This window comes from Acidobacteriaceae bacterium (assembly GCA_035944135.1).
Taxonomy (GTDB): Bacteria; Acidobacteriota; Terriglobia; order Terriglobales; family Acidobacteriaceae; genus Granulicella.
Map to the genome: position 1 here is coordinate 576,715 of DASZBM010000001.1, position 57,671 is coordinate 634,385.

The 57,671-nt window shown below is 60.6% G+C and carries 55 protein-coding genes and 1 tRNA gene (2 of these 56 only partly in view); 32 read left to right on the forward strand and 24 right to left on the reverse strand.

The genetic code is table 11. The features are described 5' to 3' along the window. The 9 genes in view from coxB to VGU25_02280 are tightly spaced (at most 55 nt apart) and all read right to left on the reverse strand, a layout consistent with a single transcriptional unit that may run on beyond the window. Positions 1-898, reverse strand: partial view of a cytochrome c oxidase subunit II gene (gene coxB / locus VGU25_02240; GenBank protein ID HEV2576007.1) — the 5' portion only. It extends 164 nt beyond the left edge of the window; the window shows 898 of its 1,062 coding nt (coding positions 1-898); it begins with the start codon at positions 896-898; its stop codon lies off the left edge, out of view. Between the two features lie 8 nt (positions 899-906). Next, complete coding sequence (locus tag VGU25_02245; protein ID HEV2576008.1) at positions 907-1,845, reverse strand: SCO family protein; 939 nt, start codon at positions 1,843-1,845, stop codon at positions 907-909. 29 nt (positions 1,846-1,874) lie between these two features. Next, positions 1,875-2,567, reverse strand: coding sequence for a hypothetical protein (locus tag VGU25_02250; protein ID HEV2576009.1), 693 nt, complete (start codon positions 2,565-2,567; stop codon positions 1,875-1,877). Beyond that, positions 2,557-3,903, reverse strand: a complete 1,347-nt coding sequence (locus tag VGU25_02255; GenBank protein ID HEV2576010.1) for a hypothetical protein — start codon at positions 3,901-3,903, stop codon at positions 2,557-2,559. The genes VGU25_02250 and VGU25_02255 overlap by 11 nt, the downstream gene beginning before the upstream one ends. Before the next feature lie 55 nt (positions 3,904-3,958). Next, entirely contained in the window at positions 3,959-4,825 is an 867-nt protein-coding gene (locus tag VGU25_02260; GenBank protein ID HEV2576011.1) for a cytochrome c, read from the reverse strand. A gap of 14 nt (positions 4,826-4,839) precedes the next feature. Beyond that, a complete protein-coding gene (locus VGU25_02265; protein ID HEV2576012.1) occupies positions 4,840-5,382 on the reverse strand; it encodes a DUF3341 domain-containing protein in 543 nt (180 codons plus the stop codon). After that, positions 5,382-6,830 carry an NrfD/PsrC family molybdoenzyme membrane anchor subunit gene (gene nrfD / locus VGU25_02270; protein ID HEV2576013.1) on the reverse strand — a complete coding sequence of 483 codons (1,449 nt, stop codon included), beginning with the start codon at positions 6,828-6,830 and terminating at the stop codon, positions 5,382-5,384. Before nrfD ends, VGU25_02265 begins: the two co-directional genes overlap by 1 nt. A gap of 1 nt (position 6,831) precedes the next feature. Further along, positions 6,832-10,050, reverse strand: a complete 3,219-nt coding sequence (locus VGU25_02275) for a TAT-variant-translocated molybdopterin oxidoreductase (protein ID HEV2576014.1) — start codon at positions 10,048-10,050, stop codon at positions 6,832-6,834. Further along, a complete protein-coding gene (locus VGU25_02280; GenBank protein HEV2576015.1) occupies positions 10,047-10,952 on the reverse strand; it encodes a cytochrome c3 family protein in 906 nt (301 codons plus the stop codon). The genes VGU25_02275 and VGU25_02280 overlap by 4 nt, the downstream gene beginning before the upstream one ends. Positions 10,953-11,330: 378 nt before the next feature. Here VGU25_02280 and VGU25_02285 point away from each other — a divergent pair, with 378 nt between their 5' ends. The 10 genes from VGU25_02285 to VGU25_02330 all read left to right on the forward strand — a co-directional run bounded on the left by VGU25_02285 (position 11,331) and on the right by VGU25_02330 (position 19,474). Continuing rightward, complete coding sequence (locus tag VGU25_02285; protein ID HEV2576016.1) at positions 11,331-12,047, forward strand: DNA-3-methyladenine glycosylase; 717 nt, start codon at positions 11,331-11,333, stop codon at positions 12,045-12,047. Then, the gene (locus VGU25_02290) at positions 12,044-12,466 is read left to right on the forward strand and encodes a DUF2809 domain-containing protein (GenBank protein ID HEV2576017.1); all 423 of its coding nucleotides are present in this window, start codon (positions 12,044-12,046) and stop codon (positions 12,464-12,466) included. Before VGU25_02285 ends, VGU25_02290 begins: the two co-directional genes overlap by 4 nt. Positions 12,467-12,477: 11 nt before the next feature. Continuing rightward, positions 12,478-15,039 (forward strand): DUF3536 domain-containing protein, encoded by a 2,562-nt coding sequence (locus VGU25_02295; protein HEV2576018.1) that lies wholly within the window; start codon positions 12,478-12,480, stop codon positions 15,037-15,039. Between the two features lie 106 nt (positions 15,040-15,145). After that, positions 15,146-15,658, forward strand: a complete 513-nt coding sequence (locus VGU25_02300; GenBank protein ID HEV2576019.1) for a hypothetical protein — start codon at positions 15,146-15,148, stop codon at positions 15,656-15,658. Continuing rightward, entirely contained in the window at positions 15,655-15,906 is a 252-nt protein-coding gene (locus VGU25_02305) for a monovalent cation/H+ antiporter complex subunit F (protein HEV2576020.1), read from the forward strand. The genes VGU25_02300 and VGU25_02305 overlap by 4 nt, the downstream gene beginning before the upstream one ends. Next, complete coding sequence (locus VGU25_02310; GenBank protein ID HEV2576021.1) at positions 15,903-16,247, forward strand: monovalent cation/H(+) antiporter subunit G; 345 nt, start codon at positions 15,903-15,905, stop codon at positions 16,245-16,247. Before VGU25_02305 ends, VGU25_02310 begins: the two co-directional genes overlap by 4 nt. Beyond that, positions 16,244-16,534: a hydrogenase subunit MbhD domain-containing protein gene (locus VGU25_02315; protein ID HEV2576022.1), complete on the forward strand. Its 291-nt coding sequence runs from the start codon at positions 16,244-16,246 to the stop codon at positions 16,532-16,534. The genes VGU25_02310 and VGU25_02315 overlap by 4 nt, the downstream gene beginning before the upstream one ends. Further along, entirely contained in the window at positions 16,527-17,279 is a 753-nt protein-coding gene (gene mbhE / locus VGU25_02320) for a hydrogen gas-evolving membrane-bound hydrogenase subunit E (protein ID HEV2576023.1), read from the forward strand. Before VGU25_02315 ends, mbhE begins: the two co-directional genes overlap by 8 nt. After that, a complete protein-coding gene (locus VGU25_02325) occupies positions 17,280-17,636 on the forward strand; it encodes an NADH-quinone oxidoreductase subunit K (protein HEV2576024.1) in 357 nt (118 codons plus the stop codon). Between the two features lie 5 nt (positions 17,637-17,641). Then, positions 17,642-19,474, forward strand: coding sequence for a proton-conducting transporter membrane subunit (locus VGU25_02330; protein ID HEV2576025.1), 1,833 nt, complete (start codon positions 17,642-17,644; stop codon positions 19,472-19,474). Here the strand turns inward: VGU25_02330 and VGU25_02335 are convergent. Genes VGU25_02335 through VGU25_02345 form a run of 3 tightly spaced genes read right to left on the reverse strand, consistent with a single transcriptional unit; the run spans position 19,471 to position 22,092 of the window. Beyond that, positions 19,471-19,929, reverse strand: a complete 459-nt coding sequence (locus VGU25_02335) for a vitamin K epoxide reductase family protein (protein HEV2576026.1) — start codon at positions 19,927-19,929, stop codon at positions 19,471-19,473. The two genes, VGU25_02330 and VGU25_02335, sit on opposite strands and share 4 nt — an antisense overlap. Before the next feature lie 11 nt (positions 19,930-19,940). Next, a complete protein-coding gene (locus VGU25_02340) occupies positions 19,941-20,957 on the reverse strand; it encodes an SDR family oxidoreductase (GenBank protein HEV2576027.1) in 1,017 nt (338 codons plus the stop codon). A gap of 10 nt (positions 20,958-20,967) precedes the next feature. Further along, positions 20,968-22,092 carry a phospholipase D-like domain-containing protein gene (locus VGU25_02345; protein HEV2576028.1) on the reverse strand — a complete coding sequence of 375 codons (1,125 nt, stop codon included), beginning with the start codon at positions 22,090-22,092 and terminating at the stop codon, positions 20,968-20,970. A gap of 180 nt (positions 22,093-22,272) precedes the next feature. On the opposite strand from VGU25_02345, the gene VGU25_02350 reads away from it, so the two are divergent. Together VGU25_02350 and VGU25_02355 are read left to right on the forward strand one after the other, a co-directional pair. After that, the gene (locus VGU25_02350; protein HEV2576029.1) at positions 22,273-23,595 is read left to right on the forward strand and encodes a hypothetical protein; all 1,323 of its coding nucleotides are present in this window, start codon (positions 22,273-22,275) and stop codon (positions 23,593-23,595) included. Positions 23,596-23,645: 50 nt separating this feature from the next. Beyond that, positions 23,646-23,948 carry a hypothetical protein gene (locus tag VGU25_02355; GenBank protein HEV2576030.1) on the forward strand — a complete coding sequence of 101 codons (303 nt, stop codon included), beginning with the start codon at positions 23,646-23,648 and terminating at the stop codon, positions 23,946-23,948. Here the strand turns inward: VGU25_02355 and VGU25_02360 are convergent. From VGU25_02360 to VGU25_02370, 3 genes are all read right to left on the reverse strand, one after another. Next, entirely contained in the window at positions 23,945-25,786 is a 1,842-nt protein-coding gene (locus tag VGU25_02360; protein HEV2576031.1) for an ABC transporter ATP-binding protein, read from the reverse strand. The two genes, VGU25_02355 and VGU25_02360, sit on opposite strands and share 4 nt — an antisense overlap. A 195-nt stretch (positions 25,787-25,981) precedes the next feature. Then, positions 25,982-29,743, reverse strand: coding sequence for an alpha-amylase family glycosyl hydrolase (locus tag VGU25_02365; protein HEV2576032.1), 3,762 nt, complete (start codon positions 29,741-29,743; stop codon positions 25,982-25,984). A gap of 278 nt (positions 29,744-30,021) precedes the next feature. Further along, on the reverse strand, positions 30,022-30,570 hold the full coding sequence (locus VGU25_02370; GenBank protein ID HEV2576033.1) for a response regulator: 549 nt from the start codon (positions 30,568-30,570) through the stop codon (positions 30,022-30,024). A gap of 438 nt (positions 30,571-31,008) precedes the next feature. Between VGU25_02370 and infC the strand changes: the two genes are divergently transcribed. Beyond that, a complete protein-coding gene (infC, locus tag VGU25_02375) occupies positions 31,009-31,578 on the forward strand; it encodes a translation initiation factor IF-3 (GenBank protein ID HEV2576034.1) in 570 nt (189 codons plus the stop codon). 228 nt (positions 31,579-31,806) lie between these two features. Here infC and VGU25_02380 read toward each other — a convergent pair whose 3' ends face one another. The 3 genes from VGU25_02380 to tyrS all read right to left on the reverse strand — a co-directional run bounded on the left by VGU25_02380 (position 31,807) and on the right by tyrS (position 35,335). Next, positions 31,807-33,243, reverse strand: coding sequence for an NAD(P)/FAD-dependent oxidoreductase (locus VGU25_02380; protein ID HEV2576035.1), 1,437 nt, complete (start codon positions 33,241-33,243; stop codon positions 31,807-31,809). Positions 33,244-33,315: 72 nt separating this feature from the next. Next, a complete protein-coding gene (locus VGU25_02385; protein ID HEV2576036.1) occupies positions 33,316-34,044 on the reverse strand; it encodes a YoaK family protein in 729 nt (242 codons plus the stop codon). A 1-nt stretch (position 34,045) separates the two neighbouring features. Continuing rightward, the gene (tyrS, locus tag VGU25_02390; GenBank protein ID HEV2576037.1) at positions 34,046-35,335 is read right to left on the reverse strand and encodes a tyrosine--tRNA ligase; all 1,290 of its coding nucleotides are present in this window, start codon (positions 35,333-35,335) and stop codon (positions 34,046-34,048) included. Between the two features lie 145 nt (positions 35,336-35,480). Between tyrS and VGU25_02395 the strand changes: the two genes are divergently transcribed. Beyond that, positions 35,481-35,894, forward strand: a complete 414-nt coding sequence (locus VGU25_02395; protein ID HEV2576038.1) for an MmcQ/YjbR family DNA-binding protein — start codon at positions 35,481-35,483, stop codon at positions 35,892-35,894. Here the strand turns inward: VGU25_02395 and VGU25_02400 are convergent, their stop codons facing one another. Together VGU25_02400 and VGU25_02405 are read right to left on the reverse strand one after the other, a co-directional pair. Further along, complete coding sequence (locus VGU25_02400) at positions 35,895-36,293, reverse strand: DoxX family protein (protein ID HEV2576039.1); 399 nt, start codon at positions 36,291-36,293, stop codon at positions 35,895-35,897. Between the two features lie 69 nt (positions 36,294-36,362). Continuing rightward, complete coding sequence (locus VGU25_02405) at positions 36,363-36,761, reverse strand: DoxX family protein (protein HEV2576040.1); 399 nt, start codon at positions 36,759-36,761, stop codon at positions 36,363-36,365. Between the two features lie 124 nt (positions 36,762-36,885). Between VGU25_02405 and VGU25_02410 the strand changes: the two genes are divergently transcribed. Genes VGU25_02410 through VGU25_02440 form a run of 7 tightly spaced genes read left to right on the forward strand, consistent with a single transcriptional unit; the run spans position 36,886 to position 43,363 of the window. Continuing rightward, positions 36,886-37,686 (forward strand): SDR family oxidoreductase, encoded by an 801-nt coding sequence (locus VGU25_02410; GenBank protein ID HEV2576041.1) that lies wholly within the window; start codon positions 36,886-36,888, stop codon positions 37,684-37,686. A gap of 28 nt (positions 37,687-37,714) precedes the next feature. After that, positions 37,715-38,566, forward strand: a complete 852-nt coding sequence (locus tag VGU25_02415; protein ID HEV2576042.1) for a hypothetical protein — start codon at positions 37,715-37,717, stop codon at positions 38,564-38,566. Positions 38,567-38,610: 44 nt separating this feature from the next. Next, positions 38,611-39,144, forward strand: a complete 534-nt coding sequence (gene fabZ / locus VGU25_02420) for a 3-hydroxyacyl-ACP dehydratase FabZ (GenBank protein HEV2576043.1) — start codon at positions 38,611-38,613, stop codon at positions 39,142-39,144. Positions 39,145-39,147: 3 nt separating this feature from the next. Then, positions 39,148-39,933 (forward strand): acyl-ACP--UDP-N-acetylglucosamine O-acyltransferase, encoded by a 786-nt coding sequence (gene lpxA, locus VGU25_02425; GenBank protein ID HEV2576044.1) that lies wholly within the window; start codon positions 39,148-39,150, stop codon positions 39,931-39,933. 11 nt (positions 39,934-39,944) lie between these two features. Next, positions 39,945-41,021, forward strand: a complete 1,077-nt coding sequence (locus VGU25_02430) for an alpha/beta fold hydrolase (GenBank protein ID HEV2576045.1) — start codon at positions 39,945-39,947, stop codon at positions 41,019-41,021. Between the two features lie 44 nt (positions 41,022-41,065). Beyond that, the gene (locus tag VGU25_02435; GenBank protein HEV2576046.1) at positions 41,066-42,190 is read left to right on the forward strand and encodes a Gfo/Idh/MocA family oxidoreductase; all 1,125 of its coding nucleotides are present in this window, start codon (positions 41,066-41,068) and stop codon (positions 42,188-42,190) included. Between the two features lie 39 nt (positions 42,191-42,229). After that, a complete protein-coding gene (locus VGU25_02440) occupies positions 42,230-43,363 on the forward strand; it encodes a glycoside hydrolase family 5 protein (GenBank protein ID HEV2576047.1) in 1,134 nt (377 codons plus the stop codon). Between the two features lie 19 nt (positions 43,364-43,382). Here VGU25_02440 and VGU25_02445 read toward each other — a convergent pair whose 3' ends face one another. Further along, complete coding sequence (locus VGU25_02445; protein HEV2576048.1) at positions 43,383-44,489, reverse strand: alpha/beta hydrolase fold domain-containing protein; 1,107 nt, start codon at positions 44,487-44,489, stop codon at positions 43,383-43,385. A gap of 55 nt (positions 44,490-44,544) precedes the next feature. On the opposite strand from VGU25_02445, the gene lpxI reads away from it, so the two are divergent. Then, entirely contained in the window at positions 44,545-45,423 is an 879-nt protein-coding gene (gene lpxI, locus VGU25_02450; protein HEV2576049.1) for a UDP-2,3-diacylglucosamine diphosphatase LpxI, read from the forward strand. Positions 45,424-45,530: 107 nt separating this feature from the next. Further along, positions 45,531-46,082, forward strand: coding sequence for a peroxiredoxin (locus tag VGU25_02455; GenBank protein HEV2576050.1), 552 nt, complete (start codon positions 45,531-45,533; stop codon positions 46,080-46,082). A 96-nt stretch (positions 46,083-46,178) separates the two neighbouring features. Here VGU25_02455 and VGU25_02460 read toward each other — a convergent pair whose 3' ends face one another. Then, positions 46,179-46,853: a hypothetical protein gene (locus tag VGU25_02460; protein ID HEV2576051.1), complete on the reverse strand. Its 675-nt coding sequence runs from the start codon at positions 46,851-46,853 to the stop codon at positions 46,179-46,181. A 226-nt stretch (positions 46,854-47,079) separates the two neighbouring features. After that, positions 47,080-48,906, reverse strand: coding sequence for a transglycosylase SLT domain-containing protein (locus VGU25_02465; GenBank protein HEV2576052.1), 1,827 nt, complete (start codon positions 48,904-48,906; stop codon positions 47,080-47,082). A gap of 113 nt (positions 48,907-49,019) precedes the next feature. Here VGU25_02465 and VGU25_02470 point away from each other — a divergent pair, with 113 nt between their 5' ends. The 8 genes from VGU25_02470 (at position 49,020) to rplI (ending at position 54,745) form a co-directional block, all read left to right on the forward strand. After that, entirely contained in the window at positions 49,020-50,081 is a 1,062-nt protein-coding gene (locus VGU25_02470) for a 4-(cytidine 5'-diphospho)-2-C-methyl-D-erythritol kinase (protein HEV2576053.1), read from the forward strand. A gap of 87 nt (positions 50,082-50,168) precedes the next feature. Next, positions 50,169-50,242: transfer RNA gene (locus VGU25_02475), tRNA-Gln, on the forward strand. Between the two features lie 306 nt (positions 50,243-50,548). Beyond that, complete coding sequence (locus VGU25_02480; protein HEV2576054.1) at positions 50,549-51,655, forward strand: ribose-phosphate pyrophosphokinase; 1,107 nt, start codon at positions 50,549-50,551, stop codon at positions 51,653-51,655. A gap of 56 nt (positions 51,656-51,711) precedes the next feature. Further along, positions 51,712-52,398, forward strand: coding sequence for a 50S ribosomal protein L25 (locus VGU25_02485; GenBank protein ID HEV2576055.1), 687 nt, complete (start codon positions 51,712-51,714; stop codon positions 52,396-52,398). Between the two features lie 78 nt (positions 52,399-52,476). Beyond that, entirely contained in the window at positions 52,477-53,067 is a 591-nt protein-coding gene (gene pth, locus VGU25_02490) for an aminoacyl-tRNA hydrolase (protein HEV2576056.1), read from the forward strand. A 147-nt stretch (positions 53,068-53,214) separates the two neighbouring features. Continuing rightward, positions 53,215-53,655 (forward strand): 30S ribosomal protein S6, encoded by a 441-nt coding sequence (gene rpsF, locus VGU25_02495; protein ID HEV2576057.1) that lies wholly within the window; start codon positions 53,215-53,217, stop codon positions 53,653-53,655. A 133-nt stretch (positions 53,656-53,788) separates the two neighbouring features. After that, positions 53,789-54,211: a 30S ribosomal protein S18 gene (gene rpsR, locus VGU25_02500; protein HEV2576058.1), complete on the forward strand. Its 423-nt coding sequence runs from the start codon at positions 53,789-53,791 to the stop codon at positions 54,209-54,211. A 30-nt stretch (positions 54,212-54,241) separates the two neighbouring features. Next, positions 54,242-54,745, forward strand: coding sequence for a 50S ribosomal protein L9 (gene rplI / locus VGU25_02505; protein HEV2576059.1), 504 nt, complete (start codon positions 54,242-54,244; stop codon positions 54,743-54,745). A gap of 207 nt (positions 54,746-54,952) precedes the next feature. Here rplI and VGU25_02510 read toward each other — a convergent pair whose 3' ends face one another. Beyond that, positions 54,953-56,215, reverse strand: coding sequence for an ABC transporter permease (locus VGU25_02510; protein ID HEV2576060.1), 1,263 nt, complete (start codon positions 56,213-56,215; stop codon positions 54,953-54,955). 380 nt (positions 56,216-56,595) lie between these two features. Between VGU25_02510 and VGU25_02515 the strand changes: the two genes are divergently transcribed. Beyond that, positions 56,596-57,671, forward strand: partial view of a Gfo/Idh/MocA family oxidoreductase gene (locus VGU25_02515; GenBank protein ID HEV2576061.1) — the 5' portion only. Its footprint extends 250 nt past the window's final position; the window shows 1,076 of its 1,326 coding nt (coding positions 1-1,076); the start codon lies at positions 56,596-56,598; its stop codon lies beyond the right edge, outside the window.

The following is a 57,671-nucleotide window of genomic DNA, read 5'->3' on the forward strand; positions in this document are numbered from 1 at the left end:
ATGTGGGCATGATCGGAGCGAAACCAGCCGTAACATGCTGCGAGGGATTCAGAATCGCGTCGCGCAGATACGCGTCGTTGACAAGGACTTGGCTCCCATCAGTCAGCGTGAGCTTCGATCCATAGACACCTGCGAGATTCGGGCCGCGGGCCGAAGCATTGCCGGAGTGGCAGGCGTTGCATCCCATGGACGCGAAGAGGCGCTCGCCGTTCTGCGCCAGGCTCATGCCTGAGTTGGACTGGTCCAGCCATTTCTTGTAGTCGCCTGGGTCCATCGCGGTCACTTCACCGATCATGCCCGAGTGCAGGGTTCCGCAATACTGCGTGCAAAAGATGTGATACGTTCCCGGATCCGTGGCCTGAAACCAGACTGTGGAGTAACGGCCCGGGATGACCTCGCGCTTCACGCGAAAGTCCGGGATTGAGAAGCTGTGGAAGACGTCCTGCGAGATCATCGTCAACTGGATCGGCTGTCCAACTGGAATGTGCAATGCATTGATTTCGTGCTGGCCGCCCGGGTGCTCGGCCTTCCACATCCACTGTTTTCCTACCACATAGATGTTCATCGCATTCGGTGGAGGATCGTAGATCCGGAAATACAACAGGCCTCCCCACACGAAGGTGACAAGGAATAACGCCAGCGGAATGATGGTCCATGTAGCTTCGAGGATCGTCGAACCCTCGACTTGAATAGCCACGGGATGCTTGTCGCGGCGATACCGCAGAGAGAAGTAGAAGACCAGGATGGCCACGAAGACCAGCCCGAAAACAGAAATCGCGACCAGGAAGAAATACAGCGCATCCGTATAGGGTGCGATGGTGGATGCTTCGGCCGGAAAGAGCGCCGAGCTATGCAGCCACTTGATCAGAAATTGCCACAGGACTGGACTAATACCCATCGTTTGCCTTATCCGTTCCGCCAGTTGTCATCATGCCAATTTGGCACGCTGCCGAGTTTGCGGCTCAGTTCCTTGTCTCGCCGAAACATCAGAAACATAAATCCGCCGAGGCTCGCAACCGTCACCATGCCGCCCAGCTGAACAACCCGCGCAACGATCAGAGAGTGCCTGTTGATCTGCGGATCGTAGTGATAGCAATAGGTGAGGATATTGGCAACGGGCGAGCCGATCTTGTTATCCGAGGCGTCAATCAATCCCAGAAGGATGTCCTTCGGCGAGTACTCGACGCCAAGGTAGTACTGCGCCACTCGACCTTGAGGTGTCGCCAGCTCGATCGAGCTGGCATGCGCAAATTGAGTGAGCTTACCGTCTGGTCCGGGCACTCGAACGTAGCCAAATCCGATCGCATCGGTAAGAGCTCGGATGCTGGGTTCCTGCCCAACGAGGAAATGCCAGCCGTTCGTGGTCTCCGGTCGACCATAGCGACGGAGGTAGAAGTCCTTTCGCCGCGCTGCCAGCTGCGATGTCTCGGTCGGATCGATACTGATGACAACGACCTGGAAGTCTTTGCCCGGCGTAAGATGCACCATCTCAAGCGAGCTCGTGATGCCGTCTAGCTCCTCCGAGCAGAGCATCGGACAGTTGTAATAAACCGCCGAAAGAAGCACTGGATGTTTGCCATCGAAATACCGGCCGAGGGTGACGGGATTCCCATGATCGTCTGTGAACGTGGCGCCGAGAGGAAGCTGCGCGTTCAGATGTTGCTGAATCTTTGCGCCTTGCAGCACTTTCGGCAGTTGATCGCCTACGTTTGTGCCTTCCGCCTTATCACCATAGCTCGATACCTGTGCACACAACGGTGCAACCGCCAGCCCTAAAGTTAGGGCAACGACAGCCAGCCCCGGGAGGAGGCGGCAGCAGTTGCGGTTTGGGGTAGATCGAATCAAGGGGTCCTCGTGATTAATTCTAAGCGCGCTTACTCGTGGTGCGCCTCAGCGCGGTTAAACTCATTCTTCTGCTCTCGCGCCTCGATGGTGTCGAGCTCATATCCGGTACGCGCGAAACCATCGGTGAGGGGGGCCTGCACTGTGGGTTGTGTCTCACCAGCCATCAGCGGTCCGGGTTGTGCAGCGGACGGCGGCTTGGGAAGTCCTTGCTGCACGACGAGTTGCATGGCCCGCGATATCGGAATTCGAATCGTGCCGGCGGGCAGGTCAGCCGAGCTGCTGTAATAGTTCAGCAACAGATCCTCGCGTGCATGAAGATCTGCGATGTCCTGGTCACCGTCGTCCATCTCAAGGCGGGGAGTCGGGAAGGTCTGTGTCATTTGCGCGAGCTGCCGCTGCTCCATAACAGCATTGGAGGTCAGGTCCTCGCGCTTCTCTCCACGCGGAGTGGCGCCAATCTCGTTCTGGCCGGAATGCCATTTGTCGGCCGGGCCGTCCCGCTTCGCGAGCGTGTAATTAATGGCCTTGCCCATGAAGAAGCAAAAGACAAAGAAGATAACAAGGAAGCCAGAGAGGCCGGCGACAAACGTAATGATGCCGCCAACATTGACGTCTTCGACCTCGTAGCCGGGGTGATCAGGGTCACGCACCGCGGGAACAGGGTGAGGCCCGGTGGGATTCGGGCGGCCCGGATCGTGTCCTTCGTGTCCTCTAGTGGGCATGTTCAGGCTCCAGAAGCTCTTCCGTATGGGGATCGTTCAGGTGGATCAGTGGCCGGCGTGTCAGTTCGGTCAGGTAAACGACCATCCACAACGCCACAACCGCGAGAGGCACAGTGATGTAGGCGAGAATGCCGAAGTTCCCGGCCAGATGCAGGTTCCCCGCTGCGTCCTTGAAGTTCGGCTCAATCAGCCAGAACATATCGATGAAACGGGCGCCAATCATAAACACGCACAGCCAAATCATGCGCCGCTTCGATCGCTTGAAGTCACGCGACAGAAGGATAACGAACGGGATAACCCAGTGGCAGACGACGTCGAGCGTGCAGATCGTCCACCAGCCACCGCGGATCCGATGCAGGTACCAGGGAATCTCATCCGGCACGTTGCCGGAGTAGATGATCAGGAACTCGGCAAAGGTCAAGTAGATATTGAGCATCGTGAACGCGAAGGCCAGTTTGCCTAGATCGTGCTGTTCAGTGATGCGGAACATGGACTTCATCGGCTCATAACGCGACAGCAGGACAAGCGTAAGGATGCCGAGTGCCAGCACTGCATATCCCTGAGCAACGAGGAACTGCAGACCGTAGACCGAGGAGTACCATGTCACGTCCAGCGACTTGACGAACACAATGACGAAATCTGTCATCAGGATCACGTAGAGCATCAAGGACGGCCCGGAGAGATTTTCGAACCGTGTCCGCCAGCGATCGAAGCTCAGGAAGGTGCCGGCCGCCGGATCGCGGTCGCTCTCAAGCGTCCAGCTGTTGACCAGCGTGACCACGATGGCCATGAAACCTAGCACCAAGATCGCCTGCACCCACGCGCTTACAGGGCTCAGCATGGAGTGCTTGAGATTGATGCAGAGCTCCTGCTCCTGCGTAATGAGACCCGACTGGAAAGCGTTCCACGTCTGTGATGGTGTGCTGAAAGCAGCCCACTGATAGAGGTGCTTCATCAGGAAGAGCACTGGGAGCATCATCACGACGATCAGCCAGATTGTACGGGTCATCGCCTCCAGCGGACGGCGGAGGACATGGCCCCACTTGCCTCCCGACAGGTACTGGACCAGCAGCAATGCCAGCGCGCCACCCGTGAAGTTGAAGCACATCATTACGCCCATCAGGTACGAGCGAAGCAGATGATTCCGGCCCTCGGGAGTCCACAGGAAAAGCAGAAGCGATAGCACACCCAGCACGACTGCTGCAATCAGCGCATAGGTGCGCCAGCGCAGGATGATATCCGGCGCGGTCAATACCGATGGCATCTGCCGCGGGTGTGGGTGCGCCACCTCGCCATGGGTGGGGCCGGCTCCGAAATGTTCTTTCTCAAATGCCATCGATCATTCGCCTTCGTGGTCCTGAAACATCGTTCGATCGCTGTTCGTTGCTTCCCTAATGTTGCGGTCCAGCCAACCTGCCCGGCGCCTGCGCGTCCGGTTTTGCAAGCGGAGGCCCAGAAGAGTTTCGAGTCGTGGAAGGCTGCGCCGCTGTACTGTTCCCGTGCGTTTGCGAACCCGCCGGGGCCGTCGTGGTCCCCTGCCCCGGAATGCCGTTGTCCTGGCCGTTGGGTGTTCCGTAGACAGCAGTCGACGGAAGTCCCCACGGGTCTGCAAAGCCAGGAGGCATTCCCTGGTCGTTTGCAATCTGGTGAAGATCTTCGACATGCGCCCCGGCAGGAACGTCCGACTGCTTCGCGTTCTGGCTCAACTGGAGCGCACGGATGTAGGCCGCGATAGCCCAGCGATCCTGCGGCGTAATCTGTGCAGCGTAATCAGGCATGGCGCCATAGCCGTTGGTCATGACCGCGAAGAAGTGGCCGAGTGGTGCGCTGCGGAGCCGGTCCGTATGGAAATCGCCTGCCGGGCGATAACCACGCTGCACGATCATGCCGTCGCCGTTCCCTACGCGTGAGTGACACGGAGTGCAGTAGACATTGAATCGCTCCTGTCCGCGTGCCATCGTGTCCGGCGTCAGGTCGATCGGCAGACCGTCTCCCTCTTTGCCATTGATCAGACCCGTATAAAAATACGAATCCTCGTTCCCCTGGTTGCGCGCGACCGTATTTGCAACCTGCGGTCGCACAGACCGGCCGTCCGGATAGAACGTGGTGCCGCGCTGGGGGAAGAACTTGGGCTCGTCCTGCATATCCTGACGGCAGCCGGCGAGCACCAGCATCGCACCGGTCGACAGGATGATGGCCGTGACTCGTACCGCTCTTTCAATGCCTGAAGCCAGCACTTGGCGTCTCGTCTTTCGCATCTCGAATCTCTGCATTAGTGGTCGACCTCCACAACAGAGACCGGGTTGAACTGCTCGAGAAACACGCGGGTCCCGGCAACCGAGAATCGCGGGTCGTGTGCCTCGAGGCAAAGGAAGAACTTGTCCGTCGTCGCGCCGTCGCGGAAGTTGGGAGCGTTGAACAGCGGATGATAAAGCTGCGGTAGACCATTCAGCGCAATCATCCCGAAGGCAGCCGAGAGACCCGCGAAGAGGATGGTCCACTCGTAGCCGGGAATCACAAAGGCCGGCCAGCTGAATAGTGGCATCGCGCGGATGTTCAGCGGATACCCCCAGACGTTAACCCAGACTTCCATGCCATAGCCCGTTATCAGCCCCATGATGCCGCCGATGAGACAGATGAGCGGAACGCGCGTCTTATGAAAGCGCAGAGCCTCGGCTGCTTCCTCCACCGGGTAGGGTGTATAGCACTCCATGCGGCGATACCCTGCGCGGTGCGCCATCTCCGTCGCGTGCACCAACTCCGACGGCGTGTTGAACTCCGCCAGCAGACCGTAGATTCCTTCACGCACCGGCATCAGAGGGCCTCCTCAACAACGCGGTCCGCGGGCTGCCCGCCGGGCCGCACTTTGGTCTGCGGCAGCATCATCTTGATCTCGCTCATCGGGATCATTGGAGCGAGCCGCGCGAAGAGCAGGAACAAGGTGGTAAAGAAGCCCCACGTGCCGATGAACAGGATGTAGTCCCAGAACGTGGCACGGTAAGTTCCCCAGCTCGATGGCAGGTATTCACGGTAGAGCGAGGTCACGACGATGACGAAGCGCTCGAACCACATGCCTATGTTCACCACAAAGCTCAGGAAGAACAGGTAGCCCGGGCTCACGCGCAGGCGCCTGCTCCACAAGGTCGTTAGCGGAATTGCAATGTTGGTCAGGATGAGCAGCCAGTACGCCCAGCCCATCGGGCCAAACATACGGTTCCACATCATGAAGAACTCCCAGTGGCTCGCCGAGTACCAGCTCATGAAGACTTCCATGCCGTACCCATAGGCGACGATGGAGCCTGTAACCAGCATGACCTTCGCCATGTTGTCGAGATGGCGAAGCGTCACCAGGTCTTCCAGGTGGTAGAACTTCCGAATCGGTATCGCGAGTGTGAGCACCATCGCGAAGCCAGAGTAGACAGCTCCGGCGACGAAATAGGGCGGGAAGATAGTCGTATGCCAACCCGCCATCGCCGCCACAGCGAAGTCGAAGCTGATGGTTGTGTGCACGGACAGCACCAGCGGCGTCGAGAGACCGGCCAGCAGGAGCGAAGCGGACTCATACCGGATCCAATGCCGCGTCGATCCGCGCCAGCCCAGCGACAGCAGACCGTACAAGTACTTCGCAATCGGCGCCTTTGCGCGGTCGCGCAACGTACCGAAGTCCGGCACCATGCCGATATACCAGAACACGACCGAGATCGTGGCGTACGTTGACACCGCGAAGACGTCCCACGCGAGTGGGCTGCGGAACTGCGGCCACACGTTCATCGTGTTCGGATACGGGAAGAGCCAGTATCCAAGCCACGGACGGCCGATATGCAGCAACGGGAACATACCGGCGCAGCACACGGCGAAGATCGTCATCGCCTCGGCGAAGCGGTTGATCGAGTTACGCCAGCCTTGCTTGAAGAGCAACAAAATGGCTGAAATGAGCGTTCCGGCGTGACCGATACCGATCCACCAGACGAAGTTAATGATGGCGAATCCCCAGGCTCCAGGAATCGTGACGCCCCAGATGCCAACGCCCTTCAGGAATAGCCACGTGACGCCGATGACAACTCCGAGCGCAACCGTGGCGGCAAAGAAGAAGCCGCCCCACCATGCCCAGGGCGTGCTCCCGGTGAGCACAATCCCCGCGATTTTCTGGGTGACGCTCCTGAAGTTGTGCCCTGGCGCGATGACCGCATACTCGCCCGTTCGCGGGTCGATCATCGGGTCGTGCACGGTCTCCGGATCGTGAATTGGACCTTGGGTCGCCATGTTAAGCAAGCTCCGGGTTCGGGTTGATAACGCCGGCCGTGTACGTGGTGCGCGGACGGTAGTTCAGATCGGCGAGCACCTGGTAATCGCGCTCTGTCGCCTTTCGCTTCGAGACCTTCGAGTTCGGATCGTTCATATTGCCGAACACGATCGCGTCCGTCGGGCAAGCCTGCTGGCAGGCCGTGATGATCTCTCCATCACGGATCGCACGATTTTCCTTGTCGGCCTCGATCTTCGCCTCCTGGATGCGCTGCACGCAGTAGCTGCACTTTTCCATCACGCCGCGCGAACGCACCGTGACGTCAGGATTGCGCATGAACTTGAGGCTTTCAGTGTCGTAGTCCGAGTACAACAGGAAGTTGAATTTACGCACCTTGTAGATGCAATTGTTCGAGCAGTACCGCGTGCCCACACAGCGGTTGTACACCATTACATTGAGGCCTTCGGGCGAGTGGATCGTCGCACCCACCGGACACACCTGCTCACATCCGGCCGATTCGCAGTGCTGGCAAAGCATTGGCTGGAAGAACGCCTGTGGTGCGTGAAGATCGCCTTCGAAGTACGTATCGATACGAATCCACTGCATGATGCGGCCGATCTTGACCTGCTCACGGCCTACGACGGGAATATTGTTCTCCGCGTAGCAGCTAACGACGCAGGCATTGCAACCGACGCAGGAGTTCAGGTCGATCGACATTCCCCACTTGTTTTGCAGCGCACGCGACGATGGATCCTGATGGTCATACCTCCACGCATCGGGCCAGAAGCTCTCGTCGTGCGGAACCGCTTCACCCTGCGGGTTATAACCGATCTTGTTGACCAGCGTCAGGCCATCCGCAGTCCCGTGATGCGCGTACGCTTCATCCTTCTGAACATCCGCGACGGTGGCATAGCGGATGATCGACCGCTCCTGCGCTTCGTGTCCCGCCAGCGAATAGACGCCCTGCTTGTCGAACTCTTTCCGTTCGAGATCATGCTGCGCAAAATTGCCGCGGTGCTCGATGTTGTGCACCTTGGTGACGCATATGTCGTACGTCCCCTTGCCACGCGTGATCTTCAGACCGGAGTCCCACAGCGGGTTCGTCGACGTGCGCAGGAGGTAAGCATTGACACCCACGCCCGCACCCACGCGACCCGCTTCTGCGCGACGCCCGCCGCCAAGATGCAGCGTGATGCAGTCATTCGGGTGGCCGGGAACCATCAGCACCGGAGCAATGACCTTTCGGCCTTTGAGCTCGAGCTCGATGGCCTCGTTCTCCTCGATGCCGAGCTTGCCCATCGTCTCAAGGCTGATGAGCGCGGCATTGTCCCACGACAGGTTCGTTACCTGCTTTGGCAGCTCCTGCAGCCAGCCGATGTTCGCATAACGGCCGTCATACAACGAGGGATCCGGCAAGAACCTGATTTCGAGTGTGCCGTCGGCCGCCGGCGCCGCAGCCGGCGAATTGGCGGCATTTTGCGCAGCTGCTTTCGGTGCCGAAACGGTCGCAGCTGTGTTCGCTGTGCCGTCAACCCAGCCATCGTGCAGCGCCTTTTTCCAGGCCTTCGCAAAATCGCCATCTTTGATGTACGTCTTGGCGTTCGCCGTCACCGCGTCATAAGAAGACTTAGATGGATCAATCAGAGCCTGCAGAATGTCATGTGCAGACTTGCCGCCATACAGCGGATCGATCATGGGTTGGATGATCGAAATCGTTCCGTCCGCGCTGCGCGCATCGGACCAGCTCTCCAGATAGTGAGCCTGGTTGATATGCCAGGTTGAATAGAAGCCCGTCTCGTCGACGTACTGGCCAAGGTGCACAGAGTTCGGCACCATGTTGAATCCGGCGATGAAGTCGTAATCTACGGGCGCGTTGTACAACGGATTCACGCCGAGCATCACGAGCCACTTCACCTTGCCGGCGTTCATGTCGTCAACGAGCGACTTCAGATCCGCACCTTGCTCGGACGGAATCGGCGCCAGCGGCGTCGAGTAGCTGACCGTCTTACCAACAGCACCCAGCGAGGCATTCAATGCATGCGCGGCGGCATGACACGCCGGTGAAGACTGCGGTCCCGCGATGACAACTGCGCGGCCATTGGCCTTCTTCAGATCATCCAGAACAGCGGTTAGGAACTTTTGCGCTGTGGGATCTGCTACTGAACCACCGCCACCGGCGAGGCTGCTCGCAAACGCTTCAACCTCGCTCGGCTTCAACCGCAGCGCATGATCCGCCTTGAACCCCGTAACCGACGGCATCGTCTCCACGACGTACAGCCGGTTCATGGTCTTGCCTTCCGCGTAGCGACGGCGCTCCGCAAAGGACGCCGCCATTGGCAGGAAGCCCGGGAAGCCAATGCCGCCTAAAAAGTCCGCGTCGAGAGAGAGAATGACGTCGGCATCATCCAGCTTGTACTGCGTGTCGTAATAGTCGCCGAAGGCCGCCTTCGAAGCCGCGCGAGCTGCGTCACCATTCACGGCGTCGTACTGGACCAGCTTGGCCTGGGGATATTTCGCCTGCAGCTGTTTCCACTGCGCCGCAAGCGTTGGAGAGGTAATCGTCTCCGACAGGAAGTACAAGCCCTGACCACCAGAAAGCTGACCGACACCCTTCGCAAACTGCTGCTGGAAATCTCCCCACTCCGCGGCATCACCACGGAAACGCGGATGCTGCGAACGGTCCGGATCATACAGCCCCAGCAGCGTACCCTGTGTGAACGCGTCCGAGCGCCCTTTGGACATAGGGTGCTCCGGGTTGCCGTCGACCTTGATCGGACGGAACGCGTCCGACTTGATCAGCACCGGAACCGCGCCGGTCGGGAATGGATGCGCGCTTGCAAAGTACATCGGACGGCCCAGGACAAGGTCCTCGGGCTGCTTGATGTATGGGAAGATCGGCTCATCGGGCTGCTTGGTGCAACCTGCCAGGCCAGCCAGCGCAAAGCTCGCGCCCATTACCTTCAGAAAGCTCCGGCGCGAAACCGCGTCAATCCACTCGCCCGCACCCGACTGCCGCGGGAACTCCTCCTGCATCAGGTCGTGGAACTCAGGCGTCTCCGCCAGTTCGTCGAGGTTCTTCCAGAACCGCCGCCCGGTCTTGCCGTCGAGCTTCGCCCGAACCTCGGCAAGCGTCATCTTCTTCCGAGGAGCAGGCGCGATCGCCGTTATAACCTGTGCCGTGCTTTCGTTTGCCGCCGAGCCCGCGGCCTTCGCCTCTTGATTCATCATCGTCTCGTTCATCGGTGGCATGTCTCGCAGCTGGAGAGCTCGTTGGCCGTACGGATGTGGTACTTGTCCATCAGGTAATGACCCAGATCAATCTGGCTGGTGAACTTCTGATAGTTTGCAGGCATCGTGATCACCGGCACATCGGAGACCGATCCGGGCTCACTCAGCGGGTGCGGCTGCAGGTTCGTCCCGGACTGCGGCTTACTCTGGCCGATCGGCGTCGGTGGCTCTGCCTGTGCAAGCTCGGGATTCTGTCCAGTAGTCGGATCCGTCGTCGTGCACGAAACCGAGCCGGCCGTCGGGCCCTGCTTGTCTGTCGTTGCACACCAAACCGGCTTAGTGTCGGAGGGCCCCGCCCACGCCATGTTGTAGACCTCAGCCGCAGGCCGCAGGTTTACAGCAGGGTTGCGATGGCAGTTGAGGCACCACTCCATCTGGAGCGTGTTCTCTTCGTACATCAGCGGCATCTCGTCTACGCGACCGTGACAGCTCGCGCACCCGAGGCCCTTATTCACGTGAATCTCGTGATTGAAGTACACGTAGTCGGGAAGATCGTGAACACGGATCCACTGGATCGATTCACCGGTCGCCCAGCTGTTGCGCACCGGCTCCAGCAGTTGCGCGTTCGTCCATATCTCGGAGTGGCAGTTCATGCAGGTCTTCGTCGGTGGAATGCCCGCATAGGAGCTCTTCTCAACCGACGTGTGGCAGTACTGGCATTGCAGTCCCAGACCCTCGACGTGGTGTTTATGGCTAAACGGTACCGGCTGGTCGGGACGCTGGCCCTGACGCGTGACCCAGGGCGACCGTTGCAACTCGTTCAGCGTCACGCCGAGCGCGATGACGATCAGACCCGTCAGCACCAGGCTCAAACGAACCAGTGCATTCGAACTGCGGTCAAAGACTTGCGCCATGAGTGCGTTCCTGCTCTCCGTTCGCCGATATCGTCGGCGTTGGCTCCTGCTACTGCAATTGCATGCTGCTCCCTCGTCCCGCAACGGGACGATTGCAGCACATCATATGGATATCTGTCCGTAGGGGGAAATCCGACGAGACCGACACTGCTTCCGAGAGCCAAAGTATAGCAGCCGATTTGGGGCGGTTTGAAGAGGACTGCTCATGGATTTTGAGCGATGTTCGAAGCATGAAGCGATAATCGAAGAACTAATTGCAGCGCTCCGGCAATGCGACGGGGCAATTCAAAGCATTTCGCACCTTTTCGTTCGTGCGGACCCGCACCTGATCGAATAACTGCGTCCACAACAGTCCGAATTCGTGCCACACTACTCCCGATGCCTCGCTCGCGCTCCGGCCCGACACACAAACCTCCATATGACCCGAATTTTGCAGTCGCGGCGCTCTCTGCCGCCGACCCGAAGCTCGCTCGGCTGATCGAACGTGCCGGGCCCTTCACCCTGCGGCTTCCCTCTCAGCAGTCGCCCTTCGAAGCGCTAGCGGAATCCATCATCTATCAGCAACTCCACGGAAAAGCTGCGGCGACGATCCATGCGCGAATGCTCGCCAGTTTCGAGCCCGTCTGCGGCCTCGGCAAACACCCTTCTCCAGAGCACCTGCTTGACTGCCCGAACGAACAGCTCCGTTCTGCCGGGCTCTCGCACAACAAGATGCTTGCCCTCCGCGATCTCGCTGCCAAAACGCTCGACGGAACCGTCCCCTCACTCAGTGCCATCAAGAAGATGGCTGATGAAGACATCATCGAGCACCTCACACAGGTCCGAGGCATCGGTCGCTGGACCGTCGAGATGCTGCTGATCTTCCGCCTGGGCCGCCCCGACGTCCTGCCTGTCTCCGACTACGGTGTCCGGAAAGGGTTCGCGCTGACCTTCCTTGGGCTGAAACCGTCACAGAAGGTCACGCCCGATCTGCTCGCCACCAGTGACCAGATGGAGCGCCGGGCAAAGAAGTGGGCTCCCTGGCGATCGATAGCGAGCTGGTATATGTGGCGCGCCTGCGATCTCGCCGCAGGCAAGGCGATCCAGCCGCAGTGACCCCAGGCAATCGCCCGAACTCGGCCGGCCGTCGCCCGAGGTGTGCCGCAATCATCCTGCTGTTGATACCTGTCGGCCTGCTCTGCCGCTTCGTTCCTCTCGGCTTGCCCTACATCATCGTGAAGTACGGAGGTTCATTCCTGTGGGCGGCGACCGTCTACTGGTGCATCGCCTTCATGGGCGCACAATCGCGGCCTGAAGTCATCGCCCTTACCGCCGCTGTCGCGACGACGCTTGTTGAGTTCGTCAAGCTCATTCAGTCGCCGGGCCTCGGCACATTCCGAAACACGTTTGCGGGAAAAGTCCTGCTGGGCCGACACTTCTCGTATATCGACATCGCCGTCTACTGCTGCGCGATTCTGTCCTCCCTGTTGATTGACAAGCGTGCCATTCACTTCCAATCTGCGTCCAAGGAATAAGATTTTGACTGATGGCTCGTAGACCTACAACTCCCCCCAAGCCAAACGATTCCACACCTGCTCCCCTGCGATTCGTGTGTGTGCACGGACACTTCTATCAGCCCCCACGCGAGAACCCCTGGCTCGAAACAGTGGAGATGCAGGAGTCCGCGGCGCCCTATCACGACTGGAATGACCGCATCACCTCCGAGTGCTACGCGCCGAACGGCGCTTCGCGCATCCAGAACGAGCAGACCCAGATCATCCGGATCATCAACAACTACGCGCGGATGAGCTTCAACTTCGGCCCAACCTTGTTGAGCTGGCTGGCCGAGTTCGCGCCGCGCACCTATCGCATGATCCTCGATGCGGATTCCGCCAGCATGGAGCGCTACTCCGGCCACGGGTCTGCGCTTGCGCAGGTCTACAACCACATCATCATGCCGCTGGCGAACGAGCGAGACGCTCGCACCCAGATCCGCTGGGGCATCGCAGACTTCGAGCATCGCTTCGGACGCACACCGGAAGGCATGTGGCTGGCCGAAACCGCAGTCTCGCGCAAGGTTCTCGACCTCATGGCGCAGGAGGGCATCCGCTTCACCATTCTTGCCCCGCATCAGTGCGCCCGCATCCGCCCATTGCCCGAATCCGACGCACACGGATCCTCTTCGGCGTCCGGTAATGGCTCCGGTCCCAGCGAAATCGCCTGGACCGAGACCCCCAATGCTTCAGTGGACCCAACTCGCCCATACCTCGTAAAGCTCGACGAAGGACGCTCCATCGCAGTGTTCTTTTACGACGGCCCGGCATCGCGCTCCATTGCCTTTGAAGGCCTGCTGCACTCCGGTCAGGACTTCGCGAAACGCCTCCTCGACGGCTTCAGCGCACAGAAGCCCGCCGACGAACCCCAACTCGTGCACGTTGCCACCGATGGAGAAAGCTACGGACACCATCATCGGCATGGCGAAATGGCCCTAAGCTATGCGATGCACTGGATCGAAGAAAATCGCGACGCCAGGCTGACAAACTACGGTGAGTTCCTTGAGCGCTTTCCACCTCGCTGGGAGGCGGAGGTTTTCGACGACAGTTCATGGAGCTGCGCCCATGGCATCGAGCGCTGGCGTTCCAACTGCGGCTGCAACGGTGGAAAGCCCGGCTGGAATCAGCTATGGCGAGGTCCTCTTCGGGAAGCCCTCGATCTGCTCCGTGACCACTCCGCTACTCTGGCGGAAGAGGTCGCCGCTCCCCTGCTCAAGGACCTCTGGACTGCGCGAGACGCATACATCAGGGTCATCCTGAATCGTAGCCCTGAACATGTTGACCGCTTCTTCGAAGAACACGCGACACACGAGCTCTCACCAGAAGAGCGCATCACGGCTCTCGAGTTGCTTGAGCTCGAGCGCTACACGCAACTGATGTACACCAGCTGCGGCTGGTTCTTCGATGAGATCTCCGGCATTGAGACGGTGCAGATTATCGCCTATGCCGGAAGAGCCCTGCAGCTCGCGGCGAAGCTGTTTGGCGAACCCGGTCGCAAGCTCGAGGAAGACTTCCTGGCCACCCTGCTTCGCGCGCAAAGCAACGTCGCCGAGGTTGGAAACGGAGCTGAGGTCTATCGCCGCTTTGTCACCACCCGCCGCGTGGACATGGAACACGTCGGCGCACACTACGCCATCAGTTCAATGTTCCGAGCCTACCCGTCCTCCGGCCAGCTTTTCTGTTATGACGTCCATCGGAACAGCTACGATCTGCTCACGTCAGGCCACGGGCGCGTCGCGCTTGGCCGCGCAGTCGTTCGCTCCCGAATCACGGAGGAGACCGAAGAAATCTGCTTTGCCGTCCTTCACCTCGGCGACCAGAATCTCTCCGCAGCCGTTAAGCGCTTCTATCCCAGCGATGAGACCAGCTGGAGCACGTTCCTCAAGGGTGCGCGCACGGCCGTCCGCAGAGCCAATCTTCCCGAACTCATTCGCCTCATCGATCCATTCTTTGGGGGAACGCTCTACTCTCTCACTTCGCTCTTCGCCGACGAGCAGCACCGCATCCTGACCAGCATCCTTAATCAGACTCTCGAGCAGGTCGAGAGCTCGCTGATCCGCATCTACGAGGAACACGCGACTTTGTTGCACTTCCTCGGTGAGAGCAACGTGGCTGCGCCGCCTGCGCTCGCCCTGACCGCTACGTTCGCCATCAACGCCAGCCTCCGCCGGACGATTGAATCCGAAAACTTCGACCCTGCGGAGGTCACCCGGCTGCTTCGCCGTGCAGAGATCGATAACGTCACCTTGGAGGCGCCGCTCTTAAGCTATACAGCCGACAAACGGATGAAGCGTGCCATGGTTCGGCTGGAGGACAGCGCAGAAGTTCAGAATCTCGCGGTCCTGCAGGAGACGCTCGCTGTCGCCGAAAGCCTGCGCTCTCTCCCGATGGACGTCAACCTGTGGCAGGCGCAAAACATATGGAATGACATGCTCCGGCGCAGCAATAGCCAATACTGGTCGCGTGAGTGGCGCGAGAATTTTATGAAGCTCGGCACCAGCATGAATATCGCCGTTGAGGAGCTCGTCACGGAAGAGAGCGTCCGGGCCTTTTGAGTCAGTTGCACGACCTATCGACCATATTCCTGGAGCGGATCGGACCTTCGCCGCACAAAAGTGGCTGTAAGCATCTTTAAACCCTTCCACTACCGTCCTTTGTTCCATGCGACGAGCGCAAGGCAAGACGAGGCCGATCTCTCCGGGCGTCCTGACGCTGTCGGTTGTCATCATGGCTGCCGAATGGGTACTGCTGGTCGCCGGATTCAAACGCGACGAGATGATCGTCGGCACACTCGCAGTGGCCTTGGCGGCCATCTTCCTTTGGCGCACCTTGCAGGTCGCCTCAGAACCGCTGGAATTTCGCATCCGAGACATTCTCACGCTTTGGCGTTTGCCCGGGATGATGCTCTCTGACGCCTGGACCGTCACAATCGTCCTCTTGCGCGACCTTGCAGGCATCGAGCCCGCCGGTTCCTTCTACCGCGTCTCCGGCTTCCGCACGGCGCAACATGACCCTCTACTCGTTGCCCGGCGCGTTTTAGCCACCGTCTACACGACCTCTACTCCGAACTCCATTGTCATTGGCACGGATCCTGCGACAAGCCGCATGCTCATCCATCAGCTTCGCCGCGCGCCCACCTCGCCGCTCCAGCGCGATCTCGGAGCGCAGTCGTGAACCTCTGGCTGATCGCTGCGGTCCTCACCTGCTTCGCGCTTATACCTTGCGCGGCCATGTGTCTGCGCGGCTCACCGGAGCGTCGCCTGGTCGGTCTGGAGATGACCAGCATGATCATCATCACTGCCATGGTGATGCTCACGGTCGGCTTCGGCCGCCTCCCGTTCATTGACATGCCACTGGCGCTCGCTATCCTCTCGTTCGGCGGCGGCCTCGTCTTCGCGCGGTTCCTCGAGAGGTATCTATGACCGCTCGGACCATCACGGAGGCGATCCTGCTGGCGATCGTTGTGCTCCTCTGCTGGCTGGGTTGCGCAGGCATGCTTCGCATGCGTGAGCCGACGCAATCGCTGCATTACCTTGCGCTGCCGGCGATGGGAACGGTTGCCCTGACCGCTGCCGTCTTCGTCAGCACCGGGAATTCGAGCGCCGCATGGAAGACGCTCTTCATCTCCATCACACTCCTCGCCATCAATTCCGTCGTTGCACACGCCACCGCACGCGCATTCCGCATCCGGAAGCTCGGACACTGGGAACCTCGCGATGGCGATCGGGTCGAGTTTGTGCGAGACACAAAGGAGTCCGAATGATGATCTGGTTCGGAGCGGGACTTCTTCTTCTCATCGCCGCAACCGGCACCGCCATCGTGCTCACCCGCGATGTCACCAACCAGGTGCTCGCACTCGGCTTCTACGGCCTCTTGCTCGCCCTGATGTTCTTTGTGTTCCAGGCGCCTGACGTCGCTCTTTCGCAGATAACAGTTGGCGCAGTCGCGCTTCCGCTGATGGTGATGCTCGCAATCGCACGCATGAAGTTCCGCGATCGCGCCCATTCTGCAGCCAGTGCCTCGAGCTCAAAAGAGAGTCACCATGACTGAACGCGCCCGCAACACGTTGTTCTTCATCGCGGGTGCGGTGCTCCTCTTCCTGTATGCCTACTCCGCCCTCAACATGCCTCCGTGGGGCAGCTATCGCGGTCCTTACGGCGATGCGATCGCGCGCGTCGCTGTTTACGAGCGGCACACGACCGATATCGTCAACGCCATCAACTACGACTATCGCGGCTTCGACACTCTCGGCGAGGAGTTCATTCTCTTCACCGCCGTACTCGGTGTCTCCATGCTGTTGCGCAAGGAAGAAGGTGCATTCAAACGGCCGGCAGGCAAGCTGGAAGACGATCGCGGCCTCAGCGCTGCCGTACGTGCGGTCAATCTCCCTGCTCTTCTCGTGACGACAGTCTTCGGCCTCTACATCGGTCTGCACGGGCAACTCACTCCGGGGGGCGGCTTTCAGGCAGGTGTCATTCTCGCCACCGGCGTTGTGCTGGTCTATGTCTGTGAGAACACCGGCGCGTTCCGCCGCATCACATCCCACGCCATGGTAGAGGTAACGGAATCGCTCGGCGCCGGCGGCTACGCCATCATTGGCATCGCTCCGTTGCTCGCCGGACTTCCGTTTCTTTGCAACTTCATTCCACTTGGCACCACGGGAGACGTCTTCTCTTCGGGAACCATCGCGCTCATCAGCGCCTGTGTCGGCGTCGAGGTGACCGCTTCCTTCCTGCTCGTCGTCTACATCTATTTGCAAGAGATCATCACCGGTGCTTTTCCGGAGGAGAACTAGATGCCCGGAATCCTGCATTCACTGCCCTACTTCGTTTCCGCCTGGCTACTGCTCTGCGGTCTCTACGGCCTCGTCACCAGCAAGCATCTCGTCCACGCCGTCGTCTGTCTCGCGATTCTGCAGAGTTCAACCTACATGCTTCTGCTTGCGATCGGTTACCGCGTAGGTGGCTCCGCCCCAATCTTCGCCGACATCTCCACAAGCAAGCTGGTCGTCGACCCCGTCGTCCAGGCACTCATGCTGACCGATGTTGTTGTGGAAGCCGTCGTCGTCGCGCTGCTGCTCGCCATGGTCGTCAAAGCGCACGAAAAATCCGGCAGCGTCTCCCCTAACGATCTTCGAACCTTGCGCGGATAATCAATTTGCCAAACCCGCCTAATCCACTCATCTCTCCAGCGCTCGCCGTCGCCGTTCCTCTTCTCAGCGCGGCAATTCTGGCTGCCATCCGCAAATGGCTTTCACGCGTCGCGATGGACATTCTCGGGCTGCTCGTCTCGCTCGGCACACTTGCCATCACGGTCGCCCTCCTCTATGGCGCTGTGCATCACGGCGCCAGTGTCTATTGGCTCGGCGGATGGTGGCCGCGTGGCTCTATGGCACTCGGCATCGGCATGGTGATTGAGCCTATCGGCGCTGGCCTCGCCGTCCTTGCAGCCCTGCTGACTTCGCTGGCCCTGCTTTTTTCCTGGCGCTTCGTCGACTCCGGACAGAAGCATCTTCATCCGCTCATGCTCATCTTTCTCGCCGCCATGTGTGGCTTCTCGCTCACCGGCGACCTATTCAACCTCTTCGTCTTCTTCGAGCTGATGAGCATCGCCGCCTTTTCGCTCTGCGGATTGAAAATCGAAGAGCCTGCTCCTCTGCAGGGCTCCTTCAACTTCGCCATCACCAACAGCGTCGCCGGATTCATCGTGCTCACCGGCATCGCGCTTCTCTACTCCGTAACAGGCGCACTGAATATGGCGCAGATCGGGTTGTCCATCGGACAACGCCATGACCCGCTCGCCCTTTTCGGCTGCACGCTGCTCTTCTGCGGGTTTCTCACCAAGGCAGCCATTACGCCGTTTCACCTCTGGCTTCCCGACGCCCACGCCGTCGCTCCGACCCCTGTCTGCGTACTCTTCTCAGGGCTAATGGTCGAGCTCGGACTGTACGCAGTTGCGCGGATCTACTACGTGATCTTTGCGCAATCCTTCGCTCCTCACGCCTACGCTTTGCACTGCATACTCTTCGCGTTCGCAGTAGCAACGGTCCTCCTCGCCGCATTCATGTGCTACGCCGAACATCACCTCAAGCGCATGCTTGCGTTCTCCACGGTCTGCCACTCCGGCCTGATGCTTGCCGCCCTCGCCGCAGGAGGCCCGCTCGGCCTCGCCGCAATGATGGCCTATCTAGTCGCACACGCATTCGTCAAAGGCGGCCTCTTCTTTCTCTCAGGCGTACTCCTGCATAACCAGCGCTCCATCACCGAGCGAGAACTCTTCGCCGCAGGTCGTCATCTGCCCTGGGCCGCAGCGCTCTGGATGCTCGGAGCACTCGGCCTGGCAGCAGCTCCACCACTCGCATTGTTGTTCGGTGAAGCCGCCGCTGAGCACGCCGCCGAATTGAGCCATCTTCACGGGCTCTCTGCCATCTTCATCATTGGAGGTGCGCTCACCTCAGCCGCTGTCCTGCGGGTTGGAATCCACACCTTCTTCGGCTGGGGCGACGGCGCACTCAGCGACCGCGCGGCCGAGATCGGCGAGCTTCCCGAAACAGATCCAGAGCACCGCAGACTTCGCGTCTATCATCTCGTGCCTCCGGCCGTCTGCATGCTCCTTGCAATCGCTCTCTTCGTTGACCCCCATTGGCTCCGCGTGCTGCGAGACGCCGCTGCCGCAATGGCCAGCCAGGCTGCGTACCTGCATACGTCTTACACCGGTCAACACGTCCCACTCACGCAACCGTCCTGGCGCGAAGCTATCCCCGGCGCCATCGTACGCAGTGTGCTGGCACTCGTCCTTGGGCTGCTCCTGGCGCTTTCATCGGTCTTTCGCAACCGCCTGCCACGCCAACTGCGCATCGGCGCGTTCCTCGAACGCGGCTTCCATCCGCTGCGTGAGATGCAGAGCGGTCACCCCGGCGATTACGTTCTGTGGATGACGGTTGGGATTGCCACTTTCGGATCTGCTTTCATGCTACTTCTGCGTCGCTAGCGCTGAGAGATCCCGCTTGAAAACACTCCAGCGATCAACTGCCGCCCTGCGTAGACCATCACTGCGGTCGCTGCCACCGTGCCCATGCACCAGCTACAAATCTTGCCGAATCGCATTACCTGTCGTGACGTGTTGAACATCGCGGCTCCGCCGTCGAGCAACAATTTTGCGCCAAGAACTTTGCGAGCCGCGCTGCATCCAGGCGCGCTTCGAATCAACAGCAAAGTCGTCCCATAGCTCGCAATTCCAAGCAGCGCGTCTGGAATTCCTAAAGGATGTGCCATAGCCGAGCCCGTGATCCCGTCTGAATCGAACACACTCGACGGCGGATCGGGCAGATGACTCACCACGCCGAGCTGATGAAGAGCCACAGGAACCAGTGTTACGAGTGCCGCAACATTTGCTCCGACCAATAACTTATGGCTCTCTGTCGCAGACGAACTCTGGCCCATCATGATCACCTTGTTTATCCGTTCCGTTTAGCCAGAAGTGTTCCGCCTGCCGCAAGCACCAGCGCAGCCGCAGCGACAAACCAGTTGCGATGAAGCGTGACAAACACCTCTGCACTCGTCCGTTTCGAGCGGCCGTCGAACTTCCCTCGCGCGCTGTGCACGCCCGGAACATAGTTGTATAGATCGTTGGGTGCATTCGGATCGCGCGGCTCTCCCTTGATCTGTTGCGAATCGTAACCTGTCTTGCCCAGATAACGATCCAGCAAGCCAGGCACAAACTTCTGTCCCACGATCGCTGCAACCGTCGGCGCTCCAACCCAATACTCCCGCCGCGGCCGTTTGGACATTCCCGCAGCGACGACCACCTTCGCCGTAACCTCGGGTTCATAAATCGGCGGCACCGGCTGCGCGTCGTTCGGCATCCGGTTCTTCACCCAGTTGAACTGTGTCGTATTCATCGCGGGCATATGAACGGACGTAATCTGCACATTGCTGCCGTCGTGAATCAGTTCGCACCGCAGCGAATCAGTAAATCCATTGATCGCGTGTTTCGCCGCGCAGTACGCCGATTGCAATGGGATTGACCGGTACGCCAGCGCTGAGCCGATCTGGATGATCGTTCCCTTTCCCTTGCCATTTTCGCGCCTCATCATGCGCTTCAGCGCGGCCAGTGTTCCGTGTACGAACCCCAGGTACAGCACGTCCGTAACACGCTTGTAGTCCTCCGGCTCCATCTCTTTCACCGGAGAGAAGACGCTGACCATCGCATCATTCACCCACACGTCGATCGGCCCGAACGCCTCTTCAACCTTGCTCGCCGCAGCCTCCACCTCAGCCGCGATCGAAACGTCTGTCGGAACAACCAGGCCTTGCCCTCCGAGCACCTCGCACTCCTGCCTGCACGCTTCCAACGCTTCCGGATTTCGCGCGAGCAGCCCAACGCGCGCTCCTTGTCGTGCAAACCCATGTGCAATTGCGCGCCCTAAACCCGCAGACGCGCCTGTCACGACCACAACCAAACTATCGGACATTCGTGTTCCTCTATTCGTCTCCGTTTTTTCTCTCTCGTGTCGTCTCGTCTGATCCTGCAGCGGCGGTAACTAACTCATGAAGCGCCTGCGTTACTGCGGCATGCACTTCCTCACGCATCGCCTCGCGCACACCTTCCACTACTTCCTTGGGCTCAAGCTGCACATTGTCCCTCTTGTCCATCGCCCGGTCGAGAGCCTGCTCAACCGCCGGGCCAAGATTCAGCTCCTTCACTACCTTCTTGGCGACCTTCTTCGCCGGCACATTGATCAGGCCGCTGACCTCGGTAGCTTGTTGCGCCGGCATTGCACCGCTCCAATCAGAATCGAACGTACTGATCATCTGCTTGGCGATCTTCGGATCATGAACAATGACGCCGATCTCTCGCCTTGCTTCGAGCTCCAGCTTCCGAAGACTTTGACTGCCCAGAAACACCGACTTCCCATCGCGCATGATGGCGCGAGCATGAAGCCTCATCGGCAGCTTGCGCCCGGGTATCGTGCTGCCCTTATTGCTTGTGCTTCCAATCACCCGCACATCCACGCCCTGCGAGATCTTCTCATTCAGCAACGTCACAAACTCGTTATCGCTGATCTTCATCTCGTACATCAGAAGCTGTTTCTTGGCTCCGCGTATAAAGGCCGTCAATTGCTCACGCGCATTCACCGGGCTCACAACGAAATCTTTGTTCCCCGCTGTATACGGCGTGCGCTTGGCGTCGCAATCAAACAGCCTGACCGCTTCCTGCACTAACCCTTTGTTCGAAGTGCTGATCGCGAAAGACCGGCTCAGCGTAATGTCCAGATGCGTGAAGTTGAACGCCAGCAGCAGCAGCTCTTTGCCGTCGACGATCATCATCTTGCCGTGATAACGCACCAAATCGTCCGCCGTCCGCGTCACCGTAATTCCGCGCTCCAGGGCACGCATCTCGAAACGCCGCAGCACCTTATCCCCGCCACGATTCGTATACGCAACCAGCGCTTGAACGGTAACCCCGCGCTCTACTGCTTCCACGAGCGCCTTTTCGATCTCCGGCCGGTCCAGGCGAAATATCAGGATCTGGATACACTTCTTCGCCCTGCGTATCGCAGAGAGCAACGGTTCTAGTCCTGCGTCGGGCTGCACATATAGCTTCACGGTTGATCCTTGCCGAGGCACACCGATACGCCCTCAACGCGACGCGCGACGTTCTCTCGAAGAGGGATGCGCCAGAAGCCTTCCGGGATGTTTTTCTGCGCCCCCCAGATAGCCACAAAGCCGCTCAACTGCTTCTAACCAGATGAGTTTTATAAGCGTTGCTTCCCGGAGATCGACCCCATGCTTCACCTTGTACGACGACTCGCGATTCTTTCAGCCATCTGCGTGGCCTTTCACAGCGCACCTTTCTCCGCGCAATCACAGCCCGCGCAATCTCAACCCAGTTCTCCGCGCTCAACCGATCAGTCGACGCCGCAGAATCCGGCCGCGATCCCACAGACCACGCCGCCGCCCTCGTCCGCGGCGCCACCGCAACCTGCGCAACAACCCGGCACCGTACCGGAGCAGGCAGCCCCGCCCTCCTCGACCGCACCTCAGGAGGTCCCAGCCCCTGCAGACCAAGCGACTCCCGCGCAGCCTCCGAGTACGCCCGCGACATCCGCTCCCGACAGCAACTCCGCACCTCCGGCGAAGCACCCGAAAGCGGCGAAAAAAGACAACGACAAGCCCATCGCCCAGGCCGACATCCACAACGCGTCTCTCTGGCGTGACCCCGGCAGCATCGCCGACAAAGACATGTTCTACGGCGCAGGCGGCAAAGACGGTCAGCCGGTGCCTCCATTCAAGTTTCTCGAAGAGGACATGAATGGCACGAATCCCAAGGCAGATGTCGAAGACGCCAATGGTAAGAAATGGCGCATGAAGCTCGGCGAAGAGGCGCGCCCGGAGGTCGTCGCCTCGCGCCTTCTCTGGGCAGTCGGATACTACGTCAACGACGACTACCTCATCCACGTGGCCACCGTCCAGGGGCTCGACAACATGAAGCGCGGCGCCAAGCGCATTCACAACGGCGAACAGGTCATCGACGCTCGCTTCGCCCGCAAGCCTGGCAAAGATACAAAAGTTGGGATCTGGGAATGGAAGAACAACCCCTTCCGCGACACTCGCGAATTCAACGGTCTCCGCGTCATGATGGCAGTCCTGAACAGCTGGGATCTCAAAGATGTAAACAACGCCGTCTACACGAACAAGAAGACCGGTCGTCAGATCTTTCTTGTCAGTGACATCGGCGCCACCTTCGCCACCAACACTCTCGAGACCCATCGCTCCCAGGACAAAGGCAACGTGAAGAACTACGTCGACTCGAAGTTCATCACCAAAACCACCGCAACGACCGTCGACTTCGGGACACCCGGCGCTCCAACCGGCGCTCTGATCAAAAGCGGCGGCATCCTCGCTGCCGATTACGTGAAGCGTAAGGGCTTCGAATGGATCGGCCAGAACATCCCACGCGAAGACGCGCGCTGGGTCGGGTCCATGCTCGGCCAGCTCAGCCATCAGCAACTCGTCGACGCCTTCCGCGCCGGTAACTTCCAGCCCGAATCCATCGACCAGTACGTCTCTGTTTTAGAAAGCCGTATCGCGCAGCTCAAAGCGCTTTAGCGGCCCAAAGGAATTCGAATGATTCGCCGGCTAATGATGGTGTGTTCAGTTTGCCTCGCGGCAATCGGGTTCTCGCGCGCACAGAATCCACCCGAGCCACCCGCGGCGCAACAGGCCTCGGCGCCCTCTGCCGGCAACAACACCGACAAAGGCAGTACCTGCGCCAGGACGGCTACGAATGGATCGGTCGCAATATCCCCCGCGCCGATGCACACTGGACCGGCTCACTCCTCGGCCAACTCAGCCATCAGCAACTCGTCGACGCATTTCGCGCGGGAAGTTTCACGTCCGAAGAAACGAACGAGTATGTCGCAGTTCTCGAGCAGCGCATCGCACGACTGAAGGAGCTCTAACTCCGAACTGCCACCGCGGCGTCTGCGCTCTCGGGCGTCTCTTGAAACTGGATATCGTGTAGCTGCCGATAAACTCCATCGCGCGCGATGAGTTCGTCATGCGTGCCCTGCTCCACAATCCGGCCGTCCTTCACCACGTAAATGCAGCTTGCCTTGCGAATCGTCGCGAGTCTGTGCGCGATCACAATCGACGTCTTGTTCTCCATTAGCCGGTCCAGCGCCTCAAACACCAGTTGCTCGCTGGCCGCATCAAGCCCCGAGCTCGGCTCATCGAGAATCAGGATCGGGCTGTTGCGAACGATCGCCCGGGCGATCGCAATTCGCTGCCGCTGCCCGCCCGACAGTGTAAGGCCGCGCTCACCGACCACTGTGTCGTACTTGTGCGGCAGCTTGTCGATGAACTCACTCGCATTAGCCGCCTGCGCAGCGCGCACAATCTCCGCATAACCCGCCTCCGGCCTGCCATACGCAATGTTGTCCCAGATCGTTCCGCTGAACAGCAGCGTATCCTGCATCACCAGGCTGATCTGCTCGCGCAACGAACGCTGCTTCAACGTCCGCACATCGATTCCATCTACCTTCACCACACCGCTCGTCACGTCATAGAAACGCGGAATCAGGTTGACCAGCGTCGTCTTTCCCGAACCCGTCGGTCCCACGATCGCAATCGTGCTGCCCGCCTTCACGTGCATATTGATATCGCTCAGAATCGGGCGGTCGTTGTTGTAGCAGAAGTTCACATTCTCCATGTCGATATCGCCGCGCAGCTTCGGCGCATTGCGCGCATCCGGCGCGTCACGCAACTCGTCCTCAACCTCGATTACCTCTTTGATCCGCTCATACCCGACGTCCGCCTTCGAGTAGGAATCCATGATCTTCGAGATGTCCTGCATCGGCTTGTACATGTTCTTGATGTAAGCGAGAAACACCACGATCGTTCCACCGCCCGCATCCACCACCACATTCGTCAACGCATGCATGCCGCCGAAATACAGCACCAGCGCCGTTCCGACTCCCGTCACGATACTCACCAGCGGAACCAGCCGCGCCTTCAGTCTGCGCGCCTTCAGAGCTGCTTCTACCGTCTCCAGGCTCTCGCCTTCCAGCCGCTGGATCTCATAGTTCTCGCGCGCGAACGCCTTCACTACTCGAATGGAGCCAAGCACCTCCTGCACGACGGAGATCATCTTGCCTTCCTGCTTGCGCACCGCACGCGAATACTTCTTCACCTTCCGCGTATACACATAAACAATCGTGAACAGAACCGGCACGACGGTCATCGCAATCAGCGTGAGCCGCCAGCTCAGATAAAACATCACGCCGATCATGCCGACGATTGTCGCAATATCCACCACGATGCTTAGCAACCCGGAAACAATAAACGTCTGAATCGCGTCAATGTCATCCGTCACTCTGCTGATCAGATCGCCCGTCTTCGACTGATCGTGGTACGCCAGCGAAAGGCGTTGCACACGCGCATACAGCGCGCGACGAAGATCATGCGTCACCCACTGCCCTACCGTTGTTGTCACCCACTTCTCGCCGTACGTGCACACCGCATCCAGTAATGCGATGACCAGCACTGCCACGCAGGCCGCCACCAGGATGTGCATCGGGTTCATTCCGACAGTGCGGTGCAGGGTCCGCGTTAGCCAGCCGTGCTCGCCCTTATGCACGATGACATCATCCAGCACTACCTTCAGTGGCCACGGCTGCAAAACATCCGCAACGCTCTCACCCGCAATCGCCAGCAGGCCGAGCCACAACGCTTTCCTGTGGGGGCGCAGCAGGCCCATCACGGTAATTGTCCGGCGTGGCGAATTCGCTTCCGTGGGCATTCCCCTGTTGGACGCGTCCAAGTGTCACAAAAGACGCCCGTTCAGGCGCACTTCAGCCCTCCGGACGTGCACTCATTAGTAACAGGATCGCCATCCGGGCGAGGTTTTGGCTTTTGCCTTTGCTTTTCTTTCTGTCATTCCCGAAGCGGGGTCCCCGGCGAACTCGCTCGCTGGGGTGCAAGGGAATCTGCTGTCCTAGTCGCGGTCGTCCAACCCATCCTTGGCAGGAGTCACCCGCTTCGTCGACGTAGCGCTCTCCGCAGCCACTTCGTCCACCGCAACCGCGCCGCCCGAACCACCATTCTTCGCCTTCACAGGCTCGGCCGAAGCTCCTCGCAACAACTTCTCCAGCTCGAACCCCGCCGCCTTGCCCTTTGCCGTCAACACTCCAAGACGACCTTCCAGGCTCTGCAGCTCTTCTTCCGGCGCTGCGCTCTCGGCGACTTTCAGCAGCACGGGCAGCGCCATCCATGCCAGAAGTTCGTCCGTCGCCTCCTGGTTGAAGTACGTCTTCCCGCCCGATTCATTCACCCCGGCCAGCCAGCGAACATCAGGCTCATTCCAGAAGCGTCGCGAGAACGCCACTGTTTCAAGCGGCTGATCGCCATATGCGAGCAACACACGCACGCGCGCCGCCGCCCGCCACACATCCTCGCCTTCCAATCCACTGGTCGAGAAAATCGCCCCCAGCGTCTCGCGCACCTCAAGCTGATCGAACAACTCCTCCGGCCGTCCTCCACCCGGAAGGCTGCGCAGGAGAGCCCATGCCAGCACAGGAGCCCAGGTGCGCTCCGGCGATGTTCCCGGCTCCCAGCTTGGCAGCATCATCCGCACATTTCCTGGCCACACCGTCGAGAACTTCCGCTCCAGCAGCGGCAACCTCAACGCCGCTCCGATCAGCGGAACGATCTCTTCGCGAAACTTCCGCACAAACTCTTCCGCCGGATCGGCGCGCAGAATCTCAGCCGCTCTCCACGCGAACGCATCCACCGAGCCCAGCCAGTCTCCCAGCCGCAACTGCTCGCGCGCAGAGAGCTGCACACGCGACACACTCTGCTTTACCTCGGCCTGTTTCTTCGCCGGGACAGCGCTTTCCTTCTGCGGCTCTTCCACTGCGGCCGGCTTCACCTGCGACTCCTTCAACAGGTCACGCCCCAGCTCCGCCAGAACCCGCAGCGCGCCCGGATGCAGCGCATGCTCCAGCGCTTCATGCAACGGCCGCAACCGCAGCAACGACAGCGCGCGATCCAGGCTGTGCGTTCCCGCTCCCGCCAGCGAATCGCACAGCCGGTCCCATGGATGCTCCGCCGTCGAGTGCAGCTCTTGCCAATCCAGCAGCACCGCGTACTGATACCCGCGAAGATCAATCGTCAGCCCCTGCCGATGAATGTCCGTCGCCCGCCGCAAATACTCCAGCCCTCTCGCATGATCGCGATAGCGAAGGATCAGCGACTCATCCCAGCCAACGTCCAGCCCTTCCGCCAGGCTCCGCTGCCGCATCTCTCCCGAACCCTTGTCCATCGATGCTGCAGAGATATGAATCGTTCCATGCGTCGACCCGTAGCTGTTGTTGTAGAGCACAATCGAGCGCTCGCTGCCATTCCGGTTCGAGTACGCAAACACGTTCTCATCAACCGTCCCGTAGCCGGTCCAGAAGTCGTACAGCACAAAATTCGCGCTCTCTGCAAAGATCCGCCGCCGCTTCAGCAGCGGCGCAATCTCATGCATGTGCCGCGCCACGAGCGCCTCATTCGGCCACTCATCCATCTTGGCCTGCTTGTACTCCATTCCGTAGCGCTCGGTGTAACCCTCCACCTGCCCATGCGCAAACATCGGCAGCCCCGGCAGCGTCGCCATCAGCGTCGCTACGCCGAAGCACTTATCCCCCGTTCCAAACTGGTCGATCGCCGTCCTCTCGTCCGGGTTCGACATGAAGTTCACGTACCGCTTCAAAATGTCCGGGTCGAACTCGATCGTCTTCTTCAGGTAGCTGCGATACTTCGCGTTCTCCTCATCGCGCAGCATAATCATGAACGCCGAGTTGTACACGCGATGCATGCCCAGCGTGCGCACAAAGTATCCCTCGAGCATCCAGAACGCCTCCGCCAGCAGCAGCGTCCCCGGAACCTCCGCAGCCACGCGGTCCACCACCTCGCGCCAGAACTCGTGCGGCATCAGCGCATCAAATTCTTCCTGGCTCATCGCGTTCTCAGCGCGTGACGGAATGGACCCTCCCGCCCCCGGCAGCGGGAACCACAATCGCTGCACATGCCGCTTGGCCAGCACCATCGCCGCATCGAAACGAATAATCGGAAACAGCCGCGCCACGTGCAGGATGGCTTGAATCACCTGCTCCCGCACAAACGCCTTCGAGTAATCGATCTGCGCCGTATCGTTCCACGCAAACGTCGTCCCATCGTTGCCGTGGTAAACGTACCGCGTCGTCCCATCATGATGATGCCGCAGCCGAAACACCACCGCCGCATCCGACTGATCGTAGTAATGGTCCTCGATCTTAATCTCGACCCGCGAATCCGTTGACAGGTCCGGCCCATTGAAGCTGTAGCTTGGAAACGGGCTCTCCCACCGGTACAAAAACCAGTCCGGATGCTCGATCACCCAATCCGAATCGATGCCCATGTGGTTCGGCACCATGTCGCTCGCCAGCCGCACCCCATACCGCGCCGCGCGATTCCGCAAATTCTCGTACGCGTAGTTCCCGCCCAGATCTTCCGCGATGTCATACCGCTTCAGCGAGTACGCGCTCGCCACCGCATCATGATGTCCGCGCAGCCGCTTGATCGTCCGCGACGCCACGCTGCGCTCCCACAACCCAATCAGCCACAGCGCCGTCATTCCTCGATCGGCCATGATCTGCAGCTCTTCATCCGGAATATGATCCAGGCGATGAATGTGCCGCCCGTACTTCTTCGATAGCTGTTCGAGCCACACATACGTGCTCTTCGCAACCATCACCACGTTCGGCATCCACGCCTGGTCCGCCGAAAACGCCTCGTACTCGTTCAGCGGCGCCTGGTAGTCCGTCGCATATCGCCGCCTGCGCTTGCCCTCGGCGTCGATGTACCACTGGTCCTCAAATCCGATGTACTCATCCCCGACAAATCCTTCGCCGCCACGCCCCGGGGCTCCATGCCTGTGCCAGTCCGGCCCCGGCGGATGAAACAACATCCAGATCGCGAGCTCTTCCTCACGCACCGTGTCGATCGCCAGCAGCAGCTTCTTCAGGTCCGCGTCGAGATACGGCGTCCAGTGTGCGCGAATGAAATCCAGCTGCCCCGTCAGCGACTCCGGCGACGCCTTCATCGGCGCCTGCAGCGCATCCAGCAGACTCCCAACCTCCGGCGCCAGCTTCGGCCGTGTCTTGAAATACTCCGGCAGCGTCTCCGTCGCCTTGGCATAAACCGTCTTCTCACGCAGCGGCGCATCCGAGTACAGCTCACGAAAAGCCTTGAACGCCGGATTGATGTTCGCCAGCCACAACAGCAGCAGCTCCTCGACAGCCGCCTCGCGATTCGGCATCCCTTCCGTGGCCTTCGTCAGCCACTCCGCCGCGCTCAGCTTGCCGCTGTAAATCGCAGTGTTCGGAAATTTCTCCGTAAACGTCTGCAGCAGCTTCTCCACCTGCTCCGGGCTCGCATGCTGCGTCAGCCATTGAACGGCCGCGCTCAGCACCTCCGGGTCCTTCTCCTTGCGGAACCGCGCAATCAGCGCGTGGTTCAGCTCGTCGATCATCCCCATCGCATACAGCGCGCCCGCATGAATCGTCCGCTCCGGGTCAAGCTTCCCGCCCGCCTCGGCCTCCCGCACTTTGTTCAGAGCCTGCGCCATCTTCCGCGCCGCCGCCACATTGGCAAACACGACGTTCCCGGTGTAGCTGAACAGCACCTCGTCCAGCTCGAGCCGGTCGCGGATCTCGCGGCTGATGTGAAATTCCATGCAGAAGACTCTTTTTGTGGAGACGAAAAACGCACCAGTGCGCAACCGTGCGGCACTGAACTCTAAATCCTGTGAAGCAGACTCAGCCCGATTAGATGCCTTGCCGTTCAGTACTACACGCCTCTGGCGAACGCGCTACAAACTTAAGCGACTGTTCTTAGGGTGCCCCATTCGTCGGCAGCTTCATGGCCGATGAGTGGGCTTCCGAATGCGGGTGCCCCATTCATCGGCGGCTACTTCGCCGATGAATGGTTGAATGCCCCGGAACGCAGAAGAGCCTAACTCTTTTTGCGCCCTGCCAGCTTCTTCGTCGGCGTGCGTTTCGCCGGCTTTTTACTGGCGCCGCTCTTCTTCGCCGCAGCCTTCTTCGCTTCGGATTTCTTGGCCACAGCCTTTTTCGCCCCAGCCTTGCCATCGCCAGCGGGAGCCGCCGCTGCCTCGGAGATCTTCGCCAGCTTCGCCGCATGGCTCTCCAGGAGCTTCTCCAGTTGCCGGATCAGCACCGGCGTCTGCATCGGTTTCACCAGCATCCGGTCCGCGCCCATCTCCATCCAGTCGTCCTGCTCCACCGGGAATGCCGTCAGCAACGCCACCGCCGGATGGTACGGCGCGGTCCGCGCAGCCTGGATCACCTCGCGGCCGGCTGCATCCGACTCCATCCGCATGTCCGTGATCACCATCTGGTACTCGCGCGTCCGGATCTTCGTCCGCCCGTCGTGCGCGGAGGTCGCCGTATCCACTTCGAAACCCGATATTTCGAGCACCGCCTTCATCGTCAGCAGCACAGCCACTTCGTCATCCACCAGCAACACACGGCGTTTCGCCAAGTCAATCCTCCTCGGGTCCCCGGTCAGCTTGCTGGGTCATCCCATGCTGTACTGCAGTCCGCAGCCGCACTTCTTCAGCACTCAAATCCAGGGTGCCTGTATCCGCCCCATATTCTCAGCTTCGCCAGACGCACGCAAGCGCAAGGCCTCACAGCTCCCTGACTTGCACCGCCCGCGGCAGGCTGCCTGCCTCATTCAACTCTCGCCGATTTGCGGTCACGAATCTTTGGAACTGGTGGTTTCATCCGATGCGAAGGAGTTACATTCCTTTTACATCGCATCTCATGAGAGGGTGAGGTTGGATGCTACACTTAAACCCTCCCAGGACCCACGCGCCAGCTCTCGAAGGCGCATCCAACACCAATACAAAAGCCGCCTAGCCGGCGCGCTGGAGAACGCACTATCCCGCCACTCGATAAACGCTCGCAGAAGTCCTTCATTCGCACCAACGACCGTATCCGCGCCCGCGAAATTCGCGTTATCGATGAGAACGGCGAACAGCTCGGTGTTATGGCGCCGTTTGACGCGCTCAAGATCGCTCGCGAGCGCTCCCTGGACCTCGTCGAGATCTCCCCCAACGCGACCCCTCCTGTCTGCAAGATCCAGGATTACGGAAAGTTCCTCTACGAGAAGGACAAGAGTGACCGCGCCGCCCGCAAGAAGCAGAAGGTCATCGTCATCAAGGAAGTCAAGTTCTCCGTCACCGTCGACGAGCACGACTACCAGACAAAGAAGAACCAGGCCGTGCGCTTCCTCTCGGACGGCGACAAGGTCAAGGCAAGCCTCCGCTTCAAAGGTCGCCAGATGTCGCATCGCGACCTTGGCTACAAGATCATCAACCGCCTCATCGGCGACATAGGCGAAGCCGGCATTGTTGAGTTCATGCCCCGCATGGAAGGCACCACGCTCCACGCCATCCTCGCTCCGTCCAAGAAGGCGGAAGCCCAGCCGAAGCCGAAGCCCGCCGCTCCGCAGCCCCCGGCTGCCGCTTCCGGCGCAACGGCATAAACGCCCGCAGCGGCCTTGGAACCTGAAGAAAAGCCGCGCTCCGCGCGGCTTTTCGCCCCTTAATGAGACCGTGGGGCGGTGAGAAAAAAAGTGCCCCCCACCCGCTAACTCGCGTGAATCGAAGAGTTTAGCCGTAAGTAACTGAATCCAGATACTTTGCCAAAAAGTCCAAGGGTAAACCACCTCTTTTGAAGACTTTGCGCAAAAGCGGGGGGGAGGGGGGCAGGTCTACCCCCAATCATCCAGCGCCGCTATCGCTGCATTGAACCCGCACATCCCATGTACGCCACCGCCTGGTGGCGTCGACGCGCTACAGAGATAAATTCTCCGGCTCGACGTCCGATACGCCTTCAGCGTGGGCCTGGCTAGAATCTGCGCGAACGTCATTGCGCCGCCCGAAATATCCCCCGCCCGCAGATTCGGATTCATTCGCTCCAGCGCCGTCGCATTCCATGTTCTCCGCGCCAGGACACAATCCCGAAATCCTGGCGCAAACCGCTCCAATTGCGCCTCGATCACCGCCGTCCGGTCCTCATCCGACCAGCTCGGAACGTGACAGTAGGCCCACGCCGTATGCTGCGCTCTGCCCTCTTCACAGGCCGGCGCCCGCGATGGATCGAACAAGCTCGGCTGCACGACCAGCACAAACGGCCTGTCGTTGTGCCGCCCATTGAACGCATCGTCTTCCGACGCCACGATCTCCTCGAGCGATCCTCCCAGGTGCACCGTTCCGGCTCTCCAGCACTCGATCGCACTCCACGGAATTGGCTCGCTCAGCGCATAGTCGATCTTGAAAACACCCGGTCCGCGCTTAAAGTGCCGCAGCTTCGCACGATAACCCGGTGACAGCGCCTCACCCGCAATCGCATCCAGCGCGGCGACTGAGGTATCGAACAGCGTCACATCCGCCGAGCTCACCCGTCGCAACTCCTCAAGGCTGTTCACCTCAAAGTCGACGATGATCCTTCCACCCAGCGACCGCAGATAAGCGGCCAGCGCACCTGTGATCGACTGCGCTCCGCCCGCAGCGACTGGCCACCCGGTCGTATGGCCCGCCGTTCCCAGCACCATACCGGTCGCCGCACTCGCCAGTTCTGTCAGCGGAATTACCGCATGAGCCGCGAGCCCGCCAAACAGCGCTCGTGCCCGCTCTCCACTGAAGGCCGACCGAGCCAGCCACCGAGCCGGCAAGCCTGCAACAACCCCAAACATTGCTAGCGTCGCCGGATGCCGCGGCGCTCCAGCCAGCGGCTCCATGAACGCCTCAACCAGCCGGGGCCAGTCACGCACCGACGGCCCGAAGAGATTCCGCCAGGCTCTTGCATCGTGCTGCCCAAACTGCGCGGCTGTCTCATCCAGACCGTGCTCCAGCATTACGGCGGTCCCATCATCCAGCGGATGCGCGAGCGGCGCGGGCGGCTCGATCCACTCCAATCCAAAATCCTCAAGCGGAAGCGACTGGAACAAGGGCGAGGCTACGCCCATCGGGAAGCAGGACGACCCCACATCGTTGCGAAACCCCGGTAGTGTCAGCTCCGCGGTCGAGCACGCTCCGCCAATGCTCTCGTTGCGCTCAAAGACAGTCACCGCAACGCCGGACAGCGCCAGCGTTACGGCAGCCGCCAGCCCATTCGGCCCCGACCCTACAATGTTCGCAGTTCTCATTGGCATGGTCGTTGGATGCAACGCGCCGAATCAGACTACTCCGAAACGAAAAGCGTACCGGCTCGACGCCCGTCAGGCCCGGACCACCATCCTGTGGGCCTTCAGGTCCGAAAAAATCGGCAGCATGGTCGGTGCGGCCAGCAGTGCCGCCAACGGCAGCAGAAGCAGGAATCCCACACGCTGGAACGTCAGCGCACTCAAAATTCCACCTGCAAAAAACAGCAGAACCAGTGTCGACAGTTGCACCAGTCGCCGGCGATGCGCCAGCACCGGAACGTGCCCTGAGCTGCGATTCCAGTAGATCAGTTTGCCCAGTTCGATGCCAACATCGGTCACCATGCCGGTCACGTGCGTCGTGCGAATCTCCTTATGCGAGATCTTCGTGATGATCGCGTTCTGCAGGCCCATGCAGAATCCCATCAGCATCAACGTCGCGAACAGATGATTAACCCCGGCGAAAGTCGGAATCACCGCCAGCAGCACAGCCTCAAGGAACACGGGGACAGCAAACAGGCTCTCGCGATCACGCCTCCGCTCCCAGTTCACGAGTACGGCGCAGAAGGCCGCTCCCGCAATGAAGGATGCCAGGATCGCTGCTGGCCGCAGCAGCAGAATCGCGTACCCCTTTGTGCCGGCCTCCGCCGCGAGCGTCGCCACAATGCCCGACATATGCGACGTAAACTGCCGCAGCCCCAGATATCCGACCACATCCACCGCGCCTGCATTGAAGGCGAGCAGCGCCGCAAGCTGCCAGTTCGCGGCCTCCGTGCGTTCTCGCGCGGTCATGCGGCGCAGAGGCATGTCAGATCTCCCACTTCACCCGCACGGCCCGCTTACCAAGACGGAGTACTGGCGCGTCTCCCAGCGCCTCGCGCGAGATCGTGCGCTCAACAAACTTCTCTCCGTTTACCGAGACGGCGTTCTCCGCAAGCTTACGCTGCGCCTCGCCGGAGGACGCAGCCAATCCTGCGAGCACCAGAAGCTTCGGCAGCCGAACCATGCCGTCGGCGATGAGGCCCTCCGCGCTTTCCGCGATCGGTACCTCCGGTAGATCTTCGGCAACGCCGCGCTGCTGAAACTGCGTCGACCATCCCTGCGCAGCCTGCTCCGCTGTCTGAACACCATGGAATCCCGCAGTAATCGTCAGCGCGAGCTGCTTCTTGACGTCCATGGGATGCAGCGCACCGTCCTTGACGCGCTGGCGCATCGTGTCAATCTCCGACTGCCGCACGTCCGTCAAGAACGTCCAGTACTTCCACATCAATTCATCGGAGATGGACATCAGCTTGCCGTACACCTCGGCCGGCGATTCCTGAATGCCGATCGCATTGTTGAGCGACTTCGACATCTTCTGCACGCCGTCCAGGCCTTCCAGGATCGGCGTCATCAGGATGACCTGCGGCTTCTGGCCGAAGTGGCGCTGCAGATCGCGGCCGCGCATCAGGTTGAACTTCTGGTCTGTTCCGCCCAGCTCGACATCGCATTCCAGCGCGACTGAGTCATAGCCCTGCGCGATCGGGTAAATCATCTCGTGCAACGAGATCGGCTGTTCCTCCTGGAAGCGCTTATGAAAGTCTTCGCGCTCGAGCATCTGCGAGACGGTGAACTGCGCCAGCAGCTTCACCATGTCGTAGTAGCCCAGCTTGTCCAGCCACTCGGAGTTGAAGCGTACTTCAGTCTTTACCGGGTCGAGGATCCTGAACACCTGCTCGGTATACGTCTGTGCATTCACAAGAATCTCTTCGCGCGTGAGCGGCTTGCGCGTGACGTTGCGTCCCGTCGGGTCGCCGATAAGCGCCGTCGAATCGCCAATGAGAAAGATCACTGTGTGCCCTAGCTGCTGGAAGTGGTGCAGTTTGCGCATCAGTACGGTGTGACCGAGGTGCAGGTCCGGTGCTGTCGGGTCGAAGCCTGCCTTGATCCGCAGCGGCTTCCCCGTTTTGCGCGATTCTTCAAGCCGCGTCCGCAGAGCATCGACAGCTGCGCTGCTCGTGGCAGGAATCAGCTCCGCCGCGCCCTTGGTAATCAGGTCAAGCTGTTCGTCGACAGACGCGAATACGTGGAGATGCGGTTTGGGGTTCTCGATAGACATGTTTCTTCAAAGTATATGAGCGGTGGGCGGGGAAAGGCTTTGACGCCAAGGCCGCGACGGTGCGCAAAGGGACGCCAAGGCAGGCGACGGTCCCGTTCAGTTTCCTGACATGCGGTGTCAGGAGGCACGACCTATACTCCTCCGCATGGATGCCGAGCGAGCCCGAGCGTTTCTCCTCACGCTGCCGCACGTGGCCGAGACCCTGCAGTGGGGCGACAATCTTGTCTTCTGGGTGGGCGATAAATCCATAGGCGGCAAGATGTTCGCGGTCCTTAATCTTGCCGCGGACGCGCATGGCGTCATCTCGTTCGCCTCAACACCGGAGCGCTTTGCGGAACTGGTAGAGCAGGAAGGATTGAAGCCTGCTCCCTACCTTGCGCGGGCGCACTGGGTGGCCGCGGACAACTGGACTTGCCTGCGGCCGGCCGTGTGGGAAGCAGAGCTCCGCGATGCGAACGCAGTCATCTTTGCGAGGCTGCCGAAGCGGACTCGCGACACACTCCTGAGCACGCCGGCAAAGAAATCGCAGAAGCCGCTGAAGAAGCGTCGCGCGCTCTGATTAAAGCGTCGGCGTCGCCTTCGTGGTCCACACACTAGCGAACGATCCGCGATACGCGTACAGCAGCACAATTTCGAGGATGGTGACAACGATCGGGGCGATGATCATTGACGGAGCAACAGCGTGGAACAGGATATGGAACAGAAGAATGTTCACCGTAATCGGGCAGAGGATGCAAAGCCCGAACGGCGCCGTTCCGCCGAACAACACCAGCAGACCGCCGATCACCTGTAGCGCGGCCACAACCTGCGACCAGCCGACCTCGTGGAAGATGTTTACGAGATCGCCCAGCGGTGTGCCGCGCGGCGGCAGGGTCGGATGCATGAACAGCCCCATGCAACCAAAGAAGACGAAAACCAGGCCCAGCAAGATGCGGCAGACAAGTACGAGCACTTTCATCTGTTCACAACGCTCCTGTTCGAGATCTGACAGCATGGCCCGGGACTCTGCTGAGATGCGCGGCCGGCGCTAAAGTTGAGGCGCCTTTGCTTCTGGATTCGGATGCAGCACTGACGCAAAGCTTCGCCAGTAGACCGCGAGGAGAAACAGCTCAAGTATCAGCGCCAGAATCCCGAGCGCGTACCCGTGCGGCCACAGCAGCGCGTGATAGAGCAGGATGTTGACGATCACTGGCGCCAGCAGCGTCAGGCCCAGCGGGACGAACCGGCCCACCAGCAGTAGAATCGCGCCGACCAACTGCACGACCGCGACGAAGTTCATCCAGTGATGCGTGGCCATGATGCCGAACCAGGTGAGCGCATCGCCGGTGGGCAGCGGTGGATTGTAGAAGTGCAGCAGACCATTGAGGCCGAAGATCAGGAAGATCAATCCCTCGAGGATGCGCGCGCCGAGAATGACATATCGCATCGGCATCTCCTTCCGGCTGTGCTTTGTTGCTAGCCACTATAGCGAGATTCGTCGGCTATCGCACAAATATTGCAGCTGCGGCTTGTGGTTGCACGTGCGCGTGCAAACCGATAGTTTGGCCGACATGGGAACATCTGCATCGGGGCTCAATCTGTCGCTGACCGGGAAGGTTGCGCTGGTCACCGGCGGGTCGCGCGGTATCGGCGCGGCGACTGTGCGTTTGCTCAGGCAGGCCGGGGCGCGCGTGATCTTCAGCTACCGATCTGCTGAGGAACGTGCCCGCGCGCTCGTCGCGGAGTGCGGTGGCGAAGAATTCTGCCGGGCGATCCAGCAGGAGCTTGCCACGATCGAGGACGGGCAGGCACTCGTTCGTGCCTCGATTCCGGTTTTCGGCCGGCTGGACATCCTGGTGGTGAATCATGGCGTGTGGCCCGCCCATGATCAGGCTATCGAGGCGATGACTGACGAACAGTGGTTGAGCACGCTCGGGATCAACCTCGACAGCGTCTTCGGGCTGGTGAAGTCGGCTACGGCGCAGATGCTCGGGCAGCAGGCTTTGAACGGGGTCCGGGGCCATATCATCCTGGTGGCCTCCACGGCCGCCCAGCGCGGCGAGGCCTTCCACGCCGACTATGCGTCCAGCAAGGGCGCGCTGCTTTCGCTGACAAAGAGCCTGTCGTCGGAGCTCGCACCCCGGGGGATTTTGTGCAACTGCATCGCGCCGGGCTGGGTGCGGACGGAGATGTCGGCTGGAACCCTCGGCGATCCAATCGCGTCCAAGAAAGCGCTGGATCTTATTCCGCTCGGGCGTGCGGCCGAACCGGAGGAGATCGCCGGGCCCATCGTCTTTTTGTGTACGCGTTGGGCCGGCTTCATCTCCGGTGAGATCTGGAATATCAATGGTGGAGCAGTCCTAGTTGGATAGAGCTGAGTAGTCCTGGTCGGATAAAACAATGATGAATCGCAATCGCACGCTCGCTTTCTTCGTTCTCACACTTTGCTGGGTCGCATCGACACAGGCCCACGCGCAGGCCTCCGCGATCCCGAGCGCGCAGTCGTCACCGGACACGAGCGACCCGCAGGCCGGGCGCAAGCTGCTCGACAAGATGGTGGAGGCGCTGGGCGGGCAGGCGTGGCTGGACCGCACAGACTACTCGGCTACCGGCCAGACGGGTACCTTTTACAAGGGGAGCGCCAACCCGTATGTCACGCAGTTCGAGCGCTACGTGCGGCTGCAGCCGTTCGGCGAACGAACCATAATCGTGTCAAAGCAGGGCGTGTTCATCCCGACGACGAAGCGCGACGTGGCGGTCATCTGGACCACCGACAAGGGCTACGAGGTCACGTACAAGGGCAAAAAAGAGCTGCCCGAAAAGGAGATCAACGAATTCTTTCTGTACGAGAACCACTCGCTGGATAAGGTGATGCTTGACTGGCTGAAGCAGCCGGGCGTGCTCATCACCTACGAAGGCACGGAGTTGATCGAACGCAAGGTGGCTGACAAGGTGTCGATTCTCACGACGACGAACGACGGTGTCACGCTCGACCTGGACGAGTTCACGCACCTGCCGATCAGCCTGACGTTTCAGTGGCGCGACCCGACGTATAAGGACTTCAACACCGAGGTCCAGCAGTACAACGACTATCATCCGATCGAAGGCGTGATGACGCCGCTGACGCTGACCCGCCTGCATAACGGAGACATGACAAGCGAGGTCTTTCTGAAGGAGGTGCACTATAACGTGCACTTCCCGCCGGATCTGCTGGACCCGGACCGGCCGCTTGCGAAGAGTGCGAAGAAGTAGCCTCGAAACCCCGCAGGCTGGAACTTGATATCCTGACCCTCGCCATGAGTGATTCCCCCACACCAAACGAGGGCAAGCCCCAGCCAGCGCCTCACCACACGATGGACATCGTTGAGATCATGTCCATCCTTCCGCATCGCTACCCGTTTCTGCTCATCGACCGTGTGATCGAGATGGAGCGCAAGACGCGGATCGTCGCGATCAAGAATGTCACGGCGAATGAGCCGCAGTTCACCGGGCACTTTCCCGACTACCCGATCATGCCTGGCGTGATGACCATCGAGGCCATGGCGCAGGCCGGCGGCGCGCTGCTGCTGACCGAGATCCCTGACCGCGAAGACAAGCTGATGGTCTTCACCGGCATCGACGAGGCGCGCTTCCGCAAGGCAATCGTGCCCGGCGACCAGCTCCGCATTGAGGTGACGGTCGTGAACTGGCGCTCGCGGGCCGTGAAGATGCAGGGCGTCTGCACGGTGGACGGGAAGGTCGCCGCCGAAGCGACGATCACCTGCCAGCTTGTGCCGCGACCGGGCAGGAAAAAGCACGCTGAGCCGGCGACGACGCAGGCGCCTCAATAACGCATGGCCATCCATCTCAGCTCGATCATCGCGGAAGGCGCGGTCATTCCGGCGTCGTGCACCGTCGGCCCTTTCTGCACGATCGGGGCGAACGTCGTGCTCGGCGAAAACTGCGAGCTCATTTCACATGTCGTTCTCGATGGCCACACGAAGATTGGCGACCGCGTGCGCATCTTCTCCTTCGCATGTGTCGGCATTGCTCCCCAGGATCTGAAGTACAAGGGCGAGCCTACCGCGTGCGAGATCGGCGCGGATACCGTCATCCGCGAATCGGTGACTATTTCGCGGGGGACGGAAGGCGGCGGTGGCATAACGCGCGTCGGCTCCGGCTGCCTGATCATGGCGTATACGCACATTGGCCACGACTCGCAGATTGGGAATCACTGCATTCTCGCGAACGGAACCACGCTTGCGGGGCATGTCACGATCGAAGACTACGTCACCACCAGCGCCATGGGGCCGGTGCATCAGTACTGCACCATCGGGGCTTATGCGTATATCGGCGGCGGCACGACGATCACGCAGGACGTCCTGCCGTACTCGCTTACCTCCATCGAGCGCAACAATCACGCGTACGGGATCAACAAGGTTGGGCTGGAGCGGAAAGGGTTCACGCGTGAGGAGCTCAAGCAGCTCCGCGCCGCCTACCGGATCCTGCAGCACTCGAAGCTGAATACCGGCGAGGCTCTCGCCGCCATCCAAGCGAAGATCACGTCCGGTGAGTTCGGCGAAAAGGTCGCCTACCTCGTCGATTTCATCGCGAAGAGCGAGCGGGGCGTCATCAAGTAAGCTGGAGGGCCATGAGAAAACGTCTGGCTCTTCTGATCTTCGCGACGAGCGCTCTCTTCGCTGCGCATCTTCCAGCGCAGGTTCAAACCGAGGTCCCCGCGGTTGTGCCCGGCGCGAAACCCGTGACAGTCGAGCACATCAAGGTTCACGGCGCTTCACTTGAAGGCAATCTCGAAGGAGACGCGGTCGATCGCGACGTGTTCGTCTTCCTTCCACCCAGCTACGCGAAGGACAAGCACCGCCGGTATCCGGTCGTCTATGCCCTGCACGGGTACTCGATCGGCGCCGAGCAGTGGACGCACGAGATCCACGTTCCGCAGACGATTGAAGGCGCCTTTGCGCAGGGCGCGCGGGAGATGATCGTCGTTCAGCCCGACTGCAAGACTGTGCACAACGGCTGCATGTACTCGAGCTCGATCACGACCGGCGACTTCGAACGATTCATCTCGCACGACCTGGTCGCCTACATTGACGGGCACTACCGGACGATTCCTGACCGCATGAGTCGCGGCCTCGTCGGTCACTCGATGGGCGGATATGGCGCCACACGCATTGGCATGAAGCACCCTGACGTGTTCGGCAGCCTCTACATCATGAGCCCCTGCTGCCTCTCGGCACGCCCCGCGCACGCCGATGCCGTACTGGAGAAAACTCTCGCGGCGGTTAAAACGCCAGAGGACTCTGCGAAGCTCCCCTTCTTCGCTCGCGCCCAGCTTGCCAGCGCCGCAGCGTGGTCACCTGACCCGAAGAACCCGCCGCTGTACCTCGATCTGCCGGTGAAGGACGGCGTGGTCCAGGATGACGTTGTAGCCAAGTGGGCCGCGAATGCACCACTCGTCTTTATCGATCAGTACATCGACAACCTGAAGCGGTACCGCGCGATTGCGATCGACGTAGGCGACCAGGACAATCTGCGCACGGACACAGCGAAACTGCATGACGTCCTCTATACCTACGGCATCACGCACAGCTTCGAGCTGTACCACGGCACGCATACCAGCGCTGTCGCGGATCGATTCCAAAATCACGTCATGCCCTTCTTCAGCCAGAACCTGTGCTTTGAAGCGGGATGCACCGACAAACCATGAGGCGTGCGCGAGCCACTCCCATCAACCCCTCCAGGACCCTGCGAATGATCTCGATCCGTGTGCTCCTCGCTCTTGCGCTTCTGCCTGTGTTCAGCGCCTCTGCCCAGACAGCGCCTATCCGTGTTGCCATCGTCGGCCTTGTCCACGGACACGTCGACGGCTTCCTGCATGACCTGCCATCGCATTTCAACATCACGCTTGTCGGCGTGTCGGAGCCGGATGCCGCCCTTCGCGAGCGATACATCCAGCGCACGCATCTTCCCGCGAGCCTGTTCTTTTCGTCGGAGGCCGCGATGCTCCGGGCCACGCATCCGCAGGCCATCCTGGTCTACACCTCGACTGCCGGACATCTCGCCGCCATCCAACAGGCCGCGCCGCTGCACATCGCCGCGATGGTCGAGAAGCCGCTCGCCACCACCTATGCCGACGCGCTTGTCATCCAGCAACTCTCGGAGCGCTATCAAGTGCCCGTCCTCACCAATTACGAGACCACCTGGTACGCTTCCGATACCGCCGCGTACAACACGCTCGCGAGCGGCCAGATCGGCGACCTTCGCAAGCTCGTCATCCGCGATGGCCACAACGGCCCGAAAGAAATTGGCGTTCAACCCGAATTCCTCAACTGGCTCACCGACCCGCAACAGAACGGCGCCGGCGCACTCTTCGACTTCGGCTGCTACGGTGTCGATCTCGCCACATGGTTCATGCATGGTCAACTTCCGCTCACCGTCACGGCCATCACGCTTCACATCAAGCCTGACATGTATCCACGCGTCGACGATGACAGCACTATCCTGCTCACCTATCCGCACGCGCAGGCCATCATTCAGGGCTCATGGAACTGGCCGTTCAACGTCAAGGACATGCAGGTCTACGGCGCAAAGGGCTACGTCGACACTGTCTACCTGGACAAAGATCACGGGAACACCATCCGCCTTCGCCTGGAACACGACGCTACCGATCACACCGCGACTGCACCGCCGCTGGCCGCGCCGTTGGACAACTCGCTCGATTACCTCGCTGCCGTTCTCAATGGCACATTGCAGCCGCACAGCGACCTCACCTCGCTCGACACCAATGTCACGGTCGTGCGCATCCTCGACGCGGCACGCCAGTCGGCGCAGACAGGCCGTACCATCCGCCTTGCACACGAAACCCGCGCTCACTGAACATGCCTCAACCATGACCTCTACGGAGTTTCCGCTAAAGTGACCCTGCTATCGAAGCTCGCCTTTGTCGTCGCAGCCCTGCTCGCCTCAACTCCCTGTGTCTTCGCACAGACAAGCATCACGCCGCCGCTCCACACCAGCGGCACGCAGATCCTCGACAGCCGCAATCGTCCCGTCCAACTGCGCTCCGTCAACTGGTATGGATTCGACGAGAAGGAGTTTGTTGCCGGAGGCCTCGACCACGCGTCACTAAACAGCCTTGCGGACCTCGTGGCGCAGATGGGCTTCAACTCCGTGCGCCTTCCGTGGGCCAATGAAACCATCGAGCGCAATCCCATCGTCGCGGACTCGGCGGTCTCGGCGAATCCGCAGCTCCGCGGCAAACACAGTCTCGACATCCTGGACGCTGTCATCGCCGCGCTCACTCGCCGTCACATCATGGTCATCCTCGATGACCACATGAGCGACGCGGACTGGTGCTGCAGCGAGACCGACGATAATGGCCTCTGGTACAACGCTCGCTACCCTGAATCCGCCTGGCTAGCCGACTGGAAGTTGATGGCGCAGCGCTACAAGCAGAACCCATGGGTCATCGGCGCAGACCTCCGCAACGAGCTCCGTGCCGGCGCCGCCTGGGGTGGTCCCGATCCAAAGCTGGACTGGCACGCCGCCGCAGAGCGCGGAGGCGACGCCGTTCTCTCGGCAAATCCCAAACTGCTTATCTTCATCGAAGGCCCGCACTACTCCACGCGCTTCGACGCCTTCCCCAACCTGCCGGTCAACCTTGGCCTTCCAGACCGCGTCGTCATCTCACCGCACGCCTACTCCATTGGCCACACTTACAAGAGCTACGACGAAGCCGCGGCTGCCCTCGACCGCGAGTTCTCTCCGCTTCTAAGAGCCGAGCATCCTCTGCCCATCTGGGTCGGCGAGTTCGGCCACTGCACCATGAGCGCCTGCCAGGCCTACGGCAGCGAATGGCTCAAATGGTTCGCGCGCTGGGCCAACGAGCATCACATCGCCAACACAAGCTGGTGGGCCCTCAACGCTACTGAGTCCTCCGGCCGGAGCCGCACGCTCGGCGAGCCTGAAACGTACGGCCTCCTCACACTCGACTGGAAGCACGTCCGCTCGCCCGAAACGATCACCCTTATCCAGTCCATCCGTCCTTAGCGAGTCGTCATCTCATCAACTAATTCGGCAGATGCGCGAGGAAAAAGTTGGCCATGATGTGGTTCGCCTCGATCGACTCCGGTAGTTCGGGGTGGTACCAGAAGGCATGCGGGAGCGCGTCGAAGACCGCCAGCCGTGCATCGACGCCTGCCCGCAGATAGGCTCGATGCAGGTTCGTCGTGCTGCTCAGCAAGGCATCGCGACCGCTTGTAATGAAGAGCGTCGGCGGCAGCCCGTGCAGGTCGGCGTAGATCGGTGACAGCACCGGGTCCTTCAGATCGGTAGAGCCGACGTAATACGGATCGTGTGGAACGCGTTCAGGCGGCACGAGGTGTCCCGCCAATCCGGTCAGCGTGTACATCGCATAGGAGTCGCCCAAGTCCGAAAAATCGCTTACTGTGCTGAAGATTCCAAGCGCCGCTGGCATGGGCAACGCAAGCTGCCTCAGTTTCACCGCGACCTCGGCGGTCAGCGTCGCCCCGGCAGAAGTGCCATAGACGACGATGCGATCCGGCTTGTAGGTCTTCAGCAGATCCTTGTACACGGCGATCGCGTCGTCCACTCCCGCGGGAAACGGATGCTCCGGAGCGAGCCGGTACAGCACCGCGACCACCTTGATGCCGGTATAGCTCGCGATCGGAATCGACTCCGTATACGAGCCGGAGTCGCCATTGAAGCCGCCGCCGTGCAGGTTGATCAGTACTTTGTCGCGATTGCTCGCAGGCATGTTCTCGGGGGTCACTACATGGACCGGAACTCCGGCAATCCTCGTTTCCTCAATCTGGTTCGGACAGATTTTGCTCCACTCCGCGCGCGAGCGGACCTCCCAGGCATCCAGTCCCTTTCGGCGCTCGGCGAGGGGCCGCTCCGGAGCATTATCCGGAAGCTGATGGCTGATGAACGCCCGTGCCTGCGGGCTCAGGTCCTGCGGCACGGGAATCACGCGCGTGATGTGCGCCGTTCCGTTGGCATCGATGTAGCTGGAGTCGCGGCTGGCAGCCTCTGCTGCGGTGGTCGGTTGCCCTGTGGGCTGCTGCGCCAAGGCGACCGAAGATAGCAGATAAACACAGGCGAGACACGCAACGCGCAGCATCAGCAAACCTCCATCGTCGGAAGCGTCCACCATACCAGAGCACCTCGCTGCTGCCGATGAGTTCACGATGCTTTAGAGTGAGGAACGGATGGACACCCTCGGCCTCATCGCCGGCAACGGCCGCTTCCCGTTCTTGCTCCTCGACGCCGCACGGGCACACAATCTCCGCGTGGTCGTCGCCGCCATCAAGGAAGAGACGTCGTCCGAGATGAACGACCGCGCCGCTGCGGACGCGAATATCACGGTCCACTGGCTCTCGCTGGGCGAGCTTTCCCGGCTGATCGAAACCTTTCAGCGCGAGGGCGTCACGCGCGCCGTGATGGCGGGTCAGGTGAAGCACAAGCAAATCTTCTCGTCGATCCGGCCCGACTGGCGGCTGGCCAAGCTGCTGCTCAACCTGCGCACGCGCAATACGGACATGCTGCTCGGCGCGGTCGCGAAAGTGCTCGACGACGAAGGCATTCACCTTATCTCGTCCACTGCATTTTTGGAGCCGCTGCTCGCGCCCGTCGGCATTCTGACCTCGCGTGCACCTGATGAGAACGAGCGCGCGGACATTGACTATGGGCTTTCCGTGGCGCGCGGCATCGCCGGCTTTGACCTCGGACAGACCGTCGTCATCGCGGCGCGGGCGTGCGTCGCCGTGGAAGCAATGGAGGGCACGGACGCGGCGATCCTGCGCGCGGGCGAACTCATGCGGACGCTTCACGCCGATGACGATCCTACTGACCCCGAGACAACGCTCGCGCGGCGCCTCACCGTGGTCAAGGTCGCGAAGCCTGACCAGGATCTTCGCTTCGATGTGCCCGTCGTTGGCGTTCCTACGATCGAGACGATGCACCGCGCCGGCGCAACCTGCCTGTGCGTGGAAGCGGGGCGCACCTTGCTCTTCGACCGCGAGGCAATGATTGCGGCCGCGACAGCAGCTGGAATCGCAGTCGTCGCTGAAGAAATTCCGGCGCGGTGAGCTGCGCGGTCGTTACATATGCATGACAATTTCGCTCGCATCAACGGCGTAAGATGTTCTGCACGGGTGCCCGGCCCCTCATCTACGCGCCCACAGGAGACCGCCTCATGCTCGCACCGAGATTCCGCACGGCCGCACTCACCCTCGCCGCCTGCCTGCTTCCGATCGCGCCCGCCTTCGCCGCCGACCTCGCCCCGGTCGGCTCCAGCGCACCAAACTTCACCCTGCCAAACCAGGAGAACCAGCCGATTTCGCTCGCCGATTACAAGGGCAAGTGGGTCGTCCTCTACTTCTATCCCAAGGACCAGACCTCGGGCTGCTCGATGGAAGCTCACAACTTCCAGCGCGACCTGCCCAAGTATGAGGCTCTCAACGCCGTCGTACTCGGCGTCTCGATGGACACGGTGGAGAGCCATAAGACCTGGTGCACCAAGGACGGCTTCTCGTTCAAGATGCTCGCCGACCCCGAGCACAAGGTCGTCGATCAGTACGGCGTGCCGGTGAAGACGGTCACCACACCCGCCGGGCCTATGACCATCGCCCTGCGCGACACCTTCCTCATCTCTCCGGACGGCAAGATCGTCAAGGAGTGGGAGGTCAAGGACATCCCCAACCACTCCGCAGAGGTCCTCGCTGCCATCCAGGCGGGTGGCAAGTAGCCCACCGCCTTTCTTCACTATTGATTGTCTATAGACGCAAAAACGCCCGGCTCTCGCGAGAGCTGCCGGGCGCTTTTGCTTGCCTGTTAGGTTGAGTTACTTCTTCTTGGCGGCCTTCTTAGTCGCCTTCTTTGCGGACTTCTTCGCCGCTTTCTTTGCAGGAGCCTTCTTGGTTGCCTTCTTTGCTGCTTTCTTAGTTGCCAAGGTTTTACCTCTCATAGATTGGTTTTTGTTGCGCGTGCCCCTGTTGCCTGCTGCCTTTTTAGGGGCAGCCTTCCCGCCGCGCCGGGCACCCTTCGACTTCTTCGCGGCAGAACCTGAAACCTTCTTACCCGCAGCCTTCTTGGCGGGTGCTTTCTTCGCAGCCTTCTTGGGCGCGGCTTTCTTGGCGGCCTTCTTCGGCGCAGCCTTCTTCGCAGCTTTCTTGGGAGCCGCTTTCTTGGCGGCCTTCTTCGGGGTAGCTTTCTTCGCGGGCGCCGCAGAACTCGCCGACGGGGCAGCCTTGGGCTGGGCCGAACGCCGCTGCGCTGGCTGATAAGGCTCTACCGGCGTGGACGGCGCGGCAAACATATCGGCTTCTTCCGCATGCGTGCTGGTCCGGGCAGGCGCCTCGTAGTCGGCATCCTCCAGCGTCAGATCGTCGCTGTCGCTGAACGACTCCTCTTCCTCTTCTTCGTCCTCGACGTACTGCGAATCCTCGGCATCGAGGTCGCGATCGTCGTTGTCTTGCGCAGCCGCATACAGCTTGAAGGTCACGTCGTCCTCAAACATCGTCGTTCTCCCTGACCGCTCTTTCTGCCACTGTCTTCTTTCGCGCTGTCATTGTCATGCACAAAAAGAAACGCACGCAGCTCTCGCGCGAATAGTAGCAACAGGATTACGCTCTGCGCAACGAAATAGCAAGCACCTTTTTTGGTGCATGCCTTCTTTCACCTTTGCGTGAGATGCTTTCTGACCCGTTTCAGTACTTCTTCATTACAGAAGTACCTCGTTCAGCTCAGCGGCCCTTGCTGGAATGCTTGTGCGTTGATGCCGTCGTCTTGTGCGATACGGCGGGTGTTGTGTGAGCATGCGATGCCTCATGCGTCTTGTGGCCATGCGCCACAGCCGTGCGTTCGTGCGACGCTGTCTTGCGTGCCGTGGGCGCCAGTCGCACCGGCTCGGCTACATAAAGCGTGCGGCCCGGCTCCAGCCTGTTAGACGAGAGATGGTTCCAGGCGCGCAGGTCTTCCACCGAAACGCCGAAGCGGTCGGCCACCGTGACCAGCGTGTCGCCGCGCCGCGTCCTGTAGCGCTGCTGCCCCGTGCTCGTCGTTTCAGGAATCACGAGTTCATCACCCGGCTTGGGCGGATCGCCCTGGGGAATCTCATTCACCGTCGCGATCTCAGACGGGCGCGCGTGCATCTCCGTCGCAATCTCGTCCAGCGTCTCTCCGTTCTTGACCACATGGAAGCGCCAGCTTGCGCGGTTCGCCTCCGGGATGTCCTTCACCCTGTCCAGGTACATCTGCTTCGATCCGGCCGGCAGATGCAGGTCGTAAGGAATGTCGCGCGGGGTCGAAAGCCGCAGCAGCGCCGGGTTCAGCGCCACAATCTCCTGCACCGAGGAGTTCGTCACATCCGCCACCAGCGGCAGGCTGATCGAATACTCCGTCGTCACCATGTCCGACTTCACCGGAGCATCCGCCACCACGTCCGTCAGTCCATACTGCTTCGGGTTCTTGGCCATGATGACCGCCGCGAGAATACCCGGAACATAATTCTTCGTTTCGCCCGGCAATGCATTATGCCGGTAGAGCTGCCAGAAGTCCGCGTAGCCGGTCCTAGCAACGGCGCGCTGCACATTGCCCGCGCCCCAGTCGTACGCCGCCATGGCGAGATACCAGTCGCCGAACTGCTCGTACAGGTACTTCATGTACTTCGCATACGCTATGGTCGACTTCTCCGGATCGAACCGCTCGTCAAAGTAGCCGTTGCGTTCCAGGCCATACGCTCCGGCAAAGGGCATGAACTGCCACATGCCACCCGCACCCGAACGCCGGTTCAGCGCCTGCGGCTGGAAGCCCGACTCCGCGACTGCCTGGTAGATCAAATCCTGCGGAACGCCGTACTGCTTGAGCGTCTTCAGGATCATCTCCTTGTACTTGCCCGCGCGCTCCAGCGACGCCCGCAGATGGGCGTGCCCGGCCGGAGAGTTCGAAAAGTAATTGATGAAGCCGGCGACATAGTCGTTCACGACCAGCGGCAGATCCGACTTGGTCGTCTGCAACTCCGCGCTGATGCGGCCCAACAGCTCCGGGTCCGGCGGGAACGTCACCTCGTTCATCGCCTCGTCCAGCGGAGCCGGCTCGACCTTCGGCGAAAATCCATTGCCTTGCTTCAGCGCGACGAGTTCGAGCGAGTTGATGCGGTCTACCAGGTGCTCGAATTCATCCGAGAGCTGCGGATCGCTCTTCAGATCCAGCCCACTGGAAAGCATCGCGTCCACGGCGCTGTCGAAGTCCGCTCGCGCCGCGTCCAGCCGATTCGCGTTGTAATTCGCCACGCCTGAGTTGTAGCTGTTCTCCGCCCGCCCGATCAGCGCCTGTATCTTCTGCGAGCGCGCCATCGCGTCGGCCTGTTGCTGCGGAGTGAGGCCGGTCTGGGGCGCCGGAGCCGCAGCCTGCTGCGATTCGGCAACAGCCGGAGTAACCTGGTTCGGTTGTTCTCTATGCTGCGCGGCGGCCACACCCACGCCCGCGCAGACCACCCCCGGCACCAGCGCCGCGCTCAGCGCAACTCGCACTCTCCGGCGAAGCTGCCGTGCCTTACTGATCGAAATCATCAACCTCTTTATTGTACGGAAATCGCCCGAAAGAAATGCCCCGCACGCGCGCAAACGACCCTAAATGGTCAGGGGAGACGCGCCTGACAGCCCCACCGCTACAATCTCCCTTGATGTCCACGCGCGTTCGCTCCTTCTGCAAGATCAATCTCGGCCTCGCGATCGGCCCCGCGCGGCCTGACGGCTTTCACGCGCTCGCGACGCTCTACCAGACCCTTGCGCTCCATGACGTCGTTACTATTAGCGCCCGTGCCGCCGCCGAGACCTCCATTACCCTGACCGCCGACCACCGCGGCGTCCCGCGCACGGAGGCCGGCAACGCCGAGCGCAACACCGCCTTCCGCATCGTTGAACTGGCGCTGGGTCAACTCGGTGTCTCCGCCGAGGTCACGATTGACATCGAGAAGCACCTTCCCGTCCAGGGCGGCCTCGGAGCCGGATCGGCCAACGCAGCCGCAGCATTAATAGGAGTGGAGCGTGAGCTCAACCTGACCCTGCCCGGCGCGGACCGTCTCGCGCTCGCCGCCCAGATCGGCTCCGACGTCCCACTGTTCGTCCTGGGTGGTTCGGTCCTTGGCCTCTCCCGCGGCGAAGAGGTCTATCCCCTTCCAGATCTGCCAGTTACGCCATGCGTGGTGGCGGTTCCTTCGCTCGGCGTGTCAACCGCCGCGGCGTTCCGGGCCTTGGACGCCCGCAAACTCCCGGAACAGACTGCCGAATCGTTGACCTCAGCCGCAAATCCAAGTAAACTGGAACAGTTGAGCCGTGCTCTGTCTGCCGCCTGGTCACCCAGCGGCGCCGATCTTGGAACCAGTTCCCAGATATCTGAGCCGAGCCCTTCCGGTATCACCCGCTTAGCGAGTGATCGGGCTGAGAATCCTCTTCTCACGCTTGTCCGCACCGGGATCGAAAACGACTTTGAAGAGGTCGTCTTTCAAGAGCATCCCTCCTTGCGTTCAACCAAGCGTGATTTAGTGGGAGACTCCACCGTCCCGGAAGACAGCCGTGCGATTTATGCGGCACTCTCGGGCTCTGGTTCGGCGCTGTTTGGACTTTACCGGTCCACGGCAGACGCTCGCGCCGCTCAACAGCGTGTCCAGGCTTCCGGCACGCAGGCTCTCCTGACCGAGACCCTGCCCCGCGCGGATTACTGGAACACGATGCTGGAGATTTAGCGCGGCCGTATGGGCGGAATGGCTCTGCGGATGGCGCAAAAAGTTCGCTGAAGTTGCTCCTGCCACGCGACAATGGCAGCAGGAGACTGGGCGATCGACTAACGGTAGGTCAAGTGCCTTTGACGCACTCAGTCCAGGTTCGAATCCTGGTCGCCCAACCAAAGTCGTTCGCCACTACCGAGGCCCCGGCAGAACAAGGGAAGCTTTGAGTCTTTCGCGGCACAACCGCCGCCAGGATTTTTGTAAGACCCGTCGCGCAGAACTTGAATCGCGCGGGTGACAGTACAGAAGAAGTTTCTGGGCGCGCAGCGATTTTGAACCACCTTCGCGGCGTCCACAATGAGACCGAGGCACTGTTCAGACAGGAATCAGCTCCGCGAGAAACAGCGCAGGGCCCTTTAAGAGCAGTACCTGGGAATGCAGCACGAAACATCAATAGGTCAACCAGCCTGGAGGAGTTTCTCAACGTGAGCGAACAAGACACGACTGCGGTCTCAATCCCGAATTCACCATCTGGCACCGAGAACGGTTCCGCCGCAACATCCGTTGCAACAGCGGAGCCGTCTCGCGTCTCTCCGGACGGCGCTTCCCCAAAGGCCGCCTCCGCACCGCGAAAGCCATCCAAACTCTCCGAAGACAAGCGCTTCAAGATCTTCTCGGGCTCGGCCAACCGCGCGCTCACCGACGAGATCTGCAAATTCCTCGGCGTTCCGCTCGGCGAAGCCAAGTTTCAGCGCTTCTCTGACGGCGAAATTCATTTCCAGCTTCTCGAGAACGTGCGCGGCGCCGACGTCTTCCTCGTGCAGCCCACCTGCTTCCCCACCAACGAGCACCTGATCGAGCTGCTCATTATGGAGGACGCGCTTCGCCGCGCCTCCGCCGGCCGCATCACCGCAGTCGTTCCCTATTACGGCTATGCTCGCCAGGACCGCAAGGACCGGCCGCGCGTCGCGATCACCTCCAAGCTCGTGGCTGACCTGCTCGTCACCGCCGGCGCCAATCGTGCACTGTTCGTCGACCTGCATGCAGCGCAGATCCAGGGCTTCTTCAACATACCGGTCGATCATCTGTTCGCTTCGCCGGTCCTCGTCAGCTACTTTTCGAATCTCGACCTGCCGAACCTCACCGTCGTCAGCCCGGATGCCGGCGGCGTGGAGCGTGCGCGCTTCTTCGCCAAGAAGCTTGAGGTGCCGCTGGCCATCGTCGACAAGCGCCGCACCGACATCAACGTCACCGAAGTGATGAACGTCATCGGCGACGTGCGCGGACGCACCTGCCTCATCCTCGACGATATCGTCGACACCGCCGGCACGCTGGTTAAAACCGCCGAAGCTCTCATCGAGCAGGGCGCCGAAAAGGTTTACGCCTGCGCTTCACACGCCGTGCTCTCGGGTCCGGCGGTCGAGCGCATCGCCAACTCCCCGCTCGAAGAGCTGGTGGTCACCAACACGATTCCTCTGCGCGAAGACGCGCAGAAGGTCGCCAAGATCAAGGTCCTCTCCATCGCCGGCCTTCTGGGCCGCGCCATTGAGAGCATTCACATGGAGACGTCGGTTTCGACGCTCTTCAACTAACACGCGGCTTCAGCCGCAAAGGGAGCGAGGCTCAACCTCGTGCCCGAAAGGAAAACATGGCAAACAACACCACCATTTCGACCGTCACCGCCAAGCCGCGCACCGGCAAGTTCAACAAGAACCACGCCCGCCGCGTTCGCCGCGAAGGCCTCATCCCCGCCGTCATCTACGGTGCGGGCGAGCCCTCGGTTGCGGTTGCGGTCGATCCCAAGATCATCACCCGCATTCTGCACTCCGATGCCGGCCATAATTCCATCTTCGATCTTTCGATCGAGGGCGGCGCCACCGGCAAGGCGATGATCGTCGACTGGCAGAACGAACCCATCAAGGGCCACCTGCTCCACATCGACCTCAAGCGCATCGCGATGGACAAGAAGATGCGCGTGTCGGTTCCTGTCCAGCTTGTCGGCACGGCTGCTGGCGTCAAGAACTCGGGCGGCATCCTCTTACACGCTCTGCACGAGGTCGAAATCGAGTGCCTGCCCGGTGACATCCCGTCGCACATCGACCTCGACGTCTCGAACCTTGAGATGAACCAGTCGCTCCACATCTCGGACCTTCCGCACTCGGACAAGATCGAGTACCTGGGCGAAGAGGACGCAGTCGTCGCGAGCGTCACCTACGTCAAGGCCGAGGCGGAGCCGGAAGCCGCAACCACCGAGACGCCGGCCGAGCCCGAAGTCGCCAAGAAGGGCAAGCAGGAGACTGCTGAGGGCGAAGCGAAGCCGGAGGCAAAGAAGTAAGGCAGTAGTTAGTCGGAAGTGGTTAGTGGTTAGTCAAAACTCACTAACCACTAACTACTAACCACTAACCACTCGCCTATGAAGCTCATCGTCGGTCTCGGAAATCCTGGCATGGAGTACCTGCTTACGCCGCACAACGCAGGCTTCATGGCGATCGATCGCATCGCAGGCATCTGCGATGTGCAGGTAACGAATCGGCGGGGCAAGGCCCAGACCGCTCGCGCAAGGCTGGCAGGACACGATGTCCTGCTCGCCAAGCCCGAGACCTTCATGAACCTGAGCGGGCTTTCGGTCGTTGCCCTGCTCGACGAGTTGGAGCTCGAAGACAAGGACATGATTGTCCTGTACGACGAGCTGGCATTCCCGCTGGGCACGATTCGGCTCGCCGAACGCGGCTCAGCAAACGGGCACAACGGAGCGAAGTCCGTCTCCGGTGCGCTTGGAAGTGAAGAGTGGATGCGCGTCCGCATCGGAGTAGGCAAAGGGCCAACCGAGAACGGACGCGAGGTAAATGCAGGCGGCACTGATTATCTGCTCGCGCCGATGCGCAAAGCAGACCTGGTGACGCTGGAAGATGGTCTCGACCTCGCCGTACGCGCTGTCGAGAAGTGGCTGACAGCAGGAGCGTCAGCCGCTATGAATGAGTTCAACCGGAAGGACGTGAAGTAGTTGGTGTTCAGTAGTTAGCCTTAGTGAAAAACATCACTGCCTTTACTACTGACTAACCACTAACTACTAACCACCTGCCTTCCCACAACAGCCAAACTCACCCAATCCATCGGGGAGTGCGGGCAGAACCCGCAGAAAGAAGTATTCATGAATCGCAGCTACGAAATCATGTTCATCGTCCGGCCCGACATTGAAGAGGCCGAGATCGATAAGATCGTCGAGACCTTCTCGGGGTACGTCACGCAGGGTGGCGGCGCCGTGAAGCAGGTCGAGAAGATGGGCCGCCGCCGGCTCGCCTACACGGTCCGCAAGTTCAACGACGGCTTCTACGTCCTGCTCATCGTCGACTCTCCGGCATCGCTGATCCACGAGATCGAGCGCCGTCTCCGCGTCTCCGAACAGGTGATCAAGTTCATCACCGTGCGCACGGATGAGGAAGAGAAGCGCGTTGCCAAAATCAAGAAGCACCGCGATGCTCACGTGAAGCGCAGCGCACAGCCGCAGCCCGGCGCTGAAGTCGAGCAGCCCGAGGCCACCGAGGCTCCTGCTGCCGAAGCCACGCCCGAGCCCGCCGCCACCGAGGCGTAAGGGTCAGCACTTTTTAGAGGACATCGATCAACGCGGCTTCATCGCTTCCGAATAATCCAAAGGCTCCAATGCGAGTCTGGAGCGAGAGCAGCCCGAACCGGCTCCCATTTGAGGAGCGACAAAGGAAACCAACATGGCTGACGAGAATCAGAATCAACCAGCATCTACTCCCGCGCCTGCAGGCGATCGTCCGCAGAGCGACCGTCCGCAGAGTGACCGTCCGCAAGGTGAGCGCTCGCAAGGTGGTCCAGGCGGCGACCGTGGTCCCCGTCCTGGCGGACCGCGTGGTCCCCGTCCCGGCGGTGGTCCCGGCGGCCCGGGTGGTCCTGGCGGACGCAAGTTCTTCCGCCGCAAGAAGGTCTGCAAGTTCACGGTGGAGAAGATCGACTCGATCTCCTATCGCGACGTGCGCCTGCTGCAGCAGTTCGTCTCGGACCGCGGCAAGATCATTCCGCGCCGCCTCACCGGCACCTCGGCTCCCTTCCAGCGCAAGCTGACGAAGGCGATCAAACAGGCCCGCGCCATCGCGCTGCTGCCCTACGCCGCCAAGTACTAAAGCTGGCGCTCACAAGATCGGAGAAGATCAATGGAAGTCATTCTGAAAGAAGATGTGCAGAAGCTCGGCCACCGCGGCGACGTGGTTAAGGTCGCCGACGGCTACGGGCGCAACTACCTGCTGCCGGAGAAGCTGGCGATCGAGGCGACCTCAGCGAACAAGGCAGTCATCGAGCAGATGAAGGCCTCGGCGCTGCGCAAGTCAGCGAAGGAGAAGGCCGGCGCGGAGGAGCTCTCAACCCGGCTCAACGAGGTGGTCCTTAACTTCGAGCGCAAAGCCGGCGAGCACGAGCAGCTGTTCGGCTCGGTCACCGCGGCGGATATCGCCAAGGAGCTGGAGGCCAAGGGCTACGAGGTTGACCGTCGCAAGATCCACCTGGACGAGCCGCTGAAGACTGTCGGCGAGTTCCACGTGCCGATCCGTCTGCATCGCGAGGTCACCGCGCACGTGCAGGTGAACATCAAGTCCGACAAGCCGGAAGCTCCGGCCGCGGCGGTCGAGACTGCTAACGAGGAGACCGAGGTCGAGGCGTAAGCTCGGCTCGGATTCTGAAAGCAGAACGGCGCTCCGCGAGGAGCGCCGTTCTGCTTTTCGGGGTACCCCCCCCCCCCGTACTTCTTTGCGCAAAATCTTCATCCCATTGAGGTTAGGGGTGGACCTTGGCGCAGTCTTCGTCGCCCGTGCGTGCTCGGTTTGTGCAACATCGCGTGGCTGGAGCTGCGGCTTGTCAAGCCTTTGAGCTTACTCGTACTTGAGGGTGGTGACGGGGTCGAGGCGGGCGGCGCGCTGGGCCGGGAGGGTGCCGAAGGCGACGCCGACCAGCACCGAGGTGACGAGCGCGATGACGGCGCTCCAGGGCGAGACCGGGATCTTGACGGGGCTGAACAGACGAAGGCTGAGCGGGAGTGCGAGGCCAATGATCGTTCCGACCAGGCCTCCCGAAAGCGACATGAAGATCGATTCAGTGAGGAACTGCATGAGAATCTCGCGCCTGGTGGCGCCGAGAGCCTTGCGGATGCCGATTTCCTTGATGCGGGCCTGCACATTGGCCAACATGGAATTCATGATGCCGACGCCGGAGACGATGAGGGTGATGGCGGAGGCCAGCGTAAGCACGACGGTGAGCATCGTAGCGATCTGACTCATGACACGCAGCACAGCCGTCAGGGTGAAGGCGTTATAGACGCTCGAGGGCCGGTGGCGCGAGCGGATTATTTCCAGGATGTGCTCGGCGGCGGGTTCAACCTGCTGCGGATTGTCGACGGCGAAGAAGATCTGCTTTACGGTGTTCGTTCCGGTGAAGTACCGCGCGACCGGATAGGGGATGAGGATGGTCTGGTCGTTGACCTCGCTCTGGCCGAAGGTCTCGACGCTTTCTTTGAAGACGCCGATGATGGTGAACGGAATGCCTTTGACGGAGATGCTCTGGTCGATGGCGTTGGCGTAGCTGCCGTAAAGTGCTTCGGCGAGGGGCGCGATGAGGACGGCGACCTTGGCGTGGGTATTGGCGTCCTGGTCGTCAAAGAAGCGGCCGGCCAATACCTTGAGATTGCGGACGTCTTTGTACTGCGGGCTGACGCCGAGGAACATGGCGTCCTTGGTGACGCCGCTGCCCATGCCGATGCGGTCGTGGTACTCAAGCATGGGCGAGCTGTAGCGGATACCCGGGACCTGATCGACGACGGTGTTCATGTCCTCGATGGTCATGGAGTCCGGCGTGGTTGTGTTGTCCGGGCCGGTGACGTTGCCGCCGACGTACTGCATCTCGATCATGTTGGGCCCGATGGACGCGATCATATTGAGCGCATACTGGCGGCCGGTGAGGCCAAGGGTGGCCACGAGAATGATGGAGGCCGAACCGATGACCATGCCGAGCATGGTGAGGAGGAAGCGGGCCTTGCTGGCGCAAAAGCTGTCAATCGCGAGACTTACGGTCTCGCGAAAGGCGACCGTGGTGCGCGCGCTGGCCAGCGTACTGTGAAAGGCCTCAGTTGTGGTTGCCAAAAGAAACGCTCCTCCCGAGCAATTCGGGATCCTATTGCAGCAGTGTATTCCTCTGCCGAGGGTGAATCTGTCTGTGAATTCGACGAGGTTTGGAGGGTGGGGGATTCCTAAACATTGCGGACGTGAAGGGCCCTCAGCGGCTAAAGCCCCCTTTCCCTATGGGCGCGATCTGCGGCACGGCTAAAGCCATGCCCTTAACGGACCTGACTGGATTCTGAGAATGCTTAGATCCTGCGAACCCAGAATCAAGACGCGGGGCACCCTGCGAAAGCCGAAGATGGGGTACCCGAAGGCTGCCTGGGTTGTGCCTCGGTGGCCGGAGTTGGCTTGGGGCGTGTAGAGTTTTGGTGGGTTTAGTTTCGACTTTGGAGAATGTCCGAATGAGTGAGATCTCGCGTCGTACGTTTCTGGACGGTTTGGCCGTCACGGTTGCCGGAACAGCGCTGGCCGCGCCGGCGCGCAGCTATGCACAGATTGTGGGTGCGAACGATCGCGTGAACTTCGCGACCGCGGGACTGAATGGCCGCGGGCAAGCTCATCTTTCAGCGATTGCAAACAACAGCAAGAACGCGCGCATGACGCACTGCTGCGACGTGGACAAGAATGTGCTGGCGAAGTTTGGGCCGAAGGCGGAGAAGACGCTGGGCTATGCGCCGACGGCCAACCAGGATTTTCGCAAGGCATTGGAGTCCAAGGATGTCGACGCAATCACGATTGCGACGCCCGATCACTGGCATGCGCCGATGGCGGTGTTGGGGCTGCGCGCGGGCAAGCATGTGTATGTAGAGAAACCGAGCAGCCACAATCCGCGCGAGGGCGAGTTGTTGATCGAGGCGCGAAACAAGCATGGGAAGCTGGTGCAGGTGGGCGACCAGCAGCGGTCGTCAGACCACACGATCAAGATCATCAACGACCTTCGCAACGGGCGGATCGGGACACCGTACTATGCGAAGGCCTGGTATGTGAACACGCGGAAGTCGATGGGGATTGGCAAGCCGGTGCCTGTGCCGGAGAACCTGGACTGGGATCTGTGGCAGGGGCCGGCGCCGCGCAGCGAGTACAAGGACAACATTCATCCGTACAACTGGCACTGGCTGACGCGCTACGGCACGGGCGAGACGCTGAACAACGGAACGCACGAGGTGGATGTGGCACGCTGGGCGCTGGGGCTGGAATGGCCGGAGCGGGTGAACATTTCGGGCGGCCGGTACGCGTACAGGGATGACTGGCAGTTCCCGGACACGATTGTGACGAACTTTGAGTATCCGGAGCACATGATCAGCTGGGAATGCCGGTGCTCGAATGGGATGAAGGTTTACGGGCGCGACCGTGGCGTGACGGTGCATGGAACGACTGGAAGCATATTGGTAGACCGCCAGGGATATGAGGTTTACAACCTGGATGGAAAGAAGACGGACGAGTATGTGGCGTCGAAGGACAGGTTTGTGAGCACGGA

Excerpts from the sequence above, each read along its gene's own strand:
- VGU25_02250 (HEV2576009.1), bottom strand. The coding sequence starts at position 2,567 with ATGCCCACTAGAGGACACGAAGGACACGATCCGGGCCGCCCGAATCCC.
- VGU25_02255 (HEV2576010.1), bottom strand. The coding sequence starts at position 3,903 with ATGGCATTTGAGAAAGAACATTTCGGAGCCGGCCCCACCCATGGCGAG.
- VGU25_02260 (HEV2576011.1), bottom strand. The coding sequence starts at position 4,825 with ATGCGAAAGACGAGACGCCAAGTGCTGGCTTCAGGCATTGAAAGAGCG.
- VGU25_02265 (HEV2576012.1), bottom strand. The coding sequence starts at position 5,382 with ATGCCGGTGCGTGAAGGAATCTACGGTCTGCTGGCGGAGTTCAACACG.
- nrfD (HEV2576013.1), bottom strand. The coding sequence starts at position 6,830 with ATGGCGACCCAAGGTCCAATTCACGATCCGGAGACCGTGCACGACCCG.
- VGU25_02275 (HEV2576014.1), bottom strand. The coding sequence starts at position 10,050 with ATGAACGAGACGATGATGAATCAAGAGGCGAAGGCCGCGGGCTCGGCG.
- VGU25_02280 (HEV2576015.1), bottom strand. The coding sequence starts at position 10,952 with ATGGCGCAAGTCTTTGACCGCAGTTCGAATGCACTGGTTCGTTTGAGC.
- VGU25_02285 (HEV2576016.1), top strand. The coding sequence starts at position 11,331 with ATGCCTCGCTCGCGCTCCGGCCCGACACACAAACCTCCATATGACCCG.
- VGU25_02295 (HEV2576018.1), top strand. The coding sequence starts at position 12,478 with ATGGCTCGTAGACCTACAACTCCCCCCAAGCCAAACGATTCCACACCT.
- VGU25_02300 (HEV2576019.1), top strand. The coding sequence starts at position 15,146 with ATGCGACGAGCGCAAGGCAAGACGAGGCCGATCTCTCCGGGCGTCCTG.
- VGU25_02310 (HEV2576021.1), top strand. The coding sequence starts at position 15,903 with ATGACCGCTCGGACCATCACGGAGGCGATCCTGCTGGCGATCGTTGTG.
- VGU25_02315 (HEV2576022.1), top strand. The coding sequence starts at position 16,244 with ATGATGATCTGGTTCGGAGCGGGACTTCTTCTTCTCATCGCCGCAACC.
- mbhE (HEV2576023.1), top strand. The coding sequence starts at position 16,527 with ATGACTGAACGCGCCCGCAACACGTTGTTCTTCATCGCGGGTGCGGTG.
- VGU25_02325 (HEV2576024.1), top strand. The coding sequence starts at position 17,280 with ATGCCCGGAATCCTGCATTCACTGCCCTACTTCGTTTCCGCCTGGCTA.
- VGU25_02335 (HEV2576026.1), bottom strand. The coding sequence starts at position 19,929 with ATGATGGGCCAGAGTTCGTCTGCGACAGAGAGCCATAAGTTATTGGTC.
- VGU25_02340 (HEV2576027.1), bottom strand. The coding sequence starts at position 20,957 with ATGTCCGATAGTTTGGTTGTGGTCGTGACAGGCGCGTCTGCGGGTTTA.
- VGU25_02350 (HEV2576029.1), top strand. The coding sequence starts at position 22,273 with ATGCTTCACCTTGTACGACGACTCGCGATTCTTTCAGCCATCTGCGTG.
- VGU25_02360 (HEV2576031.1), bottom strand. The coding sequence starts at position 25,786 with ATGCCCACGGAAGCGAATTCGCCACGCCGGACAATTACCGTGATGGGC.
- VGU25_02365 (HEV2576032.1), bottom strand. The coding sequence starts at position 29,743 with ATGGAATTTCACATCAGCCGCGAGATCCGCGACCGGCTCGAGCTGGAC.
- VGU25_02380 (HEV2576035.1), bottom strand. The coding sequence starts at position 33,243 with ATGAGAACTGCGAACATTGTAGGGTCGGGGCCGAATGGGCTGGCGGCT.
- VGU25_02385 (HEV2576036.1), bottom strand. The coding sequence starts at position 34,044 with ATGCCTCTGCGCCGCATGACCGCGCGAGAACGCACGGAGGCCGCGAAC.
- tyrS (HEV2576037.1), bottom strand. The coding sequence starts at position 35,335 with ATGTCTATCGAGAACCCCAAACCGCATCTCCACGTATTCGCGTCTGTC.
- VGU25_02395 (HEV2576038.1), top strand. The coding sequence starts at position 35,481 with ATGGATGCCGAGCGAGCCCGAGCGTTTCTCCTCACGCTGCCGCACGTG.
- VGU25_02400 (HEV2576039.1), bottom strand. The coding sequence starts at position 36,293 with ATGAAAGTGCTCGTACTTGTCTGCCGCATCTTGCTGGGCCTGGTTTTC.
- VGU25_02405 (HEV2576040.1), bottom strand. The coding sequence starts at position 36,761 with ATGCGATATGTCATTCTCGGCGCGCGCATCCTCGAGGGATTGATCTTC.
- VGU25_02410 (HEV2576041.1), top strand. The coding sequence starts at position 36,886 with ATGGGAACATCTGCATCGGGGCTCAATCTGTCGCTGACCGGGAAGGTT.
- VGU25_02415 (HEV2576042.1), top strand. The coding sequence starts at position 37,715 with ATGATGAATCGCAATCGCACGCTCGCTTTCTTCGTTCTCACACTTTGC.
- fabZ (HEV2576043.1), top strand. The coding sequence starts at position 38,611 with ATGAGTGATTCCCCCACACCAAACGAGGGCAAGCCCCAGCCAGCGCCT.
- lpxA (HEV2576044.1), top strand. The coding sequence starts at position 39,148 with ATGGCCATCCATCTCAGCTCGATCATCGCGGAAGGCGCGGTCATTCCG.
- VGU25_02430 (HEV2576045.1), top strand. The coding sequence starts at position 39,945 with ATGAGAAAACGTCTGGCTCTTCTGATCTTCGCGACGAGCGCTCTCTTC.
- VGU25_02435 (HEV2576046.1), top strand. The coding sequence starts at position 41,066 with ATGATCTCGATCCGTGTGCTCCTCGCTCTTGCGCTTCTGCCTGTGTTC.
- VGU25_02445 (HEV2576048.1), bottom strand. The coding sequence starts at position 44,489 with ATGGTGGACGCTTCCGACGATGGAGGTTTGCTGATGCTGCGCGTTGCG.
- lpxI (HEV2576049.1), top strand. The coding sequence starts at position 44,545 with ATGGACACCCTCGGCCTCATCGCCGGCAACGGCCGCTTCCCGTTCTTG.
- VGU25_02455 (HEV2576050.1), top strand. The coding sequence starts at position 45,531 with ATGCTCGCACCGAGATTCCGCACGGCCGCACTCACCCTCGCCGCCTGC.
- VGU25_02460 (HEV2576051.1), bottom strand. The coding sequence starts at position 46,853 with ATGTTTGAGGACGACGTGACCTTCAAGCTGTATGCGGCTGCGCAAGAC.
- VGU25_02465 (HEV2576052.1), bottom strand. The coding sequence starts at position 48,906 with ATGATTTCGATCAGTAAGGCACGGCAGCTTCGCCGGAGAGTGCGAGTT.
- VGU25_02470 (HEV2576053.1), top strand. The coding sequence starts at position 49,020 with ATGTCCACGCGCGTTCGCTCCTTCTGCAAGATCAATCTCGGCCTCGCG.
- VGU25_02485 (HEV2576055.1), top strand. The coding sequence starts at position 51,712 with ATGGCAAACAACACCACCATTTCGACCGTCACCGCCAAGCCGCGCACC.
- pth (HEV2576056.1), top strand. The coding sequence starts at position 52,477 with ATGAAGCTCATCGTCGGTCTCGGAAATCCTGGCATGGAGTACCTGCTT.
- rpsF (HEV2576057.1), top strand. The coding sequence starts at position 53,215 with ATGAATCGCAGCTACGAAATCATGTTCATCGTCCGGCCCGACATTGAA.
- rpsR (HEV2576058.1), top strand. The coding sequence starts at position 53,789 with ATGGCTGACGAGAATCAGAATCAACCAGCATCTACTCCCGCGCCTGCA.
- rplI (HEV2576059.1), top strand. The coding sequence starts at position 54,242 with ATGGAAGTCATTCTGAAAGAAGATGTGCAGAAGCTCGGCCACCGCGGC.